A 57671-nucleotide genomic window follows, 5' to 3' on the forward strand; every position below is an offset into this window, starting at 1 on the left:
TTCTGCGTAAGCAGATTATCGTAATGAACGTTTACCGACACGAGTTGAAGCTCTGTTTCAGCCTGCTGTTCAGGCACTTCTACCTCAAGAATAACGAATTTTTCCTGCTCGCTATACAACTGATTCAGTCGGGTTGTTACCCGGTTACCAATAATCTCACTTTCACGACCCAACAGACGAATCGGCTTTACACCGTTTCGACAATGAATCTCTATATTTACGCCCTGAGCAACCACTGAAAGAACATCACCAAACTCATACTGGAATACAGATGCCAGATCTTCAGCGTTTTCAACAAAAGCGTGATTGCCATCACTAAAACCTGCTAAGCGGGTCATCAGGTCTTCGTTATAACCCAGACCTAACCCGATAGTGGTCACACTGATCCCTTCTTTCGCTAACGAGGCACCCAGCTCACCTAGCTCAGAAGCAGACTGAGGGCCAACATTTGCCAAACCATCGGACAGTAAAATAACCCGATTTACCTTATTACGGCTGAGAAACTTACGTAATTCGTTCGCCCCTTTACTGACGCCGGCAAACAGCGCTGTATTACCATCCGCATGAACACTACGAATCGCATTATAAATAGCCCGTTGGTCACGTACCTGAGTCGCCGGCACTACAACCTGCACCCTTGAATCGTAACTAACCACTGACACAATATCCCGTTCATCAAGACGCTTAATCGCCATGATGGCGGCTTCACGGGCATACTGAATTTTCTCACCGCGCATTGAGCCCGACTTATCCAATACAATCGCCACATTGGCAGGTATCCGTGCCTGCTTATCCTGCTGTTTAAAACCTTCCAGTGAAATTTTAATAAAGGCCCGATGACTTTGCTCTGCTTCCATCACCGGGGTTGCCAGATTAATATTCAGATTCACTTGATTAGCCTGAGCCAACACTGGCAGCAGGCTCAGTAAAACAAATCCGAATGTCCGTACAGTTCGTCTTAACATATGCTTGTCAGATTGAGTGTTCATGATCAAATTCCTGAGTGAGAGTATAGTGGATCAAAGCCACCGCTGTATTTACTCTACGCTCAGTCAAAAAGAGAAAAGTCAGATGAAGTTATCGATTTTGTAAGAAATTTGTAAAACGCTGAACTCCCACCCCAGACAAGAGTTTCCAGTAGCAAGCAACGCAGGTAAAAGCAGGCATCACGCCTGATGGCACAATTCAATCCATCGCTCTATTCCCGCGCTACGGTATTTGTGCCGGTTTATTACTAGATAAAGTTGTCGACTGAAATCACGCCCAGCAACTCGCAACGGCACCAACGTCCCCAGCTCAAAAGATTCCCGTAATGCGATACTCGATAAACAACCGATGCCTAAGCCTTCTGCAACAGCCCGTTTAATCGATTCGGCGTGTTCCAACTCCAACAATACATTCAGCCCCGACAGCAACCCATGCAGCGCCCAGTCAAACGCTTGGCGGGTTCCTGAGCCCTGTTCCCGAAGAATCCAACTAGCAGACAGCAGATCAGTATCACTGAGTTGTTGCTTACCAGCCAACGGATGGTCCGGCGCACAAAACACTTCTAACTGATCTCTTCGCCAAGGCACCACTTCCAGATCGGGATGCTGAATTTCACCCTCAACCAGACCGATATCCAGGTCGAAATTAATCAATCGGGCCACGATAGCCGATGTATTGGCTACCTGAAGATCCAGCTTTGCTTTCGGTTGCTCATCCAGATAGCGCGCAATTAAGCCCACTGCCAGATAATTACCAATCGTCATCGTGGCACCTATCTTTAGCTGCCCTACCATCTGATGCTGAGCCATATCCAGCTCCAGGCTCTGCGCGCGCTCTAGCAACGCTTCAGCTCTGGGTCGCAATAAGCGACCCAGTTCATTAATTTTTAAACGTTTACCCGCCCGATCAAACAGCTGTATATCAAACTGATCTTCCAAATCACGCAACGCGCCGCTAGCCGCCGACTGTGACATCGACAAGCTATCCGCTGCACGGGTGATATTGTCAAAGTGAGCTACCGCCAGAAACACCTCTAACTGACGCAATGTGTATTTCATTATCTGTTTTTCCGATTACATTTATCCGAATAATCGTCTTTAACAATATAACAGTCCAACCTACTATGCACTTAAGCAATAGACACTAATGTTAAAACTCTGAATCAATACACCATTCAGTCGGATATTTTTGAGGTAGCTCCATGTCAAACATCGGTCGTGAAGAAGTACTCAGCGTACATCACTGGAACGATACCCTGTTCAGCTTTACTACAAGTCGCGACCCGGGTTTCCGTTTTAAGAATGGGCACTTTACGATGATAGGCCTGGAGCATGAAGGCCGCCCATTGATGCGCGCCTATAGCATTGCCAGCGCCAACCACGAAGATCAGCTGGAATTTTTCAGCATTAAAGTACAAGACGGCCCGCTGACCTCTAAACTCCAAAGCATCCAGGTGGGCGATCAAATACTTATCAGCCGCAAACCGACCGGCACGCTGATCAACGATAACCTACTGCCTGGTAAGCATCTTTACCTGATCAGTACAGGCACAGGCTTAGCGCCGTTTTTGAGCATCATTAAAGATCCAGAGATTTATGAGCAATATGACAAGGTCATCCTGACCCACGGTGTTCGCCAACTATCAGAACTGGCCTATGCCGATGTGATTCAGGACCACCTGCCCGAAAATGAATACTTTGGTGATATGATCAGCGATAAATTGATCTACTATCCAACCGTCACCCGGGAGCCTTTTCGTAATCAGGGCAGGCTGACCGATCTGATCATATCGGGCAAGTTGACCGATGATCTAGGGCTTCCAGCGCTAAGCACTGAAAATGACCGGTTCATGATCTGTGGCAGCCCGAGCATGCTGAAAGACACCACCCGGATATTGGATGAAATGGGCTTTAGTGAAGCACGACAGGGTGATTTGGGGCACTACGTTATTGAAAGAGCATTCGTAGAACGCTGATAAACTCATTTTTTTAATGATATTTCACTAATCGCATTGACCGCTCGAAAACGAGACGTATAATACGCTCCACGTTTGTGCCAGTGTGATGGAATTGGTAGACATAGGGGATTCAAAATCCCCCGCCCTTAAAAGCGTGCCGGTTCGAGTCCGGCCACTGGTACCATTACTTGATCAGTCTACAATCAAGTATAAAAAGTCCTATAAACGGGGACACCGAAGAAAGCGGAGCTTAATGGCTACCGCTTTTTTTGTGTCTGATGCTTAGGTAGGAGATACATAGTGGATTCGCTTTCCAGAAGATCTTAGCCCGCCCTCGAAAAACACAAAGGCTAGAGTCCGGCCACTGGTACCATAAACGTCAATTGATTAAGTCTTGCCTAGCCCGACTAAAGAGCACCAGGGCTTTTTTGTGCCTGAGATTTGGACAGGATAGACATAGTGGATTCGCTTTCTATAAGATCTTTGCCCGCCCTTAAAAACGTGCCGGTTCAAGACCCTGAATCAGTGGCCACTGGTACCACAAACTTAAATTGATTAAGTCTTGCCTAGCCCGACTATAGAGCACCAGGGCTTTTTTGTGCCTGATGTTTGGGCAGAAAAAGCATAGGGGATTCGCTTTCTAGAAAGTCTTAGTCCGCCCATAAAAACGTACTAGTTCAAAACTCTTAATCAGTGACAACTAGTCCCATGACTTGATAAATCTACAATCAAGCATAAAAAAACCATCAAGCGTTATGGTCTTACACCCCAAGAACAAAAATATCAGCCATGATTACTCAGCGCCACCGTTATTCTTTCAATCCTCAAGACCAAGACATCTCTGATGTCTCCATTAGCAAGCTAACATGGGCCGATAAAAACTGGGACGTTTCAACTTCAATCTAATGGTATTTATGATATTCATCAGATACAACAGAATTCCTTGGCCCATCTCGGCAAAACGAAACTGTCAGGACTTGTGATGCAAAGATCAGAGAGGCCTAGATAGAGAGGAAATCTCTGAAATGACTCTAGCATTGTGACCTCAATAAAACCTACATCCCCGATAACTGCATTCACAGCCCAGAAATAAAAAAACCGCTTAAGCCAGAAGCTTCTGGCTTAAGCGGTAAAAGCCTACAGAGAGTAGGGGGACAGATAGCACAGTCTTGCAGCCTATTGACATGACACACTACAATTCTGCTTAGTGATTTTTACACCATCACTAAAGGTGCTGAAGCTTAATTGTGCAAAAAAACAAAGTATTCATACATCTTTAGTCTTTTAGCAATTCTTTCCAATTACCCGGATAAACTACATAAAAAACAGTAGCGTTTTTACCTTCATACCTAAGCTCAGTGCCTTCTGGTATCCAGATAACATCGCCAGCACGACCTTCAAGCACAGCATCTGGAGTAACCAAACGAAACAGCCCCTCGACTACATAAATTACCTCATCGTAGAGTACTGTCCATGCGATCGAGCAGTTATCGAAACGGGCGATACCGGCCCCCATACTCGAGCTAATATCCGATGAGATTGCCCGCCCTACTTCAGCATGTCCCGGCGGTCCACCACGATGAGTAAAACTGATCTCACTACCTTTAACTAAACGTGCCTTTGTCATAAATTACTCTCTAAATAACTATCAGACTTCGCTGCGGCTTTGCCATTCAGCCAATTTAAGACGAGCGCGTACACCGACACCCAGAAAAGGTTGCGGTGGAACCCGGGCAGGTATACCTGAAACCTCCTGCATATGTCGTTGCAACTCAGAATCACCACCGGATGCCAGCTCTGCTAATAGCTTCCCGGATATAGTACCCCGTGCTGCACCCACACCGTTGTGACAGCATGACGCGAACATCCCCGGCTCAAGCTCGCCAAAGAACGAAGTGTAGTTACGCGACAAAGCACAAACACCGCCCCAGGTATTTTCAAAAGATACATTTTTAAGCATCGGATAACGGGCTACCATTGCCTGGCGATGTAGGTCATGGATTTTGTTACGGTCCTCTGCACTACTACCGTAATTAGGTACAAAACGATATTGATTACGCACGATTAGTCGTCGATCCTGGGTCATTCTCAAAGTAGTACCTGCATGATCTGCGGGAGTCAGTCCCCAGTCTGTAGTACCACCATAAGCCTGAAATTCTGTATCACTCAACGGTCTCGTCATGCTGGCAAAAGTCATGATAGGTAGCATCCGAGATTTCAGAAAACCCAACTGCTCAGTGAATATATTGGTACCAAGAATTACATTCTTGGCATGAATCTCACCGTCAGATGTCTTAGCAATCCACTTTCCACCAGCTGACCGTTCCAGCTTAAGCACTGGAGTCTCCTCCCAGCAGGTGACATTTTCCGGCATGTGCATCAGCAAACCGCGCATCAATGCCGCTGGCTGCATCAGAATACAACCCGGTGTGAACAGGGCCTGCTCATAGTAGTTAGTGCCCACTTTATGTTTCAGACTTTGCCCGTCCATCATCTGATGAGGTTCATCTAGTTCTTTTAACAAGTGCTGAAAGTGCTCAAGAAATTTCACGCCACGCTCACTAACCGCCCCCTGCAGTTTACCGGCATGAGACCACTGACAATCAATACCGTACTGGTTTACCTTCTCTTCCATATAGCTAATCGCCGCTCGGTTGAGTTGGATAAACTTTTTCTTACGCTGAATATCCGGCCCTTCTAAATCTCCTTTGTGCGGCAGGTCGATAACGAAACCTGAATTACGGCCTGAGGTACCATGGCCTATCTGCTGTGCATCTACCAGCACCACCCGTTGTTCTGGATTCAGCTCAGCCAACCGACGGGTGGCAGCAGTCCCCACAAAGCCACCACCAATCACTAGCCAGTCTGTCTCCTCTTTCTTGGAAACAGGTGTAGTAGCCGATAAATGTTGTCTGTATTCAGGTGGCAGAATTTCGAACCAGCCACAGCTACTGTCATCAGCAGGCAGTTTTATCTTTTTCATATGACTATCCAGCTATCTTATTCTCTAATTATTTTTCATAACCTGTTGCGATTCTCAGCATAGAACTGGACAGTAGGCGCTAACGCCCACTATATAATCTACAGGTATCAAGCAATTAACCTGAACTCAGGAATAAGTACTCAGGCGACCGATAACTCATCGGCAGCTGCTACCTTATCGGTCCACTGTTGGCGCTCACCGATTAAATCACCCGCCAATGCATAACCTAGTACCCGGCCATCACTCGAAACATACAAACCGCGCATGCCCGTTTCGCTCGACTCAACCTGCCATTCTCCAGCCTGATTCGGTGCGGGAGTTAACAACGTAAGCGGTAGAGCCGGAGTTTTGACCATTACCGGCATCAACGGGTACTTAGCCATAGTTGGACGTCCTAAAAGACAGTCTGCCAATGCCCGTACGCCAAAATTTATCGGCGCTATATACGGTAGCAACTGTCCCTGAATCTCAGCACAATCACCCAATGCATAAACATCCGCAACATTAGTACGCAAACCACCATTAACAACGATGCCCCTATTGCAGGTAACACCCGCGGTTTCTGCTAACTCAGTACGGGGCTTAAGTCCTACGGCAGAGATGACCAGTCCGGTCTCAATGACCTGCCCATCTTTCAGGGTCAGACGATACCCCTCTGCCTGCTTATCAATTTTCTCAACCGTATTTTCCAGATACCAGTCAACGTTCTGTGCTGATAGATTGGTTTGAAGTTGTTGCCCGATCTCCTGAGGTAGCAAACGATCCATCGGCCAACCGGTCAAACCTATTACAGCAACCGCATACCCCTTACCTGAAAGGTCATTAGCAAATTCACACCCAATCAGACCGTTACCAATAATTGTGACATGCTTACGTCCTTCCAATTGATCACGGAAGCGGCGATAGTCATTCAAATCATTGATACTCAAAACATCTTCAGCACCACTACCTTTAAACGTTAACCTGATTGGTGCAGCACCTTGCGCAAGAATCAATTTGCTGTATTTCTGTTCGCCCAAATCGGTATGCAACAGATGTTGGTCGGCATCGATATCGGTCACTTTACAACGGGCGTGTATACGAATATCTAGTCGCTGTTCGATCTCCAACACCGTTTCAGATATTAGGTCGACCGCCCGCTTTTCCCGTGCCAATGCGTTCGACAGCCCCGGCTTAGAATAGATGACGCCATCATCAGCAGTGAAAAGCAGAATTTCCTTATCTGAGGAGCGCTGACGCAGCGCCTCTGCTAAGTTATATCCTGCATAACCACTGCCAATGATAACGACAGGTGCTTCTTTTTGTGGCTCTGTTTCAGCCACAGCAACCGCTACTGCATCGGCAGTTACTTCAATCATGTCAAAATCCGCTTTACCTACACCACAATCAGGGCACAACCAATCTTGAGGAACATCTTCCCAAGAGGTGCCAGCAGCTATACCATCCGCTGGCCAACCTTTGGCTTCATCGTAGATAAGACCACAGATTACACAGAGCCATTTTTTCATTAGTATTCTCCCGAATTCTGCTTCGCCAGTTTATTTAGAAGGACCAGTTACACGGATCGCCACGTTCTTAGTGTTAACGTAGCTATAGAGTGCTTCCTGGCCTTTTTCCCGACCAAAACCGGACAAACCCAGCCCACCAAAGGGTGTTTCGACACCACCGGCATACCATTCATTAACGAACACCTGCCCAGCTCTCAAAGCCCGGCTAGCCCGGATTGCACGCGTAAGATCATGGGTAAATACACCTGCTACCAGTCCGAAGTCTGTACCATTTGCCAGCGCCCAAGCTTCTTCTTCGGTATCGAACGGAGTAATTGCCAGTACCGGGCCAAATACTTCTTCGGTAAACAAATTCATATCGGGCGTCACATCGGCAAACACTGTAGGTTCAATGAAATAGCCCTTCAGATCAGCAGGCGCCTGTCCACCAGTGACCAAGCGAGCACCTTCGCTGACAGCCCGGTCACAGATGCGAAGAATTTGCTGTTGCTGTTGCCTTGATACCACTGGCGTTACCTCAGCATTATCCATCCCTGAACCGATACTCAGCCCTTTGCCCATCTCGGCAACTTTAGCCACAACCTCTTCGTAGATATCGCGATGAACCAACAGGCGAGACATTGCTGAGCAGACCTGTCCTGCATTAAAAAAGATACCCCAGCGGACACTGTCCAACAGCTGATTCATATCTGCATCAGGGAAGGCAACCGCTGCAGATTTTCCACCCAATTCCATTACACTTGGAATTGCGTGTTCTGCCGCCGCTTTAAGAATTGACTGACCGGTCGGCACCGAGCCAGTAAACACAATTTGATTAATATCTGGATGAGATACCAGAGCATTACCTACTTCACGGCCAGGACCACAAAGAAGACTAAGCGCACCATCAGGAAGGCCCGCTCTTTTGCAAGCAGTAGCCAGCCATGTCATGGCCAGCGGCGTAATTTCAGGAGATTTAACAATAACGGCATTTCCTGCAGCCAGAGCAGGTGCCAATGAGCGGGCACAAATATCCACCGGGAAATTCCAAGGTACGATCTGAGCCGATATCCCTACAGGTTCGTAATAAGTAAAATCAATATAGTCTTCACCTAAAGGGATGGATTTGCCCTCAATTTTATCTGCCATTCCGCCGTAATAATCAAAGTACCGTGCGGCGATTAGAAATTCTTCCCGTGCATCATTCAGTGATTTACCATTTTCACGAGCCAGTAACGGCGCGGCTTTATCGACGACATTACGAATTTCATCTGCAATTCTAGACATCAGCTCAGCCCGCTTTACCGGTCGGCAATCAGTCAATACACCGGAATTCACACACGTGCGAGCAGCTACAACAGCACGCTCAACATCATTAGTGTTAGCCTGTGCTATTGTGGCAAAAATCTCATCAGTAGCAGGATCATAAACCTCAATTTTATCTGTAGCATCCACCCAGTCACCACCAATAAAATTAAGCCAGTTTTTAGTCGTCTCAGTCATGGCATCTATCACTTTGTTGTTATTATCAGGGAGGTACGCACGGGCGCACCTCCCTCAGCACAGTCTATATAAAACTAATTATTGATCAGCATCGCGAGCATACTGATTCGCTACCCACTGATGGAAATGATGCGTCGGACCGTCTAATACAGGAGAGAAAACACCACCTTTGAAGGCTGGAGATTTACGCCCATTTTGCATCCCTTCAACAGCGAAGACGTCTTCACCAAATACCACCTTCCAGCTTTCCAGAACAGCAGAGCGACAAGCTTCATAGCGGTCACCTGTTGCCTCTTCACCAACATATGCCAGCTCAAGTTTTTCCAAAGTACGGCTATTCGATTGCGGCTGAAGAATGATGGCGAAAACATGATCAGCCTGCACACCTAATAGAACATTGGGATACAGTGATATGTACTCAGCCTGACGAATTTTATCTTCCGGCCAGTCGGTGAATTGTGGCAAACTGGTACCAGCAACATCCGACAAGTTATAGGTGTAACTACCCTGACCCGACATATCGTCATTAACAATCAGGTTATAGTGCTGCTCTAGTGGTGAGTATGTATTCAGACTCGGATGTACCCATGGCAAATGATAGGCTTCGCAGTAATTCTCAACCGCTAGTTTCCAGTTAGATTCAACAGTCAGTTCCATATTGCTGCCAGTACGAGCAACATTTACCTTCTCAAAACCACCTTTACCGGTAAACTCTTCCCAGCGCTGAACCAAAGGTGCGATGAAACTATCGAAATCCTGTGCATCACCGGACAAGTTAATGAACACTATGCCGTTCCAGACAGCCGCGCGAATCTCTTTCAGACCATGCTTCTCACAGACAAAACCTTCTGCGGTATGCTTACCTACACCACCGATATGCGGTGTGCCTTTCAAGTTACCGTTGAGATCATAAGTCCATGAATGGTAAGGGCAACGCACCATGCCTTCTACTTCAGTCTCTTCACGGAGCATAATCATGCCGCGATGGCTGCAGATGTTATGAAATACTTTCAGTTCACCATCACGGTTACGCATTACCGCCAGCGGTAGACCCATAAAATCAACTGGCTTAGCAAATCCATTCTTTGGTAGTTCACTGGCAAACACCAGTCCCGCCCAGTTTTTACCCAACACATTATCGCGTTCATACTCAAACAGAGCTGGATCGTCATACACAGCATTAGGCATACCATTAGCTTGGGCTATTGGCTGGCGTACTGCATCCAGGGCAGTCATAGGAATACGATGTTTTACTGAAGTCGTCATCTTAAGAGTCTCACCTTAAGTACCATCCGCGATGGACAGATAGAATTTATTGTTATGGTTAGCAGCTAATTACGATTTCTTGAGATAAATCATGGAAACCGATCAGATCAGTGCTTTCAGGATTGATAATACTGATGACAAAAAGCCTGAGACAAACGACTTTTATGACAGGAATGCATGACAAAAACTCATTACTATAAATTCTGAGGACTTAGATTGAAGAATAAAACCTTTAAAATTGGTGGCTTGAAGTAAATACCTGTAGAAAGCGCAACATTAAAAAAACGACCTGACTTTATCTCCCTTCACTCATTTTTTTTCAAATTTAGCTGACACTTCGTTGTCCTGAAGCAACAAGTTAATGAGCATTGGTAATGAAACGATGAGTAGTTGTCGTTTTACAACCCCCCGGTCAATACACCTAAATAAGCGCATAAAAATAAATCCTATTTCTATGCGAGACAAAACAATGACTTCAAAGAATAACTATCATTACCAAAACGAATCAAACCGTCTTATCAACCCGGTCACTGAGACCTGCCACAAAGCCGCACGAAAATACCGACTGGAAAGAGTCAGAAAGCAGCTATTAGAAAAGAACTGTAGCGCCATTTTACTCTACGATCCGGTCAATATTCGTTATGCCACCGACAGTTCCAATATGCAGGTTTGGACGTTACACAACTTTGCTCGCTATAGTCTGGTTTTTGCAGAAGGCCCTGTTATTCAGTGGGAATTTCACAACTGTGAACACCTACTCGAAGGTAATGAACTGATCGATGAAATCCGTACGGCTATTAACTGGAGTTATTTCGGAGCAGGTTCACGCATCAACGAAAAGGCCCAACAGTGGGCTGGCGAGATCACCGATCTGGTACGCAAACATGGTGGTGACAATCTGAATTTGGCAGTAGACAAGGCAGACTTGGAAGGACTAGAACTACTACAACAACAAGGCCTTACGCTAATTGAAGGTCATAGTCTGATGGAAGAGGCCCGCAAGATAAAGTCAGACGAAGAGATTGAGTTAATGCGTTGGACCATCAAAGTCTGCGAACAGGGTATCCAGCGTATGCATGATGAGCTAAGACCGGGGATGACCGAAAACGAGCTCTGGGCCTGGCTTCATTTTGAAAATATACGTAATGGCGGTGAATGGATCGAGACTCGCTTGCTAGCAAGTGGGCCGCGCACAAATCCCTGGATGCAAGAGTCCAGCAACAGGGTAATGCAGGAGGGTGAGATGCTCTGCTTCGATACTGACCTTATTGGCCCCTACGGCTATTGTGCTGATATTTCACGCGCTTGGACCGTAGGTCATGTGCTACCTACCGATGAACAACGCCGACTCTACTCTCTAGCCTATGAGCAGGTGCAAACCAATATGGCATTACTAAAAGCGGGTCTCAGCTACAGAGAGTTCTCTGAACAAGCCTGGAGAATTCCCGCTGAGTTCTATCACAACCGCTACTGTTGCGTCAGCCATGGTATAGGAATGTGCGATGAGTACCCTGCCATTGCTCATCAGGGTCACGACTGGGATAGCGCCGGATACGATGGTGTATTCGAAGAGAATATGGTGGTCTGTGTCGAGAGTTACATTGGTGCCGAGGGTGGTAAAGAAGGGGTAAAGTTGGAGCAACAGGTTCTGATTACTTCCCAAGGTGTAACTGAGCTTTCCAACTATTCATGGCAGGACAGCTGGCTACTCTAACTCCTTAATTTAACTACAAGCATATCTCATCCATTACAAAACCTCATATATATAAACCCAAAAAGTAGTTTGATACATATCAAGCTTTTCAAGAATATGAGTTGCACTTCTGGAATAACTCCGACTTCTATGCGCCGGAGTTATCTTCAGCAGAAGCAGATATAGACCGCACCTGAGTGGCCCTGTATCAACAATCAATAACGCACACGAAAAGACTGTCTTACAACAAGTCAAATAATAACGGAGACTTCATAATGCGTACTGATAACGGGATGTTCCGAGGGATTGATCCTACGGTAACCCTAATCTCAAAAATACTAATCATCGGTTTTGTAGTAGTTTGTGGTGTTTTGGCAGATAAAGCCGGCGCTCTCTTTACTGAGATGTCCGGTAATATTCTGCACCACTTCAAATGGTTCTACCTGGTCATGGCATCCGGTATTCTGCTGTTTCTGCTTTATCTGATGATGAGTCGCTTCGGCAATATCACACTGGGTAAAGATGGCGAAAAGCCAGAATTCAGTATGGGCTCATGGCTTTCAATGCTGTTCAGTGCCGGTATGGGTATCGGACTGCTGTTCTGGTCGGTTGCTGAACCGATGTGGCACTATGCCGGGAATCCGTTTTCAGTCACCAGTCTAAGTGAAGAGTCAGCTCAAACTGCTATGCGGGTAAGCTTCTTCCACTGGGGTCTACATCCTTGGGCATTGTATATTATGACCGCACTGGGTCTGGCTTATTTTTCCTACCGCAAAGGTAAGCCTCTGACCATTCGCTCAGCCCTAATTCCACTTTTTGGCGAAGAGCGACTGAACAGCTGGCTGGGCAACGCCATCGATATAATGATCGTTGCCATCACTGCATTCGGCATCGCTACCTCCTTTGGTTTAGGCGTTGTCCAGATGAGCACCGGTATGGAGCGTCTGTTCGGTATTGAGGTCAGTATCGGTAATCAGATAATTATGATTACCGTGATCTCAATGATCGCTATCCTGTCAGTAATGTCAGGTGTCGGCCGCGGAATTAAAATACTGTCGGTATGGAACATGATCCTGTCGTTGGTAATTCTGGCCGGAGTTCTACTGTTCGGACCAACTCGCTATATTCTGCATACCTATCTTGAAGGCACCGCTGATTATGTTCAGAACATTGTCGGCCTGAGCCTTTGGAGTGATGCGCAAGCCGATTCCCAATGGCAAAATTGGTGGACCGCATTCTATTGGGCCTGGTGGCTAACCTGGGCACCTTTCGTAGGTATGTTCATTGCCCGAATCTCCCGTGGACGAACTATCCGTGAACTGATTGGCGGTGCGCTTATTGCCCCAACACTATTCGGCTTCTTCTGGATCGCTACATTTGGCGGTGCAGCCCTGAACTATGAACATGCTGATCGTAAAGCCCATGAAGCCCAGGTTATTGAGCAACAACTGACTGGTGAAGCAGCTGAATTCAAAGGCGGCGATATCCTACTGGCGACTAAGGCTGATTCTACTCAAGCAATCTTCACAATGTTCGACAAAATAGAAGAAACGTCTGGCGCTAGTGTAAGTACTATTCTCAGCGCACTGGCAACCTTGCTGCTGATTACGTACTTTGTAACATCGGCAGACTCAGGCACCTTGGTACTTTGTACGTTAAGCTCACGAGGCAGCTTAGAGCCACCCCAGATCAGTCGCATAGCATGGGGAGTTATGGTAGGTGCAATTGCTGCAGGCTTACTCTGGGCCGGAGGACTTAAAACAGTGCAAACAGCGACCATCTGTGCGGCCTTACCCGCTGCGATATTGGTTATCATGATGGCTATATCGATGCAGCGAGCATTACGCGATGAGCCAGTAGCCGGACTCAATCAAAACGAGAATGACGATGTGACAGTTTCAACAGTATAAGCTAATGTAGAAATACAGCCCGTGGCCTGAAACGCACGGGCTTTTCTGCTTATAAGCCATACTAATAAATATAATTATGAAACAGATAACATTATTCAACAATGCCATTTAAGGTGAGGACAAATCATGCCGATTAAACCATTACCACCTTTAAATAGCCTGGTAGCATTCGAGGCTGCCGCCCGCCACCTTAGCTTTACCCGTGCCGCAGATGACCTCTGTGTCACTCAAGGCGCTATCAGTCGACAAGTACGTCATTTGGAAGACTATCTCGGCCGGGAACTTTTCATTCGTGAAAAACGTTCACTTTCACTTACCCAGACCGGAGTTGAATACTATGGCAGTATTCAACAATCCTTGTTACTGATAGCCAATGCCACCGGTGACATTCTCCAGTGGCAGGGAGATCAGCAGGTTACCGTGATCACTACGAATGCAATGGCTTCGTTCTGGTTGTTGCCCCGTTTCACTGAATTCCAAGAACTCCATCCAGAAATTGATCTGCGCATACTAGCCGTTGATTCAATCGGAGATGTGAAAAACAGTGAGTTTGATATCGCCCTGTTCTACTGCCGAACTCCTCCTCCTTATTTGGAAGCTACACCTCTATTTAGCGAAACAGTTTTCCCAGTCTGTAGCCCGACATATCTGAACAAGCACCCTGATTTTAAACAACCCGAAAATCTGCTTAAAGGCACTTTGCTGTCATTAGAGATTAACGAGGAGTGGGTGACCTGGCAGGACTGGTTCAAAGAATGTGGGATTAAGCATATGCCTGATGCTTGTCGTCGTTTAAATATCAACAATTACCCACTAGTAATTCAATCCGCGTTGAATGGCCAAGGTCTGGCGCTAGCATGGGATAATCTTGTCGATGATTATTTGGCCAGCGGTTTATTAGTAAAACCTGTTGATGAAATGATGGCCACGACTTCACAGTTTTATATGTTACAGAAACCACAATCCATTCGACCCAAAAAAGGCGTAACCTGTTTCAGGGAATGGCTGCTATCGACAATTGGTAAACAATAATTCGCCCTACGAGAGCTATCAAGACATCACTACTTAACTGCCTCTGTAAAGACAGACTCAGAGACTAAACAAAACCTGACATAGTAGTGAATCCATTAGCCTTAAATAACTATCTATTACGTTAAAAAAAACATGCGTATTTATATATGCAAATTCTGTACGCAGGGATAGTCATTAATATCTTCTGTAATCCATGGCCTGGCAAGTAATTTACCCCACCCTAAAAGCGTGCCGGTTCAAGACCCTGAATCAGTGGCCACTGGCACCATAAACGTAAATCGATCGAGCCTGGCTTCTTAGCAGGGCTTTTTTGTGCCTAACGTTTGGGTAGAGAAGCATAGGGGATTCGCTTTCTATAAGGGTTTCTTCTCATACTTAAAGGTGCACTGTTTTCATTCTCATAATGAGACATTGAAAGACTGTTCAAGTGTAATTTTTTGTATTAATACATTATCAAGCATTCCATAATGGGCTTTCAGCGTGCTGCATGTTGCGATGCCACACGAATTTTACAATGAAGTGGTTACGCTATGCCTGAGCATTCGACTGGTCAAAAAGCATCAAATAAGCTGCTCAAATTGTTATTAAAGGCATCCATTATTTCATCAGCATTAATCATAATCATTGTTGGTTATGCTGTATCCCTTCTCTACAGCCAGCATGTTTTAGAAGATGCTGAATATGATGCGATCAGCGTTGGTGAAGCTATCGTTTCACTTGAAAGACACCTACTCATCACTCTTGATGATCAGGACATAGAACGCCTTAACGTTACCTCAGATGGATTTAACAAGCTTGATGAGACGATGCAAAAGGCAATGGCACCTTTTGAAATTATTAAAATTAAGGTTTTTTCTAATGATGGTACGGTTGTATACAGTACCGATCATTCGATTATTGGTAAAAATGACATCAAGAACCCTCGATTGAAGATAGCGTTATCGGGTGGCATTAGCTCCAATCGGCAGAAAAAAGATGAGATCACAGATCTCCGTGGTGAGAAAAAATTTAATGTCGATGTCGTAGAAACTTATATTCCGATTGTTAATAACAAGGGATCAATTATTGGCAGTTTTGAAGTCTATAAAGATGTAAGTTTTAGCAACCTAAAGAGCCAGGACGGAATAGAAAAATCACTAATTACGTTAACATTAGTCCTTATTATTGTTTTCAGCCTAAGCTTTCTAATCATTAGAGTCGCTGCGAAAGAGTTAAATCTGGCACAGGTTAAGCTTCACAAAATGGCGACCGAGGACCCATTAACTGGGCTAAAAAACAGGCCTGTCATCATAGAATCAGTTCAGGAAGAAATTTCTCGTAACCAGAGGCGACAATCGAGTGGGGCTAGATACCCTTTTAGCCTGGTGATGATTGATGTTGATCATTTCAAGTCTATAAATGATCAGCATGGACACCCTGTCGGGGACCAGGCTCTAGTCAAGATAACTGATACTATAAACTCAACCATTAGAGCTCATGATCTTATTGGCCGGTATGGGGGTGAAGAATTTCTTTTATTACTCCCTGATACCGACCTCGAAGGAGCAAAACCTATCGCTGAGAGAGTTCGCAAGAGCGTTGAGAACATAGACTTCCTAAGTGGAGACATAAGAATCCCACTCACTATCAGTTTAGGTGTTACTACTGTTATTGCTGACGATACTGACTATGATCAAGCAATTAAGAGTGCTGACAAAGCACTCTATCAAGCAAAAGATGCAGGACGAAACCAGGTTTCTGTTGTATTACAGCCATAAGAAATTCGCTTTCAAAAAAGCTTAGCCGCCTTTAGAAGCCTGGCGGTTCAAGATCAGGACTCAGTGCCTACTACCATTACTAGCCTGATTATCCCGCAACAGCAGTTAAGCTATGGGTTCTAGTAAGGTTTAGAGAAAACCTTCATTGCACAATTTTTCATGTAGCGCTTTTATATGTGCTGGGCCAATCTCACAGCAGCCACCAATAATCGATGCTCCATCCCTTGCCCAGCCCATGGCATATTCTGCGTATTTTTGTGGACTCAAATCTTGACGTACTTCTAGTTGTTCAACAGTGCCACCCGGTTGCAACGGCCCTACCGAAACAAAGCCATTGGCATACGCACCAATCTTCTTATCCATACTGCGTAGTTGCGGCCAGCAACCATTAATAGCCTCGGGGTGACTGCAATTTAACAGAATCGCCTCAGCCCCCAGAGATGCGAGTACTTGCAGAGCTTCATTCAGCGCTTCACCACTGCGTAACTGCCCCGGATGGAAGTCACTAATGGTTAGCGCAACCCAGACGGGTTTGCCACTTTCCATTGCTGCAGTACAGGCTGCACGTGCCTCGTTTATTGAGGCCATCGTTTCGCACAAGAAAAGGTCACTGGCGGGTGATTGCAACTCAACAAGGCGACGATAAGCGTCAAGTGAATCATCGTAGGATAATGATACATCTGGGCGATAACTGGCGACCAGCGGTGGTAAACACCCCGCTATTTCAACATCTTTAGATTCAGCTAGTTCAATAGCGCCTAAAGCAGCATCCATAGCAGACCTGTGAAGCTTCTTTAACTGAGCAAGTTCATTTTCCCGTGCCAGGCGCTGTGGTGTCGCAGTATAGGTATTGAGTGTGATGACACGAGCTCCGCTCTTAATAAAATCAAGATGTAAATCTCGCACAATCGTTGGTTCATGCAGCATTATATCGGCAGACCAAAGAGGAGTCGTTTCACGAGAACTTCTGCGTAAAAGCTCCTGTCCCATGCCCCCATCAAGTAGTGTGATGTGATTCAATCCTTTTTACTCCAGTCTTTGTCTATTGCCGTATTATCACATTAAGGTGCTGACAAGTTCACGCATCACCTTAGTCAGAATCAAACAAGAAGCCTTAAGCTACCAACTATTACCACCAAGGCCTGTCATTTACCGAAAACTCATGATGAACAGCTGTAATGCGACAAGCCACCGAGTTCTCTGAACTCAGAAGGCTTCAGCCTATAGAATTTCTCCTCCACCGCCTTCGATTGCTCAGCATAGGGCTGAGTCATGACTTCCTGCAGTTCCCGCACCAGAGCATAGCTACCTTCCGCAGCTTGTTGATACGCAGGCACAACCAGCCACTCTCGCCAACTGTATTTTGGATTAACTAGCTTCATCTGTTTAGAGAGTTTATCACGGGATTGGGACTGACTGCCGGTGAGTGATTTCCACTGTGTAAGCCACTCTGACCAGCGTTGTTCCATCCCTTCGCGGTCAATCTCATAAGTCACTCCCTTATAGAAGCTTTTTTGGAGTGGGCCAATGTCATCAGGTAGACTCGAGAGCTCGCGGAAGAAGATGGTGTAATCAACATTCGTTTGCATCATCAGCGTTGCAAGTCCACTGAATAACACCGGATGGAAGCTCTCCAGCCCAAGTTTGGCAGCCCACATCGCTTCCATGTCTCTTTGCATCACGTCAGCAAATCCGCTTCGAATCTCGTCGAGTTGTTGCAGAGCACCCGGATGCGACGCCAGCAACGGTCCCAACGCCAGACAAAACATGTGGAAGTTACGTTCCGCTGCCGCGGGCTGGTTAAGGAACGAGAAGTGTTGGCCACCGCCTGTCCAGGGTTGATATTGCGGATCGAACATTTCGCAGAATCCGAATGGACCGTAGTCGAGGGTGAAACCACCGGCCGCACAATTGTCGCCGTTGAAGTTACCCTGGCAGTAACCAACACGTATCCAATTAGTCACCAGCGACGTAAGGCGACTGCGAAACTCACCCGCGAGCAACACCACTTTTTCGGCAATGGTTAGATTGTTATCTACGACCTCGCTGTACTCGCGATCAATCAAGTGCAATACAATTTTTTCGAGTTCTTCCATCGCTTTTGGGTGTTCTTGCTTACGAACACGACGACCGAAGAGCTCCAGTTGGCCGACTCGAATGAAGGACGGCGCAACGCGCGTCGAAATGGCGACCGCCTCAGATATCATCCTGTCGGGATCCTGCGAGCGCGAACCCTCAGAATACCAAGGCCGCTGGACCTTCTCCGTTTTGGACACGTACAAACTCAGCGACCGTGAGGTTGGCACGCCGAGCGCGTGCATATGCTCCTGTGCCAGAAATTCCCGGACACTTGATCGCAGGACAGCACGACCGTCCGCGCCGCGGCAGTATGGCGTCCGACCGCCACCTTTTAGCTGCATTTCCCAGCGTTTACCGTTGATAACAGCCTCAAGTACGGAAACAGCACGTCCATCACCGTATCCATTGCCAGTTTGGAACGGGCATTGATGGTAGTACTCAGTGCCATAGATGGAAAGTGCGTAGCCACAGGCCCAACCGACTTTACGCATCGGCGCAGGAACCTCTGAAATGTCGCCAGAGAACATCCGCACGAAGTCATCCGACTGTGCAATGCTGTCGGCAAAACCCAGTTCGCGGAAGAAACCCTTGCTGTGCGTGACGTACTCTGGATCTTTGATTGGCGTAGATTTGACCGGAACATAGTGACCCGTAAAGACCTGTCGCGGCACGTGGTCGACGCCGTTTGCTTTCGCGTCAGGATCGGCATTGAGAGTATCCATGAGCGAGTAGTTTGACAATTTTGCGAGATCGTCGAGCGTCTCAACGGTTGGCGGATTTTCCTGGGGCAGTTGATGTTTCATAGAGGTACCTCATAACAGGAGTAGAGCGGCTGCTGCCCCGTGAATACAACATCATTACATTCTGGTGAAAACGGGTAAAGAGCGACTAAAGAGAACAAATTTATTTGGCAAATAATGCATCAGAGTTCGCCTTATGAGTTATGACGCTCTCCATAAACAATCGTTACATCGAAACAAAGCAGAAAGGCCTGAAGCAATTGATTCAGGCCTTTCTGGATAACAACGTTTCAAATACTCTTTTTAACTCAGAAAATCATTTAGCGGCTATTATTTGGCAACAAGAGGTTTCGCATCTAACCCAAGTAATCTATCAATAGACAGAATTCCCGGACCACGCGCAACAATAACGAGTAAGGAAATTGCCCACCAGGATGCTGGATTAATCCAGTGATCCCATGTTGGGAATACGGCCAGTTGAATAAACATTGTCATGCCTATCAGCCCTAACGCTGCAAAACGAGAAAATAAACCAATAATAAGCAATATTGGCAGCACGACTTCAGCAATACCGGCAAACACAGCCAGCAATTCAATCATTCTCACCACAAATGAGCCTTCAACATACTCAAGTGTTTCAGGGTTACACAGCTGTAATGCTCCTGGTCTAACCGGGTCAGGACAGAAAAATTCATACATGAACAGGTCATATTTATCGACATTAAACTTTAAAAAACCATCCCACTTACTTAGCCCGGAATCCAGGAAGACCTTAGCCACCATGAAACGGAGAGATAACAATGCCAGTGGCTCTAAAAACCGAGATAACTGCACGCCCAGTTGTACATAAAGTTCACGTAGTTTTCCTACCATACCCATATTAAGTCCCTAGTTATCATGATTGTATTTAGCCATATCAATTTCTAATATTTCATTTTGTAGGCAGGCTGAGAAAACATCACTGACATCAAAATCATGCTCCAACGCTAAAGCGGCATCAAAGGCTCTCTCAAGCGCAGCACCCTCTCCTTGTAAAACTTGCATAAGGGATACTTCAGGGGTAGAAAGCAAGCGCGCTTGAACAGCACCCTGCACACGCCAAAACATCACGGTATCAACAGATAACGCGCCATCTGCCCGTTCTAACCCACTGTTATTTTTGTGTAATCCCTCAACGTCACTATTATCTATAGACTCAGCTTCACTTAAGTTAGTTTTTAATGCAATCCATTGATTAAAAGTACCTATATTTACTTGAAGAAGCGCAACACTGGGGTTTAATTTCACAACGGCTTGAGTAAAATCACGGCCTCCTTCCACCAGCCATGAGATTTTTTCTGCTGTCAGCGTCTGCGTCGAGTCAGCGCTCATCAAGCTCATTAGCCATGCGTAATCTAAACGCGCCAAATCGACCAAACGTGGCGATAACTTTAATGTCTCAGGCGGTGCTTCTAACGTCGCTATAAAATCACTCAGAAAGTCAGGAAAGTTCTGCCCATAGCCGACCAAAGTTCCTTTTTCAGGTGGGTAATGGTCCACATAAATACGAGCTATATTCTTAAAACTTTCACTCCCCGAAAACTTTTCGCACATAGGAAAGTTAGCGGATAGTGCATCAATACAGCCTTTATAAAAGCCATTACGATAGACAGACATTCGCTTTATATGCTCGTCATTAATACAAAAAGCATTCATACCACTGGCATCACCGGTACGCAGATAAACGGAAAATGCATCAATATAAGGACTCAACGCCATCAGCGAGCCTCCATTTGGAAGGCATTCATCAAGTCGGTATGACTTCTGCACCGGTCTAAATAGCCTTGTGCCATTGCACGTTCATTCATCAATTCAGAAAACGGCGGTATATTAGCATCCCGCTCCACTAAAACAGGCCGATGTCCAAACAGAGACAACGCATGCTTTAACAAAGCCCATACCGGCACATCAATGTCTGCTGCATGGCTGTCAATTAACAACGTCTGGCCTAATTCTGGGTCAGGGTCATGGCCTGCGATATGAATCTCTCCAACAAGGTCTGCAGGAATCTGCGCTAAATACTTTTCTGCATCAATACCGGTGTTCTTACTACTGATATACAAATTATTAATATCGATTAATAAACCACAACCACTGCGACGTGCCGCTTCAACTAAAAACTGAGGCTCATCCATCTCGCTGGTGAAATCCAGATAGTTACTCGGATTTTCAATTAAAATACGCCGCCCTATGCCTGTCTGATAACGATCAATCCCTTCCACTAGTGACTGTAGTGCGTCCTGTGTTCTTGGTAATGGCATAAGATCTGCAAAATATGCGCCGCCGGAACGAGACCAAACAGCATGCTCAGATATAAGCGTTGGCTGAAATTCATTAATTAACGCTTTTACCTGTTTAATATGCTCAGGCATCGATTGATGATCATAACCGAGTGACCCCCCTACCCCATGAAAGCTAAGATCATAATTCTCACGGATTGATCGGAGATAATTTAGCCGTGGCCCGCCTGCTACAAAGTAGTTCTCCGTATGCACTTCAAACCACAAACGATTACCCGCGCCAGTTTCTTCCACTGGCATCGCCAAAATATCATCCAGGTGTTCGGCCTTTAAACCAAGGCCTGCACCTAAATGCGCCCCCGCAATCAAAGATTGCTGAGGCGAGGGGTATTCATTAACTTTCAAGTGAACCTGTTCCGTTTGGTGTCACGATAGACTCGCAAGTACCTTTAGGCGCATACGTCCAAGCATTCGACTGGAAATCTGTCGTAGAGGTACCTTCACAGCTTGTACCTGCACCTGCTGCACAATCGTTTTCACCCGCTAGTGCAATACCAAAGCACTTATCTTTACGACCACGAATTTTATCTCCCGCTAACCAACCTTGAACTTTAGCCTGAACTTCAGCAGATGCTGTTTCAGAAACCTTCAGTTGACTGTTAGGACCGGCAACGGCACCCGTACTTAGAAGTGCTGTAGACGCGCCAAGAAGTAGTGCTGTAGCTAAGCTTGCTTTATTCATTTTCATTGCTCCAAATCAGATCGATAATTTTTTGTTTTAGTTACTTTTACAATTAAATTATTCAGTTAAAAAGCTAATTCAAGCAGGGTACGTTTTAAGTATTCATGCACCACTAAATCTAATGTTATTAGTAGTTTAGCTTATCCAGACTCTAGATTACCAAAGCTTATTTAGTATAAGCACCTACTTCAAACCTATATTTAGTCTAACAACTTACGATTACAACCTGTCATCGCTACTTGATGTTAGCTACTGTAAAGACTCAAACTGAAATAAAGCTGAAACAAAACTAAAAAGCGATAAAAAAAACAGACTACCAGTGAGTCAGTATTTTGCGTGTCGCTTTCTAGAAAGCCTCTGTTCACCCTTAAAAGTGGTGACTTAATCACAGGATCCCTGGGTGACCATCATTTCCTGCAGAGATTTCAATCTCCCGTGTTACATTGGAATCTATACTTTATGACCTTTTTAAAGGGGGTTATGTGCAGCCAGAGCAGATAGATATCCAGCGATTTTTAAAGCGTTTTCCGCCCTTTGATGATCTGCCAGATGAAGCGTTAATCCACTTAGCGAAGCAGATCGAGATTGCCTACTATGTAGCGGGTAGCGATATCCTCAATTACGCTGAGCCGGTTAACGACTTGTTTGTGGTGCGCAGCGGTGCGGTAGAAACCTTCCGACGTAATGGTGATCTCTATAACCGCCTAGATATGGGGGGTATTTTTGGTCAGATGGGACTGATGATGCGTGGCCGGGTGCGCTTTCCAGCCAAGGCGCTTGAAGATTCTCTCCTGTATTGTATCCCCGCAGACCTGTTTAACGATTATTGCGATCAGCATGAGGGCTTTTCCAACTATTTTGAAGTGGATAACGCCGCGTTGCTGCACCAGTCCGTGGTTGACCAGACCAATAAAAACGACCTGACCACTGATAAAGCCAAATGCCTGCTTAAGCGTGGTGTCGTGACGGTCACTAAAAACACCCCGATCAGTAAAGCGGCTTTAATTATGACCCAGGAGCAGGTTTCATCTTTACTCATTACCGACCCTGACAAACCGATTGAAAGTGACCCTGAAGATGATGATGGCCAAGCCATTGGCATTATTACGGATCGCGATTTTATTACCCGTGTAATAGGGCAAGAGCTGGACTTACAAACCCCTATCAGTGAAGTGATGTCTCCCGACATGGTGACGCTGGATGAAAATGCCTATGTCTATGAAGTGATGCTAGCCATGCTGCGCTTTAACGTGCATCACTTGCCGATTCTGAAAAAGAAGAAACCGATAGGCATTATCACCCTGGCAGATATCGTTCGCTATGAGTCTCAGAGTAGCTTGTTTTTAGTCAGAGGGATCTTTGCTCAGCAAAGTGTTGCAGAGCTAGCCAGTTATGCTCAATGGATACCTGAAGCATTCGTGCGCATGGTCAATGAAGATGCCAATTCCCATATGATTGGCTCGGCGATGTCGGTCATTGGCCGCAGTTTCAAACAACGCTTGTTAGAACTCGCAGAAGATACCTTGGGTAAACCGCCAATCCCCTATTGTTTTCTAGCGCTGGGGTCTATGGCAAGGGATGAACAATTACTGGTGACGGACCAGGATAATGCCATGATTCTTGATGATAACTACGTAGCCGAGCTTCACGGTGAATACTTTTCTGCACTGACTAAATTTGTTTGTGATGGTTTAAACGCCTGCGGTTATGTCTATTGCACCGGTGACATTATGGCGACAAATCCCAAATGGCAGCTGACACTGAGCCAATGGAAGGACCTGTTTAGCCAATGGATTACTCGGCCTGACCCTGAAGCCCTCTTACACTGCTCAATCTTCTTCGATCTGGATGGCGTCTGGGGCGAGTCGCAATGGGCCGCTGAGCTGCGTCGTCATATTGCCATTCAAGCAAAAGGCAATTCCAAGTTTCTGGCAGCACTGGCCAGAAATGCCCTATCCCGTAAGCCACCATTGGGTTTCTTTAAAGAATTTGTGATGGAAAAAGACGGTCGTCATAACAATACCATCAACCTTAAGCGCCGAGGTACCGCACCGCTGACCGATGTGATCCGCGTGCATGCTTTGGCGGTAGGCTCCCGAGCACGTAATTCGTTTGAGCGTCTCGACGATATCATTGAAGCTAAGCTGCTGCCGGATGGCAGTGCTCAGGATCTGAGTGATGCGCTGGAGTATCTGTCTATTGTCAGAGTTAAGCATCAGGCCACTGATGTAAATCAGAAGCTTGAACCTGATAACAATATAGAGCCGGATAATTTGTCTCGCTTTGAAAGACGAAACTTGAAAGAGGCCTTTCAGGTGCTCAGTGCCGCGCAAAATTTCCTTAAATACCGGCACACGGCCAATACCACCATGGCAGGCATAAAAAAATGAATCTGGGGTCGCCTTCCCTTCTGGATTGGGTTGAATACTATAGACAACACTCAACCTCCAGTAAGAACGAGAGAGTATCTGATTTCTATCGTCACGGAGTGATAAACCCAGCTACATCGATTGGACAGGCCCCTATGGTTGCCATGGATTTTGAAACCACCGGTTTGTCTTCAGCTGATTCAGAGATTGTTAGCATTGGTCTTGTGCCTTTTGATCTCAAGCGAATTTATTGTGGTGAATCCAGGCATTGGATTGTAAAACCGGAACAGGATATGACGGAGGATTCCATCGTGATCCATGGCATTACTCACTCTAATGTCGACGCAGCTCCTCCGCTGGCAAACATTCTTGATCAGGTACTAGATGCCATTGAGGGTAAGTTGGTCGTGGTACATTATCGCTATATAGAACGAGAGTTCTTTAATAAAGCCGTACTTGGGTTGTTACAAGAACCACTGCTATTTCCCCTGATTGATACGATGGAGATAGAGTCAGATATCCTAAAAGGTCGGCAGGGATTTTTTGATAAAATTCTAAGAAAGCCGCTGAAACCGATTCGGCTGGATTATTGTCGCAGACGCTATAACCTCCCTCATTACGATGCACATAACGCTCTCACGGATGCTATCGCCACTGCGGAGCTGCTACAGGCGCAGATCGCACACCACTTGAATCCAGACATGCCTGTTAAAGATTTGTGGGCATAAAAAAGCTCGGATATCCGAGCTTTTTGCGAATCTAAACATCAGTTATTTATAGCTTTTTTCTGTTCTCAAGCCTAGGACCAGACTCAGACACATCAACAACAATACGATGGTGAAAGGCAGACCGGTAGAAATAGCACCGGCTTGCAACGCCTGAATTGACTCAGTGCCGCCTATCCAGAGCAATGCGGCTGCAATCGCGCCTTCAGTACTGGCCCAGAAAATTCGCTGGGGGACAGGCGCATCAATTTTACCACCCGAGGTAATACTGTCGATAACCAATGAGCCAGAGTCAGACGAGGTAATGAAGAATACCATTACCAGCACAATCGCTATCACGGATAGGACAGAACCCATCGCCAGCTCATCAAACATCTGGAACATGGCCAACGGTACTTTTGTCAGGCCATCTGCGCCTAACGCACCAACCTGATTAACCACCTGATCAATCGCAATGCCACCGTACACAGACATCCAGATCACTGTTACGCTGGTAGGTACAAGCAATACTGCGGTGATAAATTCGCGGATGGTACGACCTTTAGATACACGGGCAATGAACATACCGACAAAAGGGGACCAGGAGATCCACCACGCCCAGTAGAAGACCGTCCAGCCTTGAAACCAAGCCTCATCATCACGCCCATGGGGGTTACTTAAAGGAATGATGTTTTCCAGGTAGGCGCCGATTGTCTTGGGAATAGTACCGAGCGAGATAGCAGTAGCAGAAAGCGCTACGAAAACCAGCAATACAAAAGCAATTATCATATTGATATTACTGAGCAGTTTTACGCCACCTTCAATACCGCGTATCACCGAAATGATCGCCAACAGAGTAACGCCAATAATGACCAGTATTTGCAAACCGACGCCTGCGTCAATACCAAACACATGATTGATGCCGGCTGCCGCTTGTTGAGCGCCAAGGCCCAGAGATGTTGCCAGACCAAATAACGTGGCTAAGACGGCAAGTATATCGATGATATGTCCAGGCCATCCCCAGGCTCTATCACCTAATAGCGGGTAAAATATGGAGCGAATGGAGAGTGGCAGCCCCTTATTGTAGGTGAAGAACGCGAGGGATAATGCAACAACGGCATAGATTGCCCAAGGGTGTAAACCCCAGTGGTACATAGTCGCACCCAGCGCTAAGCGGGCAGCTTCTGGCGTTCGCGCCTCAACGCCTAAGGGCGTTTCATACCACCCGGTGAAGTAAGCAACCGGTTCTGCAACGCCCCAGAACATCAGGCCAATTCCCATCCCCGCAGCGAATAGCATCGCTAGCCAGGTGATTGTTGAATGCTCTGCTTTGGCCTCATTACCCCCTAGACGGATTTTCCCCCAGGGTGAAACAATCAAAAATAAGCAAAAGATAACAAAGAAATTTGCGGACCACATAAACAGTACATCGAAGGTACCGATAATATTCCACTTTATACCGTCAAGAAATTCTTTTGCGGCTGTTGCGTCTGATAATAGTGTTGCTAATAGGAAGATTAACACCAGACCAGCACTGATGCCGAAAACAGGGTTATGGATATCAAACCCCCACTTTTGGACATTATCCCGACCTATCGTGTAATCCGTACTCTCTATACTATATTTGTCTGTTGGTTCACTCATATAGCTCTCTTTTCCAGCGTAATGGCTATGAAAACACTTAGATACATCTCACTTCCAAGTTGTTACTAAGGTACTAATGCCCCTATACGTTAACATTTATCCAGGCTAAATAGAGGGAGATTACTCAAATACCCTGACACTATGCAGCGTCGTTCTCTATCTGATTTTATGTAATGCGGATATATATACATGCGAAGAGTACGCAGTTCTAAACTGCAGGAAAAGTGCACCAGCAGCACAAGAACATTGCACGGGGATTGTCATCCACAAGCGGACATAGGGGCTTCTCATTAACAGGCCCTAAAAACACTGAGCTTTTACGGACTAGCAAGAGGCCAAACGCAGACCCGATCTCTAAGTTGTTAACCAGTAGTTATCTTGCGTATAAATTTTGTTTGGAGCATCTGCTTCTGGAAGAGACTGCTTAAATGCTTCACGGCTTGCCAGTCGATTGTAATAGGCATAAACCTTTGGGAATACAGACAGATCTGTAAACAAACGCCCCACATGCAGGCTATACCCCACACCGACATCCGCAGCAGAAAAACCGCTATCAAGCAGGTATTCACGATTTACAAGATGGCTTTCCAACACCTCTATCGCTTTTTCCAAACGCTTAGTTTCAAGCTTTCGAACGGTAGCGGAACGCAGCTCTGGATCACTAATAGCAATTGCCTGTTGCGTCAGACTAGCTGAATGGACAGTAAGGGTTTCAGCATAATGCACCCATTGTAACCATTGGGGGCGTTCAAGATTGCCCGGCTCACGCCAGAGCTCCCCTTTATCATAGGTTTCACATAAATACTCAGCAATGGCACCGCTCTCGAATAACGTCAGTTCATTGTCTATCAAGCAAGGAACCCGACCCAGGGGGTGATGAGCTAAGTAATCATCACTACGAAGCTCACGTCCAAACGCGAATAGCACAACCTCAACATCTAGCCCGAGTTCATTAATCAGCCAGAGGGTTCGCATCGAACGCGCCTCATGGCAGTGGAAAAGTGTTAGCGCCACGCTATTCTCCATTTATTCAAGATAACTTAATGAGGGGATACCCATAGTCAGTATTTAAGACTACATAGAAAACAGTCCGGAACTTATCAGGCCCCCTCCATAATATTACATAAACCGTTCGATAATCAGCGCGATACCCTGTCCACCACCAATGCACATCGTAACCAGTCCATAGCGCCCCTCGGTGCGATCCAGTTCAGACATCGTTTTCACAATAATAATAGAGCCCGTTGCGCCGACTGGGTGACCTAATGCTACCGCACCTCCATTGGGATTCACTTTATCCACAGGCATCTCCAATAGATCGGTTACCGCCATCGCCTGAGCGGCAAACGCCTCATTGGATTCAATCACATCGATATCCTGCATTGTCAGCCCAGCATTTTTCAGTGCTTGCTTAACAGCAGGTACCGGCCCCAATCCCATTAACTCCGGTGCTACACCAGCAAAAGCATAACTGAGAATTCGACAACGGGGTGATAGCCCCCTCCGTTGCGCTTCCTGCATAGTGGTCATGACCACCGCTGCCGCGCCATCGTTAAGGCCGGATGCGTTGCCAGGTGTAACGATGCCATCCTTCTTGAAGGCGGGCCTCAGTTTTGCCAAGCTCGCTATGGTGGTTTCGGCCCGGGGATGCTCATCGGTATCAAACACAAACTCTTTACGGCCCCGTTTTACAGTGACGGGGACGATCTGATCCCGAAAATAGCCCTTTTCTATCGCAGTACATGCGCGACGATGACTCTCCTCGGCAAACCGATCCAGATCTTCTCGAGAATAGCCCTGCTGCGCGGCAATATTCTCTGCAGTAATGCCCATATGACCACTGCCGAACGGGTCACTGAGAATACCCAGGGTCATATCGACAATCTTGCTGTCTCCCATCCGGGCGCCATTGCGTGCATCCGGCATCAGGTATGCGCCACGGCTCATACTCTCCGCTCCACCAGCCAAAGCAATCTTACTATCACCCATCACCAGCAGCTGTGCCGCTGATATGACTGATTGTACCGAAGAGCCGCACAAACGATTTACATTAACGGCAGCAGACGACTCCGGCAATCCTGCGTTGAGCGCTATATGGCGGGACAGGTAGGCATCCTGTGGTGCAGTGGTGATGATATGACCAAATATCGCATGATCGAACTCCTCAGCAGGGATAGCTGAACGACGGATCGCTTCTGTAGCCGCCACTGTACCCAACTCCGCCGGTGACAGACCCGACAGACTGCCCCCAAATGCACCGATGGCGGTCCGTACCCCATCAACAATCACTACATCACTTAAATTCATACTTTGTATTCCTTAATTGTTTCGGTTAACGGCCCAGCATCGGGCGGGCAATTACCTCTTTCATAATCTCTGAGGTACCGGCATAGATAGTCTGAACCCGGGCATCGACATAAAACCGGGAGATAGGATATTCCGTGGTATAACCATAGCCACCGAACAACTGCAGACACTGATCTGCCGCCTGACATTGCATCTCGGTGGAGCTAAGTTTGAGCAGCGCCGCATCCTCAATGGTCATCTCGCCGCTATTATATTTGTGCATACATTGCCAATAGTAGGCACGGCACAGTTCTAACTGGGTTTTCACTTCTGCCAGTTTAAAGCGGGTGTTCTGAAAACTACCCACTGTCTGGCCGAATGCCTTACGCTCCTGAACGTAGTCCAGGGTCAGCGCCAACGCTCCGTCGGTCGCAGCAATAGCCTGTGTGGCACAGCCCAACCGCTCTCTCGGAAGCTCTTCCATCAAATAGAAAAACCCCCGATTTTCCTCTCCCAGAAGCGCTTCAGCTGGTAGCCGCAGATTATCGAAGAACAGCTCGGCGGTGTCGCTGCTGTGCTGACCAATCTTGCTGATCCCTTTGCCGCGGGAGAAACCGGGCAGAGAAGTGTCCACCAAAAACAGGGAGATCCCCTTGGCCCCAGCGGACGGATCAGTAGAAGCACAGACAATCACCAGATCCGCCAACAAGCCGTTGGTAATAAATATTTTAGAACCGTTGAGCAGCCATTCATCGCCATCCCGTACCGCACTTGTTCGCAGGGCTGCCAGATCACTTCCTGAACCAGGCTCGGTCATGGCGATAGCCCCCACCACATCACCCCTGACCATCCTCGGCAACCATTGCTGTTTTTGGGCTTCAGTACCTTGGTGCAAGATGTAGGGGGCAACAATATTTGAGTGGATATTAAAACCGCTGGCCAGCCCCCCATAACCCATCTGAGCCATTTCACCCAGCACTAGCTGAGCCACTTCAAATGGCGCGCCGGCAGCACCATACTGTTCCGGCAGATCGACACAAAGCATGCCTGCCCGTCCGAGAGTAGACCAGATCTCCCGGGGCATAATCCCAGCACTTTCCCAGGCGTCGTAATATGGGGTAACTTCCTGGTCCAGGGCTCGCCTGGTCATGTCCCGGAAAAGTGTCAGCTCAGCTGTATCTGTATGTGAAGAGTTCATTAGCCGTCTCCTTACTTAGATTCCATTCGGATACCAGCATCTAGCCGGATCACTTCACCGTTAAGGTACGGGTTGCCTATAATGTGGCAACACAGGTCGGCGAACTCTTCCGGTAGGCCGAAGCGTTTCGGGCACTGCACCATTTCGATCAGCGGTTCACGAACTTTTTCTGGCAGTGATTTCATCATCGGAGTATCAAATAACCCCGGTGCAATCGTCATGACACGAATATTATGGGAGGCCAGATCACGTGCGAGGGGCAGAGTCATACCGACAATAGCGGCTTTACTCGCGCTGTATGCCGCCTGGCCGGTCTGACCATCAAACGCTGCTACTGACGCGGTATTGATAATGACCCCCTGCTCTTCATCTATACCTTTAGCAGCCATTTTCTCCGCGGCGATGCGCAATACATTGAAAGTGCCATTAAGATTGATATTGATCGCATTGCTAAACTGATCCAGCGGCAGAGCACCTTCCCGACCAAGTACTTTACCCGCCGCAACAATACCGGCGCAGTTAACACAGATGTCCAGCCTGCCCCAATGCGCGACGCCATCGCTTATCGCCCCTTCAACCGCATCGGCATTGGATACATCCACCCGGTAAAAGCGAACCTGTTGCGGATACTGCGCTTTCAAAGCCTGGCCCGCATCATCATTCAAATCCAGCACCAGGACCTGCGCGCCCTCTGCCAAAAGGCGCAGGCTAGTTGCCAGCCCTAAACCGGATGCTCCGCCACTGACCACAGCCACTTTATTCGTGATATTCATAGACCCTCGAGCTCCTGTGTTTCTTATCTTTATTGTGCAGGGAGTATCCGGTGAACCCCGTCAACAGAGCTATGACCAATACAGACAATCTGTTTGATGAAAACGACCAGCCAGCTCGCATAAGCACACCCCGGTCACTTTTTTGTACCTTAGACAACAACAAGGTATGCTCTTTCTATTAGGGAAAACCATTATTTACTATGAAAAAGAAACTGGTATCCAATCACTACATCCAGGCCAGCCTGCATGGAGCACTCAAGCAGGGATTTGATCCGCAACCTCTACTTGAATGCGCAGCAGTGCCTGTAGAGCTGATGCATAAGCCCCGAGCCCGCATCACTGAAGTTCAATTAGCCAACCTTATAAGAGCGATCTGGCGGGTCACCGGGGATGAGTTTATGGGGCTGACTGAACGCCCCTGTAAAAATGGTGTCTTCGCGCTGATGATGGAATCTCTGTTCCAGCTGAAAACGCTTGGGGCGATGTTGCAGCAAAGTGTGCGTTTCTATAATGCAGTACAAAGCGAGGCCAATTTTGCCATCAGAATCAATGGTGATAGTGTCGACATCGATATCACCCTAGTCCGGCCAGAGCTAGACCCGGACCACCTGTTGCAGGAATTTTTGTTACTCATGTGGCAGCGATTCAGTAGCTGGCTGATCAACAGTCAACTAGCAATTCAAGCCACCCGTTTTAATTACCCGGCACCCGCACATCACGAAGAATACACCCCTATGTTCGGCGAACAATTACTGTTTGACCAACCCACAGCCGGCTTCATGTTCAGTAGTAAATTGCTGGCCTCACCCCGGGTACGGGACCCGATGGAACTGGATTCTTTTCTGCGCCAGTCTCCCCTTGAAGTACTACGTCGGGTTGGGGATAACAATAGTCTCAGCATTCAGGTACAACGCCTGATTCTAAATAAAGGACTAGAACAGGCACCGACACTGGAAGAAATTGCCTGCTGCCTGCATTTGACCTCCCGCACTCTGCGCCGAAAATTAAAGGATGAAGGAAGTAGTTATCAACAGATAAAGGATCGGGTTCGTTGCGATACTGCCATCCGTTTACTTACTGAGGAGTCCCTCACGGTCGCCGAAACCAGTGAATTGATCGGCTTCACCGAACAGGCGGCGTTCTGTCGGGCTTTCAAAGGCTGGACCGGTGTAGCACCCAGCGCGTATCAGGCCACTAATAAATAAAATTGATCCGTTACTGACCGCTTTTATCAAATGCTTTGGACAGTTTGATCATTGCCTCCACAGCGCCTAGCAGACACTCTTGTTGCTAAACAAAAATAAGAAGGCTTTCATCAATGCTACCCGAAGTCCAAACTGCCACATTGAACACCATCGGTGATGGCCTACGCCGAGCCGCTAAACGCTTTTCCGACAAAGAAGCGATCATCTTCCACCAGCGCCGCTGGACTTATCAACAACTGGACCGCTCCGTTAACCGGGTAGCCAACTTTCTGCTGCAAAGTGGTTTACAGCCAGGCGACCGGGTTGCCGCATTCGGCAAGAACTCTGACGCTTACCTGATTCTATTTCTGGCTTGCGCCCGCTCTGGCATGATCCATGTACCGATCAATTTCGCCCTGGTTAAAGATGAGCTGCTCTATCTGTTAAATCAGTCCGGCGCTGTCGCGATCTTTATGGATGAAGACCTAGCCGATAATGTGGATGCAGTGCTGCACGATACCGCTATAACCACTACCGGTTCGTTGCACGCGCAGGCACCATCGGAGTCATTGGCAGACATTCTACAAATAAGTCAGTCGAATGCTGACCATCAACCCCCGAAGGTTAGCGTACAAGATACCGATATTGCCCAGATTCTTTATACTTCTGGTACCACCTCGCATCCTAAAGGAGCGATACATACCCACCGTGGTTTTATGGCTGAATACAGCAGCTGTATTCAGCACCTGGATCTTACGTCACAGGACCGCTCTCTGGCTGCCTTACCGATGTATCACTCAGCTCAGATGCATGTATTTACGATGCCGGCACTGATGATCGGCGCCATGAGCTATATCTTGCAAGCGCCACTACCGAATCAGGTATTTGAGGCTATCAGCAGTGAAAAGCTTAATTCAGTATTCGCACCACCGACGGTCTGGATCGGACTGTTACGTGACAGTGGGTTTGATGAGCACGATCTCAGCTCCTTGGTAAATGTTTACTACGGTGCTTCTATAATGCCTGAGCCAATCGTGGCAGAACTCCAACAACGCCTGCCCGGCTGTCGTCTGTTTAACTGCTATGGCCAGAGCGAGATGGCACCACTAGCCACCGTACTGGCACCAGAAGAGCAGGCTGGCCGACTCGCTTCCATAGGAAAGCCCGTAATGTCGGTGGAAACCCGGATCGTCGACCCACTGACGATGGAAGATTGCCTTCCCGGCGAACAGGGAGAGATTATCCACCGCTCCCCCCATGTGATGGTGGGATACTGGGATAAGCCGGATCAGACCGCAGAAGCCTTTGCCGGTGGTTGGTTCCACTCTGGCGACCTCGCCTATGCCGATGAAGAGGGCTACATCTACATCGTTGACCGGATCAAAGATGTCGTCAATACCGGCGGCGTTCTGGTTGCCAGTCGGGATGTAGAAGAAGCGCTATACCTGCATCCAGCTATCGCTGAGGTTGCGGTGATTGGCACACCTCACGATAAATGGATCGAAGCGATCACCGCCATAGTGGTATTCAAGGATGGAGAGGATGCCAACTGCGATGAACTAACCCACCACTGCCAGCAACACCTGGCACCGTTCAAGGTACCTAAAGCCTTTATTATTACCGATGCCCTGCCCAAGAACACAGCGGGAAAATTGCTTAAGCGACAGCTACGTGAACAGTACAACGAAGCACAGCTGGATGCGGCCCTGTCAGTTTGAATCACTTTACTCAACAATAAAAATAAGCCACAGGAGCAACACCTACAAAGAACAAGTGACGCTGTACTGACTGTTAGTGCAGCTATCACTTTCACCACTCAGACAGATAGTATTTCAGATAGTGCGATAAAGGCCGTTTCTTAATCGAATCTATGGGGGTGGAGTTACATGGATCTCTGTGACCAGTAGTACCAAAATAGTATAAAGAGAAAGCCTCACTAAACAGTGGGGCTTTTTTGTATTTAAAAAATCAGAACATAGTAAATTCACTTTCCAGAAGCTCCTACCCGTAGTCAATAAGACGGCAAGCCTTGAATTAGCAACCGCTTGAACAGCCTCTCACTCAAGCGTAAACACCTAAAAAGAAGAGCTACAGTTGAAGCTAAAGAGATATTGAATAACAACCTGTATCATATTTGATAAAGACTGTTTATATCGATAAAGCTGGCGGCCTATGAAACACAATAAAACCTTAGATCACTTTCAAGCCAGGATATTTACAGGTAACCGAACGGCAGGAGAACCCGAAACGGATTTCTCAGGTAACGGGCAGCAATGGCAAGATTACCGCACTATTAAATTACCTGGATTTGATGGCAGCCAGACACTTAACCTGGATGACTTTTGGCTTGAGGTATTTACCCATCAGAGTAGGGAAGTAACCGCGCAGCTAACCGGGCTGGAAACTATTAGTAAGTATTCCAACACCCAACAACTTAAAGAGCCATTCACCATCGTCGCAAGCCTAACCTATACTCGAGAAGACGAGTAAGCCCATGTCGACCTGATTATCCTATTCTCGCACACCAGCCCACTTCATAACGCCAAGGTTTGGCCCAGCCTAAACAGACCGACTATCAATCAGAGGATACTCCCCAAATAAGATCCCTTTGAACAAAAGGTGCATCACATTTTTTTTCATCACAGGGTTCATCATAAGATAGCACCAGATCATAGTTCTGGTTTACTGACCATTCCCCGAAATAGCTTCCTGTTTTTTCCCAAACAGGGTCTTGACGATCACTCTCCAGATCATAAACGGCTAACTGCTTAGAATGAGCCCCAACTCGACAGGATGTAATGACAAAGCCTTTAGGTTTAGAAGGCGTTACGACCAAACCAATCTTATTCATTTCCCCATCTAACTGTTCGGGATCAGGGGTTAGCGCCTCACTAAGATCGCAATTAAGTACGTACGTTGCGACAACCTGATTGGCTCGGACAACCTGAATATTGCTCGAGTCAATATCTGACGAAAGTAGGTTCCAGCTCAAGCGGGTTTTCTTGTAATAATAGAAATGCTCATAATCATTTCTCATCATCACCTTCATTGACGTTCTGTCAGGCAAAAGCATATCATCCAGCTTCCAACACTCTCCAGTTTTAGCTCTTTTTAATAATAAAGAAACCGTTTGCGGCCGGGCTGGCAATGTCGAATGAACTCGAAACTGATAGTTAAGATCGACGGAAAGAGTCTTCGCATCGAGTTTCTGCACTGAGTAATCTATTTCTCCGTCTGCGTAGCCATCCTGGGCATTCAGCCAAGGATCAAAATGTAAGTTGCAGACCCCATTATCACCAACACACTCTGCGTGATTGGTTATAACTTCTTTAAAGTCAGCAGTATAAAGCTGATCAGCCATTCTAGGGTTCTGTTCAGAGAAGAAGCCATAATGATCACGATAGAATTGCTTGGCATATTGCACCGCCGACTCATCGGTACAATGAGTCATTGTGTTCTGATTTACCTGCGAACCAGAACTGCATTCTTGGTCGGTAGATAAGTTACTGGCACTTCCATTCGATACACCACATCCGGCGTAAGAGAAGGTAGTAAATAGAAGTAAAGAAAAACTAACCGCAATCTTCATTAGCAACTCACTTATGCAATCAACTAATAACTAGCAAACAGCTATATACTCATATGTTTCAGGATCAGCTAATCATTGCGGCACCTGCCACCACAAAAGCCCAAATAAGACGCTACAAAAAGCACCTAAGGGAGAGCATGAATCTATTCATCGATATAGACGGTGTCTTATTAGGTAGGTCTCCTATCACCAGTAAACCAGCTCTGGCGAATGATGCCCATAAATTTCTTAGCTTTTGCCTGACTAACTACAGCTGTTTTTGGCTAACAACTCATTGCAAAGGGTCCGCCGATACAGCCCTAGACTACCTGAGACCCTATGCTGATGAAGCATTTTTGACTCTGGCCCAGAAGATCCAGCCGACTTACTTCAAAACGTTTAAGACCGAAGCTTTATTCGGTGATTATTGCTGGATTGATGATCAGCCCAGCGCGTATGAATTTCAGTTCCTTGAAGAAACCGATGCATTACACCGATGGCTGCAGATCAATACCCGACAGAATTTTGATGGACTCAATGAAATCCTGAAATTTCTAAAAAAAACCCATCCCACAGCTAAATCCTTACCTTCTAAGCACCCATATTAACACCTGCCAAAAACTACTCTAACCGAGCATTAAAAGGCTGCCTCCTCAGAAAGATAGCGTTAGGCACTCTTCATGTAAGTGCGCAGAGAGCGGTAAAATACTATGTAGACGGGTGTCAGTAATTCTACTGATTCGACGGTAAAAACTACTAAAAAAGAGAAGGACATCCCTAAAAGACATCATATTCGCAAAACATTGACCTGAAACAATAGAAAGCTAGGCGTTTCAAAACAAGCCTGAAAAGCCTATAAATTAGATACCAAAGACCTTCATTAGCGTTTAAAATATTTTCTTACATTAATAATAGGTTCGGCATATGTGTAGCAGTTATGAACACAGGCCTGCCAGATATACGGACATTGATGCGCAGCTGTTAAAAATATTCGACGCCACTCCTGTACCCATGATACTTTCACGCCCTGATGGCAGCTTTGAATATGCTAATCCAGCTCTCAGGGACATGCTTGGATACAGCAAAGAAGAAATTTATTCCACCGACGTTATTATCTCTCACCCTGACGAAGCGAAAACTAATCAGGATATCCGGTCACAACTTAAAACAGATCCTTTTTCCCCAGTCCGAATTGAAAAACGCTATCTACATAAAAACGGACGTATTATTCCCGGCTATCTAACCATCGTTGCAGAAGCTGATGCACAGGGCGGTATAAAACGCTTTATCAGCCAGATAATCGATCAGACAGAGCAAAAACGAAGTCACGACCAACTGCTACTTGCCTCGTATGTGTACAAGAACAGCAGCGAAGCAATGATGGTTACTGACGCCAACAACCTGATACTGGATATTAACCCTGCATTCACTAGCATCACCGGCTACACATTGACGGAGCTCTTTGGAAGAAGTCCAAACTGTCTAAACTCGGGTCAGCATAGTGCTTCATTTTATGCTGAGATGGAGAGCACCATCGAACAAACCGGTCAATGGAATGGTGAAATCTGGAACCAAAGAAAGAACGGTGAAGTTTTTGCCGAATGGCAGACTATTGACACTATCTACGACGATAAGGGCTCGGTACTCCGTCGGATTGCTCTGTTTACGGATATCTCAAAAAAGAAAGAAGCGGAAGCGCTTATCCTCCAGCAGGCAAACTATGATTCACTTACTGGACTGCCTAATCGGCGCCTGTTTCTTGAAAGCCTTAAACATGAAATCAGAAAAACACAGGCCACCGGATTAAGTGGCGCGCTATTCATTATCGATCTTGACCGTTTCAAAGAGGTCAATGATGCCCTGGGGCATGATCAGGGCGATATAATGCTGAGAGAAACCGGTAACCGGTTGCGCCAATTAATTCGGGAATCTGATTTTGTAGCACACCTGAGTAGTGATGAATTCGCCATTATTCAAAGTGAGATTGGCAGCCCACAAGAAATAGAGCTGACCGCCAATAAGATTTTGACAAAACTGCAACAACCATTTCAATTAACTAAAGAACAGGTTTTTATTTCAGCTAGCATCGGCATTAGCCTTTTCCCTGACGATACAGTCAAAGCGGAACAACTACTTCGAAACGCTGACCAGGCAATGCATAACGCCAAAAGAGCCGGTCAAAATCGTTATCAGTACTTTACTCTTGCGATGCAGAAACAAGCGGTGATGCGGATGAATATGATCCGTGATTTGCGATACGCGGTGGAACGACAACAGTTTGAGCTTTACTATCAGCCGATTATTGATCTGCAATCTGGACGTATTGTTAAAGCCGAAGCACTGCTCAGGTGGCATCATCCGCTTAATGGAATAACCTCTCCAGCCGAGTTTATTCCACTGGCAGAAAGTACCGGTATGATTCTAAGAATAGGTGAATGGGTATTTACTACCGCCGCCCGACAGCTCAATAAATGGAGACAGCAAGGCCATACCGAACTTGAACTAAGCTTTAATGCATCCCCACTTCAGTTACAAAGTGACGGCATCCAACCTGAAGACTGGTTACAACAGCTCAATCAGTTAGATATCCCCGCCGATTCAATGGTTATTGAAATCACTGAAAACCTGCTTATCGAAAATAACCACAAAGCAAGGGCGGTACTGGACTATCTACGCAAAGGCTCAATGAAGATAGCCTTGGATGATTTCGGCACCGGCTACTCTTCTCTTGCATATTTGAAAGACTTTAAAACTAACTATCTGAAAATTGACCAGGGGTTTATCCGCAATATACCGGAGAACAGTAATGACGCAGCACTCTGTGAAGCGATGATAATAATGGCTCACAAGCTCAATATGCGAGTCATTGCAGAAGGTATTGAAACCGATGAGCAACGCCTTTTCCTGACTAAGGCAGGCTGCGACTTCGGACAAGGGTGGATTTACGCTAAAGCGTTGCCTGCGGACAAGTTTGAATGCCTTATGAATAAACAGGCGCAAACAAATCAATTGGCTTCTGTTTAGGTAAAACCCCTTGGATAAAAAAGGGGCTCATAAAGAGCCCCAAAACATACCTCAACAAGCAAATCGAATCATTACCAAGTCGATGAAACGCTATTCAGCGACCAGATAACGATGGTGAAACCTAAGCTGCTCCTCAATGAAGCTGGCTATAAAGTAGTAGCTATGATCGTAGCCTTCATGTTGCTCAAGTTGCAGAGGGAAATCTGACCCTGCCGCAGCATCTGCCAACTTTTCCGGCTGCAACTGTTCTGTCAGGAAGTTATCAGCAAGCCCTTGGTCCACTCGAAATGGTACTTTTTCCAGAGTATTACGCAACAATTCAGTTGTATCATATTGCTGCCAATTACTCTCATCCGCTCCAAGATACGCAGTGAAAGCTTTACGCCCCCAGGGACAGTTAATGGGGTTACTAATCGGGCTGAATGCAGAAGCAGAACAGTACCGCTTCGGATTACGCAGACTGATCATCAACGCGCCATGTCCTCCCATCGAGTGCCCGGCAATCGCACGCTTTTGTGATACCGGGAAGGTTGCCTCAATCAGCTGCGGCAATTCCTCAACCACATAGTCATACATCCGGTAATGATCACTCCAGGGGGCTTCAGTCGCGTTAACATAGAAACCGGCACCCTGACCTAGATCATAGCCCTCATCGTTAGCGACACTATCACCGCGAGGACTGGTATCCGGCGCCACAATAGCGACTCCCAGCTGCGCTGCTACTCGCTGCGCACCCGCTTTCTGCATAAAGTTTTCATCTGTACAGGTCAGGCCTGACAGCCAGTACAGTACTGGAACTTTTTCACCCGTTTGACACTGGGGAGGCAAGAAAATCGCAAAACGCATACTGACACCGAGTTTCGATGACACATGGTTATACTGTTTATGCCAACCGCCAAAACTCTTCGTCTGACTTACAAGTTCAAGACTCATAGATACTTTCCTCAGAACTGGTTCTAAAAGCTGTCATCATCAATGATGACAGCTTTCATCCTGCCGGTTACTTATCGTAATGAATGACACTACGTATACTCTTGCCCTCATGCATCAGATCAAAGGCAGTATTAATATCCTCAAGACCCATGGTATGAGTTATGAAGTCACTCAAAGCAAACTCACCTTCGAGATAGCGTTCAACGATTTCAGGTAGCTCAGAGCGACCCTTAACACCACCAAAGGCGGAACCACGCCAGACTCGCCCGGTAACCAGTTGGAACGGGCGAGTGGAGATCTCCTGACCGGCACCTGCAACACCGATAACGACGGACTCTCCCCAGCCTTTATGACAACATTCAAGCGCTGAACGCATCACATCTACGTTACCTATACACTCGAAAGAGTAATCCACGCCGCCATCGGTCAACTCAACGATCACTTCCTGTATTGGCTTGTCATATTTCTTAGGATTGATGCAATCGGTAGCTCCCAGTTTGCGGGCCAGATCAAATTTAGACTCATTGATATCAATAGCGATAATACGGCTGGCTTTAGCCATCGTTGCACCGATAATTGCAGACAGGCCGATACCACCAATACCGAAGATAGCCACCGTAGCGCCCTCTTCAACTTTGGCGGTATTCATCACCGCACCCATACCGGTAGTCACACCACAACCCAGTAGACAAACTTCTTCCAAAGGCGCTTCTTTGTTTACTTTGGCCAGAGATATCTCCGGTAGCACCGTATATTCAGAGAAGGTTGAGCAACCCATGTAATGATAGATAGGCTGACCATCTTTATAGAAACGGGTAGTGCCATCTGGCATTAAGCCTTTACCCTGAGTCTCACGAATTTTCTGACAAAGGTTGGTTTTACCTGACTTACAGAACTTACACTCACCACATTCTGGCGTGTATAGCGGAATAACATGATCACCCACCTCAACGCTGGTCACGCCTTCGCCGATCTGTTCAACAATACCGCCGCCCTCATGACCCAAAATCGCCGGAAAAATTCCTTCAGGATCTTCACCTGACAGGGTGAAAGCATCGGTATGACAAACACCGGTAGCAACAATGCGCACCAGCACTTCTCCCGCCTGAGGTGGCATAACATCTACTTCTTCTATAGACAGGGGCTGATTCGGTCCCCAGGCAATTGCAGCTTTAGATTTAATCATGGTCATTTTCTTCAACTCTTTCTGGGTTACTTTAATGAGCAGCGTAACAAACTAAGCATTCATTGTAGTTGTTTATGAAAACAAGATAATCTACTGTTTTGTTAATATACTTTTACGAGGATGTAACAATGAAACGCTGGGAAGGAGTTTCTGAGCTGATAGCTGTGACAGAAACAGCAAGTTTCACTGCTGCAGCTAAAAGGTTGGGGATCTCTACGGCTCAGGTGAGCCGACAAATCAGTGCCTTAGAGAATCGTCTGGGCACAAAAATGTTTTACCGCACCACTCGAAAAGTGACCGCTACCGAAGCGGGACAGACCTATTATCAATACTGCCGACATCTGTTGAATGGTCTGGAAGAAGCTGAGCGCGCCGTGACCAACCTGCAAAACACTCCCCGGGGTAAACTGAAGATAACCGCACCAGCCACCTATGGTGAACAAAAAATAGCACCGCTAATCAATGACTTTATCTGCCTTTATCCTGAGCTGGAGGTCCAGTGTCATCTAACTAATCAGACCGTAGACCTAGTCGCATCCGGATACGATCTAGCCATCCGCTTAGGAAAGCTGGAAGATTCAAGCATGATCGCCCGGCAACTAATCTCTCGACAACTTTATGTCTGTGCCTCTCCGGCCTACCTCGCTATCCATGGTGAACCCCATGTATTGACTGAACTGAATCACCATAACTGCCTGCTTGGCACGCTGGAATACTGGCGTTTTCTAGAACAAGGGCAGGAACGTAACATCAGAGTCAGTGGGAATCTTCATTGTAATAGCGGACAAGCGCTACTGGATGCCGCGCTGAAAGGGATCGGGATAGTGCAACTACCCCAATATTATGTTGAGTCATATCTTGAAAGTGGGGAACTGATTTCATTATTGCAAAACTATCAACACGCCGGAGAGGGGGTTTGGGCACTTTATCCCCATAACCGCCACCTGTCTTCTAAAGTCAGGATGCTGGTTGATCACCTGGCAGAGCACTTAGATTGAGAACTTAGGTGAAGAGCCGGGGTTAAGCCTTAATCTTTCATTGCTACAGCAACCCTTACATTGCATAAGCGATGTCGTATCAATGAAAGTGGCTCAGACTATATCCGATTGCCCGTCAGGAATTGACGATAACGGATAATTTTCTGAGGCTGCCCCTGATCATCAGCGCGATATTTGTAGTAACGATCACCCTCCAGATACACGGCTCTGCAGCTTTCTGATTTATGCGCCATCTGCAGACAGATCATATTATCACTGATCCGCCACTTTCCTTTGCGATTCTCCCAATAGCGCTTCTGCGAAACCTGGCCATCTTTTCCATAGTAAGTAAAACTGGTTGAGCCGTTAATCAGATTATAAGACTCAACTGTTCGTTCACTAAACAGGTGTTGAAGCTCTGCAGATTTTAGCTGTGTACTTTCCTGCTTAGTTTGACACCCTGAGATAGCTATTATCACTGTACTGATCAACAGGATTCGTATTTTGCTCATTATTATTTCCCTCACTTTGCAGCAGAAATTGCAGTACCAGTGATGCCATTCCCCCCTGCTGCATATTTTTATAGAAATTATGTCCCTGCCCAATGAGTAACTTAAACTGAACCGGTTTATATGTTTTCGCCTGCTGTAACTGTCTAATCGATTCACACCAGTTAAGTGCCCGTTGTAACCGATTATCGCCCTGCTGCTGATCCAGAGACTCGGACGTCTTCAGGCTGTTATCTCTTAGGTTGTCCTCATCCCCCACAGTAACCAGCATCGGGATGTTTAGCATTTCCTCAAGTCGCACAGAATTTAGCGCGACTGAACGGGAAATACCTCTGGGATATTTAACCTGTTGATCAGGAAAGCTATACCAACCCGCACTCCCCAATATCATCGCAGCAACTTGCTGCGGATGGTGCAGAGCATATCGATGGGCGAACTGAGCTCCACCTGAATATCCGGCCAACCAGATTTTAAGATAAGGCTGACCATGCATACCCCGCCAAAGCGCCAGGAAACTATTCAACGCTATATCCGCTCGAGGTTGACCAGAGCCCGCGCATAATTGCTGATAACGGGGAAAAGCTTTACTTTTAAATTGCGGAGCCACCAGCCAGCATCCTAGTTCATCCGCCATCGTACGATAACAGTCCAGTTGTTCTTCGGCATCTCTGGAAATACCATGCACAACGACTAAAATACGCTGCATATTGCGGATCTTGCGCGGCTGATACAACCAGAAAGGTAAGCCAGAGATAGCGGGGAAAACCACTTTCTGTACCTCTCCCGGAGGAGGCAGTAGCTCATTTACCTTTTGCATAGTGCTCCATTGGAATCACATTCGGGTTATCAACTAAATCAACCGGTTCAGACCTGCTGTTCAACATCCAGCGTTGTGGACATATTCTTTCCGCACCCTGAAAGTCCGCACAGAGTAGCATTGCCCCCTGAAATGCTTGAGCAACCTCTCTGAGAACCTCCTGGACAACAGAGCTCTGATGCGCGACATCTTCATCAAGCAGTAACAACCCAGGCTTACGTAACAGCGCACGAGCCAGCATAATTCGATAATTCAGGCAGGCTGAAAGATTAGCTCCACCTTCCTCTAGCTCAGTTTGTAAACCCTCTGGTAATTCTTGTGAGCTATTCAATCGGCAAATATTTTGTACACTAGCCAGGTCTTCTTCAGCCAATGAACGAGCACCATAGAGAAGATTCTTTTTCAGACTTCCCCTGAGTAATGGAAGATCGGAGCTAACTAGACAGATCTGCTGACTAATCAATCTGGCTTGATAGTTTTTATAGCGTTTATCGCATAACAAGATCTTTCCAGCTGTCATCTGAGTCAACCCGGCAATCACTGATAACAGCGTACTTTTACCACTTCCAGATATACCGGTCAGCTGAATCCGGCTATCTGAGCCAATCAGGAATGATTGAGGCAGCAGGCGATCATTACAGCTCACCTGTTGTAGCTCTAACTTAAATTCACCTTTAAGTCTTCTGCGCCGACCTTCAGTGAGAGAGTCCCGGGACAAAAACTGCATTAGCTTTTTTTCGGCAACTTTTTTCAGAGTCCAGAACTCATACAAACGGGTTAACCGTCGCAACTGCCCCAATAGGTAAAGAGCGGCCGTCATCAATACCGCCATATACTGGCCACTAAGTACTTCGCTTCGCTGTAGATAGAGCCCGGTACTAATCAACGCCAACATAGCAAAAAGCAAGACTGCTTCATTCATTCCCCGCATCAGCGCAGATGTTCGTGCACGTCTGACCTGACTATCCATTAGCCTCTCTGATTGTCGAGCAAAGCGACGAGATTCTTTTGCTGGTTGGTTATAAGCTCGAATCAATGGTAGCTGACGTAATTTCTCAGTGACATTACGGATCATCTCACCACGTCGTCGTCTCAGTTGTTCTGACTGGGTGAAGAGGTAGCGACCCAATAGATAGTTACCTCCTACAGCAATAAAAATAGGCAAAATTAAGGCAACGACTAATAAGTAGTGCAACTGCGCTAAAGCGACCAAAGACACACTAAACCAAAGACCGATCACAATCAGTGGCGCCAACCCCTGCACAATCCAGTTTCGAATGGCAGTCATGTCACCGGTAAGCCTCAACAATGTGCCTCCCTTATCAGCCACTCTGAAATCTTTAGTCGGTAACCGTTGCGATTTTTCAAACACAGCTCCTCGCAACTCAAATATATAACGCTGCGCCAATAGCTCTGCATAAAACCGCTCTACATAGCGGCCCGCCGCCAAAAACAGAATAGCCGCAATACCGATAACCCAGTCTCCAGACTGTAATTGGTCAGAACCACCCTCAACGACTTCGCGAGCCCATCCAATCAACCAGATCAAACAAATGGATTGAAACGCACCTGTCGCCGCCAGCAGCAATAGAGGCTGCCAACGTTTATTAGCTAGAATTCGCGGCAGCATAGTTTTCCGCCCCAAACAGACTCCCTAGAAGGTAATCCCGGGTCTCCATTCGATGAAAATCATCTAGTTCAAGGATTGGTAAACCTAAACTATTTCTTGCCTCATCACAGCTGAGTGGCGACTTAGAAATAAGCCCACCTACACCTAAAACACTAATCCCGGCATGCAAAACCGTTTGAGCAGTCATAGTGGCAGCAATAGCACCGTCTGCAGCAATCAAGGCTGCGCTGACTTCATCAAGGAAAGCTCCAGATTGCAATAGGGCTCGGTTCTCTGGTTGCAGTACACCATCAGCAACTTCAACGATCAGGATATCTGAACCTTGTTGCAGAGCATCTGCTTTAAAACGCTGCAATATATCCACCAGTTGTGGCGGAGTCATTCCCACTGTGGACGCATAGCCCGCATCCAAAAAATCAACAACCCTATCAGCACCAGCATCTTTCATCCGCCAGTAATCAGGACCTGCACCGGTACCGGTCAACTTGGTCGCAGAGACACGGTAGCCTGCCTGTCGAAAGCCATTAGCAGCGGCACAGGCCAACGTGGTTTTACCGCTGTTCATGTCGCTCCCCATAACCAACAACGTCGGCAAGGACGTTAAATCAACCGACTTGGGTTGTAGCTCATTCAATGGAGCAAACTGCTTCAGATTTACAACAGCACCCTGCTTATCACAGAGCAAGCCAAGCGCAGTGATCTCTGTCGCGGCTTTTATTCCACGGTTGCGTTGAGTCACTTCAGCAGCGATACCACCTGCCGCTACTAGATGACAGCCACCCAGCGCAGCAGGAACACGTGCATGAAACTGCCCGGTAGCATAACGATCAGCAGCCGCTACGACAATTTCATCCCCAGGGTAAAGATGCTCTCGTCGCCCTGCCTCATTTTCCAGACGAGTATGATGGCGAATTCGGTCCACCCGGGCCAGTATCAGGTCACCTGAGCTGGGCACACCCTGGCTAATTGAGGTTGCCACAGCCAGATCCACGTTCCGAGTAATATAGCTGCGCTTTGCATTGGCTATTCGATTATTCATAGTGTTCACCTGGAGGTATGAAGTTTATAGACGGTGCGGGCAATACGCTTTGATGTGGCCCGCTCAGGAGTCAGAATTCGCTTTACTGCTATCTGAGTCTCTTTACCCCGTCGGTTTGTCTTAACCTGTTTTACAACCAGATTAAGCCTTGGCGAATAGGATACAACCAGCTTCTCACGGAAACTTTCTACATAATATTTATTCACCGAAAATCGAGTACAACTGTAATCTTGAGTTACCAGATCTTGCTTACTCAGCCGATAATTACCTTTTCCTGTATAGCTGCAACGCCAAAGACGACTGCTAGATCCCTTATTAAGGTCTCTACGAGTCAGTGAAAACTGAACGGATTCTCGGGCACTATAAGGGATAAGTTCAACGGCACTCATATCAGCTACAAATTGATCGTAACCGCTTAACTCTTCTGTAAAGCGACGATATTCAAGAACTGGGAAGTAAGGCAGATAGGAGCGTTTATAACGACGGTTGCGTTGATTTTCCCAGAGGTTCCACTCACTATTCTGTTCTACCAGCTTCTCAACATTTCCATTGGTATAGATTACGACACTACCGGGCTCAAGCTTTGCCATCACAATTGCTGGAACCATCAAAAGTAGAGAGACAACTTTCGCTATAGTTTTAGTCTTCATCATTTCTTCCCTTTTCAAAGTCATCATTGGCCGACTGCGGCAGATCAATAAGCACCTGCAAACCACCTAATCGACCGGCGTTCAGACTCATTTTCCCGTTATAGCTGCTAACAACAGAGTGGCAAATTGATAACCCCAAACCATGGTTATTATCACCCTGCTCGTCTGCGCGATTGCCTCGCCAAGTCATACTGTCAATTTTATCAGTCGGTATTCCAGGCCCATCATCACTGACGATAATGGTCCAGCTTCCTCTGTTTTCTTTTATATGCAGCAACACTCGTGAACGAGCATAACGCCAGGCGTTATCCAACAAATTGCCCACCAGCTCCAACATATCGTCACGATCAAATGGTATTGCGGTTTCTGGTACTTGCTGATTTAGTTCTATCTCGCTACCACTACGTTTTTGATTCAATAGCTGCACCAGGTAAGGGAGCTCTTCACGGGGATAAAAGAGCTCACCTGGCGCGGGGGAGCCGGAGATCCTGGCTCGACGCAATTCACTTTCAATACGCCGATGAAGCTGACTATAAATCTGCCGCAAGCTTGCACGGTTATCTGAAGATTCAGCCGCTTCAGCTAATATCTGCAGATGCTGTAACGGAAGTTTCAATTCATGGGCCAGGTTTCCAGTTGCCATTCTTGAACGACTTAGCTGTTTCCCTGAATGATCAACCAAACGTTCAATGGCATCAGCTAGGGGCTTCACCTCCTGCGGGATACCTTCAGGCAAATTGACAGCTCCGCTAACCTTGCCTCTCAGCAGGGCATTCTGCAAAGGTTTCAGCGTACCAAACCCCCATTGCAAAATACGCCGCTGTAACAACAAAATAAACAACGTCAATGCCACTAAGATTGTTAACAGGTAATACTCATATTCATTCTGACGAGCAATAAATAAGCTAATGTCCTCAGCCACCCAAATGGTCATATCATGACCCTGTTTACGAACCCCTTGCTGCCAGACTAACCAGCGTTCATCACCTATACCCGGCACCCTGAATTGAATGTTTTCACCGGGAGGAAGGAAATTCACCTCGGGCTTAGCATCCCACAAGCTACGTGAGCGAAGCTCACCACCGTCCCAACTGATCACATAATAGTGGCCTGTCCGAACTCTTTTATAAATTTCTGATACACGGCTCTCATCAATCTGCCAACGGCCATCAGACCACTCGAGTGCGGTAATAATGTTCTCAACATCATGCCCTAAGCGAGAACCGATATACTCGCTGGTAATCCGGTGCATCACATTGTGAAGCACAAAGAGAAGCAGGACGAACGCAGGTACCACCAGCAAGATTAAGCCACGCCGGATCCGTCGTTCAAGGGATGGCATCGCCAAATTCATGAGTCACAGCCTTCGGCTTGCAGACAGTAACCCTGTCCCCGACGAGTTTTGATAAACTGCTTACCAAAGCGCTGCCTTAGCCGATTAATATAGACCTCAATCACATTACTATCCCGAATCTGTTCCTCTTCATACACATGTTCCGACAACACAGACTTACTCACCAACCGGCCAGGATTCATCAACAGATATCGCAACAGTCTAAATTCGATGCCGGTTAACTCGAACTCAACCCCATCAACGCTTTTAGCTATATGAGTATCCAGATCCAACGTGATACCCCCATATTCTAACTGCTGCGTAATCTGTCCATGACGACGACGAATAAGAGCTTCCAACCGGGCCATCAGTTCTTCCATATAGAAAGGCTTACCAAGATAGTCATCTGCACCGGCTTTTAACCCATCCACCCGTTCCTGCCAACTATCACGGGCGGTTAAAATAAGAACTGGGGTTGCGTTCTGTTCTGCTCGCATCTCACGTAATACTTCAAGCCCCGGTTTTTCTGGTAAGCCCAGATCTAAGATAATAACGTCGAAATCGCCTTCGCGAATCCATATGGCACCGCGCATACCGTCATGACAGACTTCAACAACATAGCCCGTGCTCTGTAGCTGGCTGCGTAGTTGATCTACTAATTTGACGTCATCTTCTACTATCAAAATCCGCATTTCGATTACTCTCCGAACGTTTCTTGGAGTAACTCACCGGTCACCGCATCAAACTCATACTCACTCACATGCCCATCGGCATGAAGCACTTCTATTTCGTAAGTAAACTCTTCATCGCTCTGTTCCAGCTCCAGATCTAACATCCGATTACCGGTAAGAATGGCATGCATTGCCAATAACTGATCCAGAGAAACAATCAGTCCTTGATCCACTAGCTCTGCCGCTAAATCGGGATCAACCTTATCCTGCGGATCGGCAGAGACTCCAACAGCAAAGCCGCATATAAGTAGTAGTAATATCGATTTAGCTAAATAAGACATATAACGAGTTCATACTTGCTAGGTTTAAAAACAGTTTAGCTGGGCTAACTTAAATGAAACTTAAAAAAGAGGAAAAAATGGAGGTAAACATAATTATTTTACATAATTAATGACTTAGAAAGGATACCGAACAAACATCAGAGCTACAGACAAGTCTGGACCGTACTCTTAATATGGCAATAAATCTGGTCTGATCAGATCTGTATATAGCCGTTATTGCTCTTTAACAACTGAGCCAGATCATCGGCTTTTAGTGGCCGGCTAAAGAGGTACCCCTGTATCTCTTCACACTGCAGTTCCCGAAGAAATTCCAGCTGAGATTTTTCTTCGACTCCCTCAGCGGTCACACTCAGCCCAAGGTTATGGGCGACGGCAATAATCGCCTGAGTAACTGAGGCATCACCTGGATCCGTAGTCACATGGGTAATAAAGGATCGATCCACTTTCAATTTATCGATGGGAAATCGTTTCAAATAACTCAAACTTGAGTATCCGGTGCCAAAGTCGTCTATCGCCAACTGAACCCCTAAGGCCTTCAGACGATGCAATGTTTCAACCGACCCTTCCACATCATCCATCAGCATATTCTCTGTTATTTCTAACTCCAGACAGTGCACGGGCAAGCCAGTATCCAACAGCACCTGACTCACCAGTTTTTCCAGATTCTGTTTAGCAAACTGGCGAACAGAGAGGTTTACGGCAACTCTAATTTCTGGAAGCCCTTGTACCTGCCACGCCCGGGTTTGATGACAAGCCTCTCTCAGTACCCACTCACCAATCGGGGAAATCAATCCTGTTTCTTCCGCCACCGGAATAAACTCAACCGGTGATACAAATCCGAGTTCTTTGCTATGCCAGCGCAACAGCGCCTCAACCCCAATAATTCTCCCGCTAGACATCTCAACCTGAGGCTGGTAATTCAGAGACAACTCATTCAATTCGATAGCATGTCTTAGGTGACTTTCCAGTTCTAACCGACGTTTAGCTACGATATTCATCGATTTTACAAACAGCTCGTAACCATTTTTTCCTGCATGCTTAACAAAATACATCGCGGCATCAACGTTCTTCATCAGGCTGTCTACATCTTCACCATGATGAGGAAAAATAGCGATACCTATACTCGGAGTCACCACAACCTCATGACCCGCCAGGTCGATAGTCATACCTATAGATTCAAGAATCCGGCGGGCAGCCTCTTCAGCATCGCTGATCTGATTTATTTCAGGTAATAACACAGTAAACTCATCGCCACCGAATCGAGCGACTAATGGACTACTCTGATCATTATCACTGACACTCTCAGTAATCCTACGAGCAACCTCCTGTAGCAATAGGTCACCCATACCATGACCAAATGTATCGTTAATACGTTTGAAATTATCCAGATCTAAAAACAGCACCGCCCCCAGAAAACCATTTCGATCAGCGGTTTCTATAGCCAGTTTAACCCGTTCACTAAATACGCTCCGGTTTGCCAAGCCAGTAAGGCTATCAAAGCGGGCCAATCTAAGAACCTGATCTTGGGCCTGTTTAAGCTCAGACACATCCAGCATAGTTCCTGCGATCAGGGTTGCCTTCCCCTCATCATCACAGAAGACTTCTACCTGATGCTGCATATTCATCAGGCCCTGGCCGGGAATACCAATACTATGATTAATGCCCGACATAAACCCAGAATAATGACAGTTAAGCTGCTCTTTTAACCAATGCCTAAGTTGACATCGCTCCCTGGCAGGAACACAGCGTAAAAAAGACCTGAAACCAGGTTTCGTCCGACCTCGCTGACCGCCTAACAGTTGGTAGAACTGATCAGACCAGTAAATTTCACCACTAGTGACATGCCATTCCCAGTTTCCCAATCGGGCAATTCGCTGCGCATTACCCAGACGCGTTTCACTAATCTGTAACTCACGCAGCTGTTCCGTGGTATTACTGGCCCTGATCATATAGTTGAGGCGATGACCCAGGATTTTCCAGTTAAAAGGCTTAGTCACAAAATCAGTCGCGCCAGCAGCATAGGCTTCACGGACGGAGTCGAGGTCATCCTGCCCCGTCGCCATCAAGATCGGCACAAGTTTGCCACAAGGTAAGCTACGTAACTGACGACAAACTTCGAAGCCATTCAGTTCAGGCATCTCTACATCCATCAGCACGATATCTGGCTGAGCGTCCTGAAAGGTTCGAAGTGCTGTCACACCATTATCTGCCAACAGAACCTCAAACCCTTCCTGTTGCAGGGACTGAGTCGCCAGTAAGCGAGCCGTCAGATCATCATCAACAACTAATACTCTGCAAATTACAGGTGTCACATCACTCACTATAGACATGCTCACCTTCTCTCTCTTTAATATCGAGTAACGTCTGACTCACCCTAAGATAAGCACCTTCAATCTGAGAGACTAACTCATCAGATTTTTCTATTGTTTTATCCCGGCCAACCTGTTCCAGCGCTTTACATAACTCAGCCAGATTCATCGCCCCAAGATTGTAACTACTGGACTTAAAGCTATGAGCCGCGACTCTGAGCATCTCAGAATCCTGGGCTTCTATCGCCGCATTAATGCGGGCCAGGTCGTCAGGTGATTTTTCAAGGTATGCAGTAATAATTTTATGTAGAAATACGCCACTGGTATCCATCTCAATCAGTTGTGAAATGACATCTCTGTCAATCTCCCCCATCTGTTCAGGATTTTCTCTCTCACCAGACTCCGTTGGCACCACGGTGTAAGACTCTTTCAACTCAGCACAGCCATCACCACTACCACCCAGCCAACGTTTTAAAATAAGACTAATCTGTCTTTTATTAAAAGGTTTCGCCAGGTAATCATCCATGCCTACTTGCAAACAGCGCTCCCGATCATCGGCCATAGCATTGGCGGTCAGAGCGATCACAGGAAGATGAGGCCGCTGTTTATCACGTTCCAGTTTCCGAAGCTCTTGAGTCGCCTGATAACCATCCATCTCTGGCATCTGGCAGTCCATCAGCACCAACTGGTAATCGGTCTGCTGCAGCATCTTCAACGCTTCAACCCCATTGCCCGCAGTATCAACAGTAACACCCAATCCTCTCAGAGCCTGCAGCGCGTACTCCTGATTCACCGGATGATCTTCCACCAGCAGAATATGCCCTGACACAGAATCTAGCTCTGCAAGCCGACGAAGTTCAGGCCGTTCCTGTTTAGGAAGCAGATCTGTTTTCGCCATTTTCAGGCCAAACCAAAAGGTGGTGCCTTTCTCCAGCTCACTGGAGAAGTCGATCGCTCCCCCCATCATCTCGATCAGTTGACGAGAGATTGCTAACCCGAGACCGGTGCCACCAAAATTTCGGGTGGTAGAGCTATCAGCCTGAGCAAAGGACTCAAAAATCACGCTTTGATGTTCTGAGGAGATGCCAACGCCAGTATCTGCAATCCGGAACTGAAAAGAGATCTCTTGTTCAGTGTCTTCAAATACGACAGCCGTCACTTCAACCGTCCCCTGAAGTGTGAACTTAATTGCATTACCGATAAGATTCGTCAATATCTGTCGGAGCCGCATAGCATCACCCATTACCACTGTATCGAGCTCAGGCGGCAGGTGACAAATAAGCGTCAAACCTTTCTTTTGCGCCTGAGTATCAAGAATGGACACTTGGGTCTGAATCAGATCAGTCAAGTTCAAGGGGTGGTCTTCGAGTTTTAGCTTACCCGCCTCAATCTTAGAAAAATCCAGGATATCATTGATAATATCCAGCAAGCCTTCACCGGAATACCGAATCATCTCCATAAAACGGCGCTGTTCTTCAGTCAGATCGCTTTCCAGAACTAGATCACTCATGCCAAGCACACCGTTCATTGGAGTGCGAATTTCATGGCTCATTGTCGCCAGAAATTCACTTTTCGCCTGGCTAGCCTTAATCGCGGTCTCTTTCTCTTTATGTACTTGCTGAATAGTTTTTCTGATTGCCATCTCCATGAACAGAAATGACTCAGCCAGACGGCCAATCTCATCTTTATTTTTCTGAGCAAGATTCATGACTTTCTTGCTCTGATCCGCAGGCCTTATAAAGTCCTGATCAGGCAGCGACATTGCATAAGATGCCAGAATATTTAACGGGCGGGCCATACGAAATACCAGAATGAAAGCAGCACCAATACTGATCATAAAAATCAGCCCGATGATCAGACTTTGCTGAGCAACCACCGTTCGGCCAGGCGCTGAAATCTCAGCAATCGGAACCACGACAGCGGAGTACCAATCAAACGCTTTAAAGTAACTAAAGTAGATCTGTACTTCTCGGCCTCCTGTAAAGGGACTCTGATGACGAATTGAGTCCTCGCCACGACCATGGGCCTCAATAATTTGTTCAAGCACGCCCGCTTGACTCCAGTCCAGATCATCCGTGGTAATTCCACCCTGCAAACGCTGTAGTGGCGGTTCTATCAACGCATTCTGTTGGCCATTAAACAGAATCGCATAACCTGTCTCAGCAACCTGAAGCTTATTAAACGTAGTTCGTAGCGCGTCAACAATCGAACTCATCTTCTGCTGACTTTGCTGTTCAACATCGGAAAAATTAACCACAATAGCCAGTGTCCAGTCCCAAGATGAGACAGGAATAAAGTACCCCATATACTTATCGCCATTAGGGAGGCCCGGTTTGTGCCAATAGAAAATTCCGCTATCGCCTTTCGGGTCCAGCCGGTCATAGCGCATCGATTGATGCAGTTGACGCCCTTTCAGGTCTCGTAAACCCGCTATTGAAGTGCCGGTAAGCGCATGATCCGTTGAACCGATAATAGCGCCATCAGCACCGAACAGGATCAGGTCTCCATTATCAAAATCGACACTTTCAATCCAGTTTAGAGCAGTATCTTTTGCGACACCTTCACTCAGAAGGTTGGGCTTTGAAACATGAGCATAGCTATCTAATACCGATTTCCCCAAGCGTGTTAATTGGCGCATATCCCTTTTTATTTTATGAAGAATATCGACTTTTTCAGTCACTAACTGATCATATCCAGCACGTATATTCAGGTCGGCAAGCTGCAATACGTTCAGAGCTGATTTCTGCTCCGCAACTAGCATTGCCTGACCCACATCTCGTTGGGTAAAGTACATCACACCAGCTGCGGTGCCGAGTAACACCGCGACAACAAGCGCAATAATTTTAAATTTGAAACTGGACAACATACTCAGTACTCAGGGTTGTTCTATCTGCCAATAAAGTTGATCTGCAGCCGCCAGAAGTTCTGCATCAAGATACAGTCCGATCTGTTCTGCTGTTTTAAGATTAAGGGTGATCCTGTCAGCTTCTGCCGATACATTCATCAGGGAGGCAGGCTTTCCACCATTAAATATTTTTCCGGCTATATTGGAAAGTAATCGCCCTTCTTCCCGAAACCCTTCTACCTGGGACAGGCTCATAAGATAACCCAGTTTAACCTCACGCTGCCCATACTGAGAGAAGGTTGGAATACTATGCTGATTAGCGATATCGACTAGAGCCGGGATAGTTTGATTGTTAACACCTCCCTGAACCGTCACGTAAATCGCATCCACCTTTCCCGCCAGTTCAGTGAAACAATCGATAACCGATTGGTCGGCCTGAACCTGGTCCACTATATCGCTCTGAGTATGGCAACTGATTACCTGAAAATTTCGTTCTGCAGCCAGTCGCTCGATAGTATCAATTGAGGCATAGCTGCGGCCTTCATAACTATCCTCAAAAGCCACGCCCAGTGTTTTAAAACGGATCAGATCATGAAACAGCGTTACCTGGCGTTCATAGCGCAACGGGTCTTCCGTAATATAGATATGCCGATATGACTCATCATTTTCTTGAACCAGTCCGACCGTTCGCGGGTCATTCACCGAAATAACCATCGTCGGCACCGAATGTCTGTCAACGGCTATATCAATACCCGCCCAGGTGCCCATCGCTAATATGAGATTTATCTCGCCACTCTTTTGTAGACGACCGACTACCAGTTCACGTAATTCTGCTCGATATTCTCTATCCCAGTCCGCACTGTAAAAGCCATCAGGCAAAAATTCGATGTAGTCGCTTTCGACATTAACTATCAGCCAATCCCATAACTCACCTGCAGATGAGAACTGGCTCGGAATTTTTTTAGGGCTGATCCAACCCTGCTCCATCAGCCCCTCGGTAGTCACTCTAAGGTACTGATAATAATCACGATACTCACCGCCTTGATAATAGGCCAGACGCCACTTTTCTCCCTGGTTAAGGCATGGTTTGCTATCTATTTCAGTCGCCTGAAGGGGAGAATAAAAACAGGACATTAATAACACTATCCCTGTCAGCCAAAATCTCAGCTGTTGCTTTCCCTGTTGTAACATAGAGTCACTTATATCCTTGTTTTATATTTATTCTTCAGGAATCTCTCGATAAACCTCATCCGCTGCACCCAGCAACAGTAATGGCGGATTAAAGCCAACAATCTCTGCTGTTTTTAGGTTCACCGCCATCCGGGGAGGCTCTTCAAAAAGTTGAGTTAATTGATTAGGTAACGCCCCGTTAAATACTTTGGCAAAAGTAGACGCATGAAATTCACCCACGTAGCGAAATCCCGCCTGAGACAAGCTCAACAGAAAACCTTTACTAACCTCTTCTGAACCTGACTGGGAAAACGTTGGTACCCGATGTTTATTAGCAATGCTGACCAATTTACTAATGCTGTCACTGGTAATACCACCCTGCACGGTGACATAGATAGCATCAACCTTCGGAGCCAGCTTCTCAAAACAATTAACAACACTTGCTTCGGCTTTTGCAGTATCTTTAATGTCACTCTGGGTGTAACAACGAGCAATGTTAAATCCCCGCTCCTTGCTTAGCTTTTCAATAACATCCAGCGCAGCATAGCTACGTCCATTATCAGAATTTTCATAGGCCACCCCTAAGTTTCTGAAATTAACAATATCGTGAAATACCCGCACCTGACGTTCATAGCGATTTGGATCCAGGGTGGCATGTATATGATCAAAACCAGAATCATCAACGCTCTTAATAATTCCAGCAGCTAATGGGTCGCTGGCAGAAAGCACCATTGTTGAAGTGCTATGACGATCATTGGAAAGCGCTTTGCCTGCCCAGGTCCCCATAGCAATCATTAGATCAATATCATTTTCATGATTCAGCCGAGAAACTATCTCTTCTGCCATCTGATCCCGCTGGGTCTCATGCCATTGCGCGTTATAGTGAGCATCTTCTACAAACTCAATATATTTACTATCGACCCCCCTCAACCATTGCCAAAATAGCGCGGTTTGCTCGCCCTCCTGATCCGGGACCTCAACTTTATCAATCCAGCCTTTCTGCATCAGGCCTTTAACCGTTTCGATCAGAATTTTCTGATAATCGGTATATTCGCCACCTTCAAAGTAGCCAATCCGCCATCGCTGATCACCATTCATTACTGGCTCTGTAGGAAAAGTCTCTTTATCTGTATACGATCCAGCCAGCGCAACTGGCACCATCAAACAACACAAAATGACTAAACACAGGCTTTTTATACACCGCATAACCTCTCCTCTCCCCCTACAGGAATACATCTCATCCATTTATACACTTGTTCGAAAAAGGATGATATTCAACTTATATAACCTACATCAATCTAAACGTCTGATAACAACTTTATCTGATAGCTGCTCACTCTGAATACAGGCAAGAGTGTGTCGCCAGTCTATCTCCTGTTCATCGCCAGACAGCACATCAGCAACTGTTTCAGCCAGTGATGCACTATGCGCATCTCTAATATTGATACCGGAGATAAATTCCAGTTCTTCAATAGAGACCTCCCCAGTCGCCAACATTTCCAACGGCCCTGCTGGCAGCAAGGTGTTCTTCTGTTCAATCATGATGGCCTGCATGCCAGAGAGATAACCATCAGTACAGCTTTCAGCCACTAGAGCAGCTTTCTGAGCTTCTCCCTCCTGCGTCAACATATCCACGATTCCCTGCTGCATCTGGGGCAGATAATCCGCCTGATAATAGCCGCCTAAACAGGTAACTCCCCGAGCCAGCGATATTGCCAGAAAACAACTGAATACTGAGGGCAGTAACTGCCCCTGGTTTATCGCTTCAGCAAGAGGCTCTGCCTCAATACTGTAGCGATACTCAACACCATTATCGTCACAACCGCAGAGCATCCGCTGCCCCAAATCCTCAACCAGCATCAGAGGAATACGACGAAAACGTTTATCGACGCCCCAAAAACAAAAAGTGCCGGCCCCGGGCATCTGTTTCATTTCAGAATCAGACTTCCCCTCCCAACGTTGCTCCAATAGATCCTGATTCCAGCACCCCCCGACACTATTCAGCCGCTGATAGAGCTTTGAAATCATCCCTTTATCAAAGAGTAGTGAAACTAAACTACCCGAGTTCTGAAGATCACGAAGCAGCAGTTTCTGCG

The 57671-nt window shown here is 46.7% G+C and carries 47 protein-coding genes, 1 tRNA gene and 1 pseudogene (2 of these 49 cut by a window edge); 14 read left to right on the plus strand and 35 right to left on the minus strand.

What is annotated here, in order from left to right; genetic code table 11:
- Positions 1-989 carry the 5' portion of a VWA domain-containing protein gene (locus QZZ54_RS09340; protein ID WP_290702042.1) on the minus strand. Its footprint begins 358 nt before the window's first position, so the window shows 989 of its 1347 coding nt (coding positions 1-989); the start codon lies at positions 987-989; the stop codon falls past the left edge of the window.
- 177 nt (positions 990-1166) lie between these two features.
- Positions 1167-2045 carry a LysR family transcriptional regulator gene (locus QZZ54_RS09345; RefSeq protein WP_290702045.1) on the minus strand — a complete coding sequence of 293 codons (879 nt, stop codon included), beginning with the start codon at positions 2043-2045 and terminating at the stop codon, positions 1167-1169.
- Positions 2046-2188: 143 nt separating this feature from the next.
- Between QZZ54_RS09345 and QZZ54_RS09350 the strand changes: the two genes are divergently transcribed.
- Together QZZ54_RS09350 and QZZ54_RS09355 are read left to right on the plus strand one after the other, a co-directional pair.
- Entirely contained in the window at positions 2189-2962 is a 774-nt protein-coding gene (locus QZZ54_RS09350; protein ID WP_290702049.1) for a ferredoxin--NADP reductase, read from the plus strand.
- A 79-nt stretch (positions 2963-3041) separates the two neighbouring features.
- A tRNA-Leu gene (locus tag QZZ54_RS09355) sits at positions 3042-3128 on the plus strand.
- Positions 3129-4220: 1092 nt separating this feature from the next.
- On the opposite strand, the gene QZZ54_RS09360 is transcribed toward QZZ54_RS09355, so the two are convergent.
- From QZZ54_RS09360 to QZZ54_RS09380, 6 genes and pseudogenes are all read right to left on the minus strand, one after another.
- Entirely contained in the window at positions 4221-4571 is a 351-nt protein-coding gene (locus QZZ54_RS09360) for an ethanolamine utilization protein EutQ (protein WP_290702052.1), read from the minus strand.
- Positions 4572-4592: 21 nt separating this feature from the next.
- Complete coding sequence (locus tag QZZ54_RS09365) at positions 4593-5927, minus strand: FAD-binding oxidoreductase (RefSeq protein WP_290702055.1); 1335 nt, start codon at positions 5925-5927, stop codon at positions 4593-4595.
- Positions 5928-6067: 140 nt separating this feature from the next.
- On the minus strand, positions 6068-7285 hold the full coding sequence (locus tag QZZ54_RS09370; RefSeq protein WP_366645376.1) for an FAD-dependent oxidoreductase: 1218 nt from the start codon (positions 7283-7285) through the stop codon (positions 6068-6070).
- Positions 7274-7435: pseudogene (locus QZZ54_RS19185) on the minus strand (rubredoxin); the annotation flags it as partial. The gene QZZ54_RS09370 and the pseudogene QZZ54_RS19185, both read right to left, overlap by 12 nt.
- 30 nt (positions 7436-7465) lie before the next feature.
- Positions 7466-8917, minus strand: a complete 1452-nt coding sequence (locus tag QZZ54_RS09375) for an aldehyde dehydrogenase family protein (RefSeq protein ID WP_290702063.1) — start codon at positions 8915-8917, stop codon at positions 7466-7468.
- Positions 8918-8995: 78 nt separating this feature from the next.
- The gene (locus tag QZZ54_RS09380) at positions 8996-10183 is read right to left on the minus strand and encodes an aromatic ring-hydroxylating dioxygenase subunit alpha (RefSeq protein ID WP_290702066.1); all 1188 of its coding nucleotides are present in this window, start codon (positions 10181-10183) and stop codon (positions 8996-8998) included.
- 469 nt (positions 10184-10652) lie between these two features.
- Here QZZ54_RS09380 and QZZ54_RS09385 point away from each other — a divergent pair, with 469 nt between their 5' ends.
- From QZZ54_RS09385 to QZZ54_RS09400, 4 genes are all read left to right on the plus strand, one after another.
- Positions 10653-11897 carry a Xaa-Pro peptidase family protein gene (locus tag QZZ54_RS09385; protein ID WP_290702069.1) on the plus strand — a complete coding sequence of 415 codons (1245 nt, stop codon included), beginning with the start codon at positions 10653-10655 and terminating at the stop codon, positions 11895-11897.
- A 254-nt stretch (positions 11898-12151) separates the two neighbouring features.
- Entirely contained in the window at positions 12152-13786 is a 1635-nt protein-coding gene (locus QZZ54_RS09390; RefSeq protein ID WP_290702073.1) for a BCCT family transporter, read from the plus strand.
- A gap of 126 nt (positions 13787-13912) precedes the next feature.
- A complete protein-coding gene (gcvA, locus tag QZZ54_RS09395) occupies positions 13913-14818 on the plus strand; it encodes a transcriptional regulator GcvA (protein ID WP_290702076.1) in 906 nt (301 codons plus the stop codon).
- A gap of 530 nt (positions 14819-15348) precedes the next feature.
- Positions 15349-16575 (plus strand): diguanylate cyclase, encoded by a 1227-nt coding sequence (locus QZZ54_RS09400; protein WP_290702079.1) that lies wholly within the window; start codon positions 15349-15351, stop codon positions 16573-16575.
- 129 nt (positions 16576-16704) lie between these two features.
- Here the strand turns inward: QZZ54_RS09400 and QZZ54_RS09405 are convergent, their stop codons facing one another.
- From QZZ54_RS09405 to QZZ54_RS09430, 6 genes are all read right to left on the minus strand, one after another.
- Positions 16705-17595, minus strand: coding sequence for a homocysteine S-methyltransferase family protein (locus tag QZZ54_RS09405; RefSeq protein ID WP_290702082.1), 891 nt, complete (start codon positions 17593-17595; stop codon positions 16705-16707).
- A gap of 140 nt (positions 17596-17735) precedes the next feature.
- On the minus strand, positions 17736-19457 hold the full coding sequence (locus QZZ54_RS09410; RefSeq protein ID WP_290702084.1) for a protein adenylyltransferase SelO family protein: 1722 nt from the start codon (positions 19455-19457) through the stop codon (positions 17736-17738).
- Positions 19458-19724: 267 nt separating this feature from the next.
- The gene (locus QZZ54_RS09415; RefSeq protein WP_290702086.1) at positions 19725-20273 is read right to left on the minus strand and encodes a DoxX family protein; all 549 of its coding nucleotides are present in this window, start codon (positions 20271-20273) and stop codon (positions 19725-19727) included.
- 9 nt (positions 20274-20282) lie between these two features.
- The gene (locus QZZ54_RS09420; protein ID WP_290702088.1) at positions 20283-21152 is read right to left on the minus strand and encodes a DNA-binding domain-containing protein; all 870 of its coding nucleotides are present in this window, start codon (positions 21150-21152) and stop codon (positions 20283-20285) included.
- Entirely contained in the window at positions 21152-22078 is a 927-nt protein-coding gene (locus QZZ54_RS09425) for a DUF692 domain-containing protein (protein WP_290702090.1), read from the minus strand. Before QZZ54_RS09425 ends, QZZ54_RS09420 begins: the two co-directional genes overlap by 1 nt.
- Positions 22068-22415, minus strand: a complete 348-nt coding sequence (locus QZZ54_RS09430; protein WP_290702093.1) for a DUF2282 domain-containing protein — start codon at positions 22413-22415, stop codon at positions 22068-22070. The genes QZZ54_RS09425 and QZZ54_RS09430 overlap by 11 nt, the downstream gene beginning before the upstream one ends.
- A gap of 482 nt (positions 22416-22897) precedes the next feature.
- Between QZZ54_RS09430 and QZZ54_RS09435 the strand changes: the two genes are divergently transcribed.
- Entirely contained in the window at positions 22898-24805 is a 1908-nt protein-coding gene (locus tag QZZ54_RS09435) for a DUF294 nucleotidyltransferase-like domain-containing protein (RefSeq protein ID WP_290702096.1), read from the plus strand.
- Positions 24802-25512: a 3'-5' exonuclease gene (locus QZZ54_RS09440; RefSeq protein ID WP_290702099.1), complete on the plus strand. Its 711-nt coding sequence runs from the start codon at positions 24802-24804 to the stop codon at positions 25510-25512. Before QZZ54_RS09435 ends, QZZ54_RS09440 begins: the two co-directional genes overlap by 4 nt.
- Before the next feature lie 42 nt (positions 25513-25554).
- Here QZZ54_RS09440 and QZZ54_RS09445 read toward each other — a convergent pair whose 3' ends face one another.
- From QZZ54_RS09445 to QZZ54_RS09465, 5 genes are all read right to left on the minus strand, one after another.
- Positions 25555-27132 carry a BCCT family transporter gene (locus QZZ54_RS09445; RefSeq protein ID WP_290702102.1) on the minus strand — a complete coding sequence of 526 codons (1578 nt, stop codon included), beginning with the start codon at positions 27130-27132 and terminating at the stop codon, positions 25555-25557.
- A gap of 354 nt (positions 27133-27486) precedes the next feature.
- Complete coding sequence (locus QZZ54_RS09450; RefSeq protein WP_290702105.1) at positions 27487-28146, minus strand: glutathione S-transferase family protein; 660 nt, start codon at positions 28144-28146, stop codon at positions 27487-27489.
- Between the two features lie 105 nt (positions 28147-28251).
- Positions 28252-29439: a beta-ketothiolase BktB gene (gene bktB, locus QZZ54_RS09455; protein WP_290702108.1), complete on the minus strand. Its 1188-nt coding sequence runs from the start codon at positions 29437-29439 to the stop codon at positions 28252-28254.
- Between the two features lie 25 nt (positions 29440-29464).
- Positions 29465-30616 carry an acyl-CoA dehydrogenase family protein gene (locus QZZ54_RS09460; protein WP_290702110.1) on the minus strand — a complete coding sequence of 384 codons (1152 nt, stop codon included), beginning with the start codon at positions 30614-30616 and terminating at the stop codon, positions 29465-29467.
- Positions 30617-30627: 11 nt separating this feature from the next.
- Entirely contained in the window at positions 30628-31389 is a 762-nt protein-coding gene (locus QZZ54_RS09465; RefSeq protein ID WP_290702112.1) for an SDR family NAD(P)-dependent oxidoreductase, read from the minus strand.
- A 200-nt stretch (positions 31390-31589) separates the two neighbouring features.
- Here QZZ54_RS09465 and QZZ54_RS09470 point away from each other — a divergent pair, with 200 nt between their 5' ends.
- From QZZ54_RS09470 to QZZ54_RS09480, 3 genes are all read left to right on the plus strand, one after another.
- On the plus strand, positions 31590-32594 hold the full coding sequence (locus QZZ54_RS09470) for an AraC family transcriptional regulator (protein WP_290702115.1): 1005 nt from the start codon (positions 31590-31592) through the stop codon (positions 32592-32594).
- 113 nt (positions 32595-32707) lie between these two features.
- A complete protein-coding gene (locus QZZ54_RS09475) occupies positions 32708-34291 on the plus strand; it encodes a fatty acyl-CoA synthetase (RefSeq protein ID WP_290702118.1) in 1584 nt (527 codons plus the stop codon).
- 454 nt (positions 34292-34745) lie between these two features.
- Positions 34746-35063 carry a hypothetical protein gene (locus QZZ54_RS09480; RefSeq protein WP_290702120.1) on the plus strand — a complete coding sequence of 106 codons (318 nt, stop codon included), beginning with the start codon at positions 34746-34748 and terminating at the stop codon, positions 35061-35063.
- Between the two features lie 85 nt (positions 35064-35148).
- Here the strand turns inward: QZZ54_RS09480 and QZZ54_RS09485 are convergent, their stop codons facing one another.
- Entirely contained in the window at positions 35149-36162 is a 1014-nt protein-coding gene (locus QZZ54_RS09485) for a hypothetical protein (RefSeq protein WP_290702123.1), read from the minus strand.
- 137 nt (positions 36163-36299) lie between these two features.
- On the opposite strand from QZZ54_RS09485, the gene QZZ54_RS09490 reads away from it, so the two are divergent.
- Together QZZ54_RS09490 and QZZ54_RS09495 are read left to right on the plus strand one after the other, a co-directional pair.
- Positions 36300-36749, plus strand: a complete 450-nt coding sequence (locus QZZ54_RS09490) for a hypothetical protein (RefSeq protein ID WP_290702125.1) — start codon at positions 36300-36302, stop codon at positions 36747-36749.
- 316 nt (positions 36750-37065) lie between these two features.
- Entirely contained in the window at positions 37066-39165 is a 2100-nt protein-coding gene (locus QZZ54_RS09495) for a bifunctional diguanylate cyclase/phosphodiesterase (protein WP_290702128.1), read from the plus strand.
- Between the two features lie 90 nt (positions 39166-39255).
- Here QZZ54_RS09495 and fghA read toward each other — a convergent pair whose 3' ends face one another.
- Positions 39256-40098: an S-formylglutathione hydrolase gene (fghA, locus tag QZZ54_RS09500; RefSeq protein ID WP_290702131.1), complete on the minus strand. Its 843-nt coding sequence runs from the start codon at positions 40096-40098 to the stop codon at positions 39256-39258.
- A 67-nt stretch (positions 40099-40165) separates the two neighbouring features.
- Entirely contained in the window at positions 40166-41290 is a 1125-nt protein-coding gene (locus QZZ54_RS09505) for an S-(hydroxymethyl)glutathione dehydrogenase/class III alcohol dehydrogenase (RefSeq protein ID WP_366645369.1), read from the minus strand.
- A 122-nt stretch (positions 41291-41412) separates the two neighbouring features.
- Here QZZ54_RS09505 and QZZ54_RS09510 point away from each other — a divergent pair, with 122 nt between their 5' ends.
- Complete coding sequence (locus tag QZZ54_RS09510; RefSeq protein ID WP_290702138.1) at positions 41413-42282, plus strand: LysR substrate-binding domain-containing protein; 870 nt, start codon at positions 41413-41415, stop codon at positions 42280-42282.
- A gap of 98 nt (positions 42283-42380) precedes the next feature.
- Here QZZ54_RS09510 and QZZ54_RS09515 read toward each other — a convergent pair whose 3' ends face one another.
- From QZZ54_RS09515 to QZZ54_RS09575, 13 genes are all read right to left on the minus strand, one after another.
- Positions 42381-42773, minus strand: coding sequence for a hypothetical protein (locus QZZ54_RS09515; protein ID WP_290702141.1), 393 nt, complete (start codon positions 42771-42773; stop codon positions 42381-42383).
- Positions 42709-43587, minus strand: a complete 879-nt coding sequence (locus QZZ54_RS09520; RefSeq protein ID WP_290702144.1) for an alpha/beta hydrolase — start codon at positions 43585-43587, stop codon at positions 42709-42711. The genes QZZ54_RS09515 and QZZ54_RS09520 overlap by 65 nt, the downstream gene beginning before the upstream one ends.
- On the minus strand, positions 43571-45217 hold the full coding sequence (locus QZZ54_RS09525; protein ID WP_290702147.1) for an ABC transporter ATP-binding protein: 1647 nt from the start codon (positions 45215-45217) through the stop codon (positions 43571-43573). Before QZZ54_RS09525 ends, QZZ54_RS09520 begins: the two co-directional genes overlap by 17 nt.
- Positions 45195-46256 (minus strand): hypothetical protein, encoded by a 1062-nt coding sequence (locus QZZ54_RS09530; RefSeq protein WP_290702150.1) that lies wholly within the window; start codon positions 46254-46256, stop codon positions 45195-45197. Before QZZ54_RS09530 ends, QZZ54_RS09525 begins: the two co-directional genes overlap by 23 nt.
- Positions 46257-46261: 5 nt before the next feature.
- Positions 46262-46909 (minus strand): hypothetical protein, encoded by a 648-nt coding sequence (locus QZZ54_RS09535; RefSeq protein WP_290702153.1) that lies wholly within the window; start codon positions 46907-46909, stop codon positions 46262-46264.
- Positions 46896-48260 (minus strand): sensor histidine kinase, encoded by a 1365-nt coding sequence (locus QZZ54_RS09540; RefSeq protein WP_290702156.1) that lies wholly within the window; start codon positions 48258-48260, stop codon positions 46896-46898. The genes QZZ54_RS09535 and QZZ54_RS09540 overlap by 14 nt, the downstream gene beginning before the upstream one ends.
- Positions 48257-48931, minus strand: coding sequence for a response regulator transcription factor (locus tag QZZ54_RS09545; protein WP_290702159.1), 675 nt, complete (start codon positions 48929-48931; stop codon positions 48257-48259). The genes QZZ54_RS09540 and QZZ54_RS09545 overlap by 4 nt, the downstream gene beginning before the upstream one ends.
- Positions 48932-48936: 5 nt before the next feature.
- Complete coding sequence (locus QZZ54_RS09550; protein ID WP_290702161.1) at positions 48937-49251, minus strand: PepSY domain-containing protein; 315 nt, start codon at positions 49249-49251, stop codon at positions 48937-48939.
- Between the two features lie 194 nt (positions 49252-49445).
- Complete coding sequence (locus QZZ54_RS09555; protein WP_290702197.1) at positions 49446-51581, minus strand: EAL domain-containing protein; 2136 nt, start codon at positions 51579-51581, stop codon at positions 49446-49448.
- A complete protein-coding gene (locus QZZ54_RS09560) occupies positions 51565-54426 on the minus strand; it encodes a response regulator (RefSeq protein WP_290702163.1) in 2862 nt (953 codons plus the stop codon). Before QZZ54_RS09560 ends, QZZ54_RS09555 begins: the two co-directional genes overlap by 17 nt.
- A 9-nt stretch (positions 54427-54435) precedes the next feature.
- Positions 54436-55539, minus strand: coding sequence for an ABC transporter substrate binding protein (locus QZZ54_RS09565; protein ID WP_290702165.1), 1104 nt, complete (start codon positions 55537-55539; stop codon positions 54436-54438).
- 84 nt (positions 55540-55623) lie between these two features.
- Complete coding sequence (locus QZZ54_RS09570) at positions 55624-56673, minus strand: ABC transporter substrate binding protein (RefSeq protein WP_290702167.1); 1050 nt, start codon at positions 56671-56673, stop codon at positions 55624-55626.
- Between the two features lie 195 nt (positions 56674-56868).
- A protein-coding gene (locus QZZ54_RS09575; RefSeq protein WP_290702169.1) for a hypothetical protein crosses the window boundary here: on the minus strand, positions 56869-57671 show its 3' portion. Its footprint extends 772 nt past the window's final position; the window shows 803 of its 1575 coding nt (coding positions 773-1575); the start codon falls outside the window, past its right edge; it ends in the stop codon at positions 56869-56871.

Origin of the sequence: Amphritea sp. (assembly GCF_016744155.1) — a bacterium.
Taxonomy (GTDB): domain Bacteria; phylum Pseudomonadota; class Gammaproteobacteria; order Pseudomonadales; family Balneatricaceae; genus Amphritea.

Coding starts and splice junctions, on each gene's coding strand:
- QZZ54_RS09345 (WP_290702045.1), bottom strand. CDS start 2,045: ATGAAATACACATTGCGTCAGTTAGAGGTGTTTCTGGCGGTAGCTCAC.
- QZZ54_RS09350 (WP_290702049.1), top strand. CDS start 2,189: ATGTCAAACATCGGTCGTGAAGAAGTACTCAGCGTACATCACTGGAAC.
- QZZ54_RS09360 (WP_290702052.1), bottom strand. CDS start 4,571: ATGACAAAGGCACGTTTAGTTAAAGGTAGTGAGATCAGTTTTACTCAT.
- QZZ54_RS09365 (WP_290702055.1), bottom strand. CDS start 5,927: ATGAAAAAGATAAAACTGCCTGCTGATGACAGTAGCTGTGGCTGGTTC.
- QZZ54_RS09370 (WP_366645376.1), bottom strand. CDS start 7,285: ATGATTGAAGTAACTGCCGATGCAGTAGCGGTTGCTGTGGCTGAAACA.
- QZZ54_RS09375 (WP_290702063.1), bottom strand. CDS start 8,917: ATGACTGAGACGACTAAAAACTGGCTTAATTTTATTGGTGGTGACTGG.
- QZZ54_RS09380 (WP_290702066.1), bottom strand. CDS start 10,183: ATGACGACTTCAGTAAAACATCGTATTCCTATGACTGCCCTGGATGCA.
- QZZ54_RS09385 (WP_290702069.1), top strand. CDS start 10,653: ATGACTTCAAAGAATAACTATCATTACCAAAACGAATCAAACCGTCTT.
- QZZ54_RS09390 (WP_290702073.1), top strand. CDS start 12,152: ATGCGTACTGATAACGGGATGTTCCGAGGGATTGATCCTACGGTAACC.
- gcvA (WP_290702076.1), top strand. CDS start 13,913: ATGCCGATTAAACCATTACCACCTTTAAATAGCCTGGTAGCATTCGAG.
- QZZ54_RS09400 (WP_290702079.1), top strand. CDS start 15,349: ATGCCTGAGCATTCGACTGGTCAAAAAGCATCAAATAAGCTGCTCAAA.
- QZZ54_RS09410 (WP_290702084.1), bottom strand. CDS start 19,457: ATGAAACATCAACTGCCCCAGGAAAATCCGCCAACCGTTGAGACGCTC.
- QZZ54_RS09415 (WP_290702086.1), bottom strand. CDS start 20,273: ATGGGTATGGTAGGAAAACTACGTGAACTTTATGTACAACTGGGCGTG.
- QZZ54_RS09420 (WP_290702088.1), bottom strand. CDS start 21,152: ATGGCGTTGAGTCCTTATATTGATGCATTTTCCGTTTATCTGCGTACC.
- QZZ54_RS09430 (WP_290702093.1), bottom strand. CDS start 22,415: ATGAATAAAGCAAGCTTAGCTACAGCACTACTTCTTGGCGCGTCTACA.
- QZZ54_RS09440 (WP_290702099.1), top strand. CDS start 24,802: ATGAATCTGGGGTCGCCTTCCCTTCTGGATTGGGTTGAATACTATAGA.
- QZZ54_RS09445 (WP_290702102.1), bottom strand. CDS start 27,132: ATGAGTGAACCAACAGACAAATATAGTATAGAGAGTACGGATTACACG.
- bktB (WP_290702108.1), bottom strand. CDS start 29,439: ATGAATTTAAGTGATGTAGTGATTGTTGATGGGGTACGGACCGCCATC.
- QZZ54_RS09460 (WP_290702110.1), bottom strand. CDS start 30,616: ATGAACTCTTCACATACAGATACAGCTGAGCTGACACTTTTCCGGGAC.
- QZZ54_RS09465 (WP_290702112.1), bottom strand. CDS start 31,389: ATGAATATCACGAATAAAGTGGCTGTGGTCAGTGGCGGAGCATCCGGT.
- QZZ54_RS09470 (WP_290702115.1), top strand. CDS start 31,590: ATGAAAAAGAAACTGGTATCCAATCACTACATCCAGGCCAGCCTGCAT.
- QZZ54_RS09475 (WP_290702118.1), top strand. CDS start 32,708: ATGCTACCCGAAGTCCAAACTGCCACATTGAACACCATCGGTGATGGC.
- QZZ54_RS09480 (WP_290702120.1), top strand. CDS start 34,746: ATGAAACACAATAAAACCTTAGATCACTTTCAAGCCAGGATATTTACA.
- QZZ54_RS09485 (WP_290702123.1), bottom strand. CDS start 36,162: ATGAAGATTGCGGTTAGTTTTTCTTTACTTCTATTTACTACCTTCTCT.
- QZZ54_RS09490 (WP_290702125.1), top strand. CDS start 36,300: ATGAATCTATTCATCGATATAGACGGTGTCTTATTAGGTAGGTCTCCT.
- QZZ54_RS09495 (WP_290702128.1), top strand. CDS start 37,066: ATGTGTAGCAGTTATGAACACAGGCCTGCCAGATATACGGACATTGAT.
- fghA (WP_290702131.1), bottom strand. CDS start 40,098: ATGAGTCTTGAACTTGTAAGTCAGACGAAGAGTTTTGGCGGTTGGCAT.
- QZZ54_RS09505 (WP_366645369.1), bottom strand. CDS start 41,290: ATGACCATGATTAAATCTAAAGCTGCAATTGCCTGGGGACCGAATCAG.
- QZZ54_RS09510 (WP_290702138.1), top strand. CDS start 41,413: ATGAAACGCTGGGAAGGAGTTTCTGAGCTGATAGCTGTGACAGAAACA.
- QZZ54_RS09515 (WP_290702141.1), bottom strand. CDS start 42,773: ATGAGCAAAATACGAATCCTGTTGATCAGTACAGTGATAATAGCTATC.
- QZZ54_RS09520 (WP_290702144.1), bottom strand. CDS start 43,587: ATGCAAAAGGTAAATGAGCTACTGCCTCCTCCGGGAGAGGTACAGAAA.
- QZZ54_RS09525 (WP_290702147.1), bottom strand. CDS start 45,217: ATGCTGCCGCGAATTCTAGCTAATAAACGTTGGCAGCCTCTATTGCTG.
- QZZ54_RS09530 (WP_290702150.1), bottom strand. CDS start 46,256: ATGAATAATCGAATAGCCAATGCAAAGCGCAGCTATATTACTCGGAAC.
- QZZ54_RS09535 (WP_290702153.1), bottom strand. CDS start 46,909: ATGATGAAGACTAAAACTATAGCGAAAGTTGTCTCTCTACTTTTGATG.
- QZZ54_RS09540 (WP_290702156.1), bottom strand. CDS start 48,260: ATGAATTTGGCGATGCCATCCCTTGAACGACGGATCCGGCGTGGCTTA.
- QZZ54_RS09545 (WP_290702159.1), bottom strand. CDS start 48,931: ATGCGGATTTTGATAGTAGAAGATGACGTCAAATTAGTAGATCAACTA.
- QZZ54_RS09550 (WP_290702161.1), bottom strand. CDS start 49,251: ATGTCTTATTTAGCTAAATCGATATTACTACTACTTATATGCGGCTTT.
- QZZ54_RS09555 (WP_290702197.1), bottom strand. CDS start 51,581: ATGTCTATAGTGAGTGATGTGACACCTGTAATTTGCAGAGTATTAGTT.
- QZZ54_RS09560 (WP_290702163.1), bottom strand. CDS start 54,426: ATGTTGTCCAGTTTCAAATTTAAAATTATTGCGCTTGTTGTCGCGGTG.
- QZZ54_RS09565 (WP_290702165.1), bottom strand. CDS start 55,539: ATGTCCTGTTTTTATTCTCCCCTTCAGGCGACTGAAATAGATAGCAAA.
- QZZ54_RS09570 (WP_290702167.1), bottom strand. CDS start 56,673: ATGAATGGTGATCAGCGATGGCGGATTGGCTACTTTGAAGGTGGCGAA.